This window comes from Egibacter rhizosphaerae, from assembly GCF_004322855.1.
In the GTDB taxonomy this organism is placed as follows: Bacteria; Actinomycetota; Nitriliruptoria; order Euzebyales; family Egibacteraceae; genus Egibacter; species Egibacter rhizosphaerae.
The window spans coordinates 1,024,366-1,081,397 of the sequence record NZ_CP036402.1 but is presented as its reverse complement, the minus strand read 5'-3'; the positions used below and the strand labels follow the sequence as shown (position 1 = coordinate 1,081,397).

The window sequence follows — 57,032 nt, the reverse complement described above, 5'->3', positions numbered from 1 at the left end:
CGGCCAGGAGGCCGTCACCGTCGCCAAGGCGTTCCAGGAGGCGGTCGACTTCACCGGGGTCATCCTGTCGAAGCTTGACGGCGACGCCCGCGGCGGCGCGGCCCTCTCGGTCGCCGAGGTCACCGGGCGGCCGATCAAGTTCGCGTCGGTGGGCGAGAAGCTCGAGGAGTTCGAGGCGTTCCATCCCGACCGCATGGCGGGCCGGATCCTCGGCATGGGCGATGTGATGACGCTCATCGAGAAGGCCGAGGAGGCCTACACCGCCGAGCAGGCCGCCGACCTGGAGACCAAGCTCAGCGAGGACAGCTTCACGCTCGAGGACTTCCTCGAGCAGTTCCAGCAGATCCGCAAGATGGGCCCGCTGCAGAACGTGCTGGGGATGTTGCCGGGGGTCGGCAAGCAGCTCGAGGACGCCGACGTCGATGAGAGCCAGCTCAAGCGGGTCGAGGCCATCATCCAGTCGATGACCCGGCACGAGCGGCACCGACCCGACGTGTTGAACGCCCGGCGCAAGCGCCGCATCGCGGCGGGCAGCGGACGCACGGTCCAGGAGGTCAACGAGCTCCTCAAGAGCTACGAGCAGATGCGCAAGATGATGAAGCAGATGGCGGGGGGCCGAGGCGGGCAGGAGCAGGCCCTGAAGCAGCTGCAGGGAGCAGGAGCCCCGGGGATGGGTGGCGGCGGCATGGGCGGCGGGATGGCCGGACTCGACCCCAACGCCCTCGCCGGTCTGCCGGGCGGCGGTGGAGGTGGCGGTGCGCCCGCGAAGGGGCACAACAAGAACGTCCCGAAGCGGAAGCAGAAGAAGAAGCGCAAGAAGCGCTAGGTCCGACCGCGCGGCTGCCGATCCGACGCTCGGCCTCGGGGACGCACTCGGGTCGGTGAGGGCGGGCAGCCGCGGCGGCGGCGTTTCAGCCGCCTCGACCCCGCCCCTCGTCGTAGATGACCGTATCGGCGAGCCGGTGGGTGCCGTACCAGACGAGCGCGGTCGTGACGCCCGCGACGAGACCGAGGACCACCCGGCCGGTGAACGCCCACCCGATCGCGACGCCGACCACCCCCAGGGTCAGCGCGCCCGGCCAGCCGAACATCGCTCCGCGAGGCGCCGGTACGTGCCACCGGCGCGCCACTAGCCCCACCCCAACTGGTGGAGTTCCTCGTCGTCGATGCCCACGTGGTGCGCCAGCTCGTGGATGACCGTGATCCGGATCTCCTCGACCAACTCGTCCTCGTCGTCGACGAGGTCGCACAACGGCAGGCGGTAGATGGCGATCCGGTCGGGCAACACCCCGCCGTAACTGTCGCGCTCGGTCATGGGTACGCCCTCGTAGAGCCCGAGGAGCTCGGGCTCCTCGGGATGTTCGTCCTCGACGACGACCGCGACGTTCTCGAAGCGCGCCGCGAGCTCCTCCGGGATCAGGTCGAGGGCGTCGTCGACCAGGTACCCGAAGCGCTCCTGCGGGATCGGCTCCATGCAGGCTCCTCGGGATCGCAGACGGGGCGGTCCTCCGTCACGCGGGGTGGCGCGGATCGCGCAGCGGGCCGCGCGCGGTGCGCTAGCGTACCGTCGGCTGGCGCGATGCCCGGTGCCGGCCCCGGCAGGAGGGACCGTGCTCGATCACCCGCTCGCGTTGCTGACAGGCATCGTTATCGGGCTCGTGCTCCTCACCGTCGCCGCCGACCGCTTCGTCGTCGGGGCCGCACGTCTCTCCCTCTCCCTGCGCCTCCCGCCGGTCGTCGTCGGTGCCGTCGTGATCGGATTCGGCACCAGTCTGCCGGAGTTCCTGGTGAGCGCGCTGGGCTCGGCGCAGAACGCCACGGGCGTGGCCTACGGCAACGTGGTCGGGTCGAACACCGCCAACATGCTGCTCGTGCTCGGCGCCGCTGCGGTGGTCTCACCGGTCACCACGACGGTCACCACCCTGCGGCGTGAGGTCCCGATGATGCTGGTGGGCGTCGTGCTCCTCGCCGGGCTCGCCGCCGACGGCTTCGTCGGTCGCCCCGAGGGGGCGGCACTCCTCGCCGTCGGAATCGCCGCGCTCGGCCTCCTCACGTGGTTCGCGGTCGCGGATCGAGGGTCAGGGCGGTTCGCCGCCGACGTCACCGAGACTGCTGGTGGCACCGGCGGTACCGAGCACGGTGCAGGACCGCCGGGCGGACGGAGCACGCCGCGGACATGGCGCGGCCATCGTGCCCGTGCCGCCTGGATGACCGTGGTCGGGCTCCTCGGGACACTGGCCGGCGCCCACCTGCTGGTGATCAGCGCCAGCGGCCTCGCTCGAGCGGTCGGCATCGCCGAGGCGGTGGTGGGACTGACGGTGGTCGCGATCGGCACGAGCTTGCCCGAGCTCGTGACCGCCGTGGCCGCGGCTCGGCGCCGGCAGGCCGATCTCGTGGTCGGCAACGTGCTGGGCAGCAACCTGTTCAACGCCTTGCCGGTGGCCGGTGTCGCGGCCCTCATCTCGCCGGCCCGCTTCGAGCCGACGTTCGGGTGGGCGTTGGCCATCATGGTGGTGGCCTGCCTGGTGGCCGGGGGCTTCCTGGCGACCGGGCGCCGCATCAACCGGGTGGAGGGGGTCGGCCTGCTCACCGGCTTCGTCGCGGCGATCACCGCGGTCGTGTGGTGGGGCTGAACACGGGCGGCCGGACGCCGTGGCACGTCGATCCTTCCCTGCGCTATCCTCGACCCCGGCCCGCCCTGCGGCGGGCTTCGCGTGCGTGCGGCGACCCGGACCGCACACCCGTCCACGGACCGAGGTGGGCGCGCCGGAACCGAATCCGGCGGCACGATGCACCGGCTGAGGCCGGTCCGACACGCCCGGGGGTGTCTCCCGAAAGGTTTGGCACACATGGCCGTCAAGATGCGCCTACGGCGCGAGGGAAAGAAGAAGCAACCGTTCTACCGCGTGGTGGTCGCCGACGTGCGCTCGCCGCGTGACGGTCGGTTCATCGAGGACCTGGGCTACTACCAGCCCCTCGCCGAGCCGTCCGCGATCGAGATCAATCACGAGCGCGCACTCGCGTGGCTCCACGACGGGGTGCAGCCCAGCGACGCGGTGAAGCGCTTGCTGCGGATCACCGGTGTCTGGGAGGAGTTCCGCCCCGGTGACCCGGGCAAGGACCGTACGGCCAGGAACGAGCGCAAGGAGGCCTCGAAGGCCGCACAGGCGGAGGCCGTCAAGCGTCGCGAGGCCGAGCAGCAGGCCGCGAGCAAGTCCGCTGCCACCGAATCGGCGGGCGAGGAGTCCGCCGAGCAAGCGACCGCGGCCGAGGGCGCGGCCTCGACCGACGAGTCGGAGGTCACGGAGTCGTGATGGCCGTCGACGTTCTGGACTACCTCGCCCGCAACCTCGTGGACCATCCCGACGAGGTGCAGATCACCGAGACCGACGACGAGGGCCAACTCGTCCTCGAACTGCGCGTTCACGCGGAGGACATGGGCAAGGTCATCGGCAAGCGCGGACGCACCGCGAAGGCCATCCGCACGATGATCAAGGCCGCCGCCACCCGAGACGGCACGAACGCCACGGTCGAGATCGTCGAGTAGCGCGACCGGTGAGCGGCCACGCGATCGTCGGGACGGTCGGCAAGCCGTTCGGTCTCCACGGCGAGGTCTACGTGCTGCCCGATCCCGACATCGGCCCGACCTTTCGGCCCGGACTCGCGTGTCGGCTCCCGGACGGGGCTTCCCTGGTCGTGGCCGACAGCCGTGCACACGGGCGGCGCACGATCGTCGCCTTCGAGGGGGTCACCGACCGCGAGGCCGCCGAGGCTCTGCGGGGGGCGACACTCGCGGTTGCCCGCGACGACATCCCACTCGCCGAGGATGCTCACTGGGTCGATGACGTGCTCGGCCGCGAGGTCGTGGACGCGGCCGGTGAGACCATCGGCGTCCTCGAGGGCGTCCGCGACGGCGCCGCTCACGACCTGCTCGTGATCGCCCGTCACGACGGCGGGGAGGTGCTCGTCCCGGCCGTCGACGAACTCGTGGACCTCGCCGCCGATCCGGTGATCGTGCAGCCGGTTCCCGGGCTGCTGGACCCCGACGCCCCCGAGCGTGAGTGACCGTGCGCATCGACGTGCTCACGCTCTTCCCCGAGTGGTTCGCCGGACCGCTGGACGCGAGCCTGCTCGGTCGTGCCCGCGACCGAGGCCTCGTGAGCGTGGAGCCCCACGACCTGCGCGACTGGGCGACCGACCGGCACCGCACGGTGGATGAGCCTCCCTATGGGGGCGGTGCGGGCATGGTCCTGAAGCCCGAACCCTTCTTCGCTGCGGTGGAGGGCCTGTACGGCGCGGTGGAGGCCCGTCCCCGCACGATCGTGTTGACGCCGCGCGGGCGGCTCCTCGACCAGGCACTGGTCGCCGGGTTCGCGCGGGAGCGCGCGCTGCTCTTGCTGTGCGGTCGTTACGAGGGCATCGACGAGCGCGTGCACGAGGGCCTCGCGCACGACGAGGTCTCGATCGGGGACTACGTCCTCGCCGGCGGCGAGGTCGCGGCCGCGGTCCTGATCGAAGCCGTCACGCGCCTCCTCCCCGGGGTCATGGGCAACGAGGAGAGCGCGTCCGACGAGTCCTTCGCCGAGGGCCTGCTCGAGTACCCGCAGTACACGCGTCCGCTGGAGCTACGAGGGATGCGGGTGCCGGAGGTGCTGCGCTCCGGCGACCACGGAGCCGTGGCCCGCTGGCGCCGGGAGCGTGCCGAGGCGCGGACCCGGGCGGTGCGCCCGGATCTGTGGGCCATCCGCGATGGTCCGGACGCGCCTGACGGGGACGGGCCCGCGAGCCCGCGCGATCATGGCGATTGACTGGGCCAGCGTCGCGCCGTAAGCTGTCCTGTCGGGCCATGCGCGACGCCGACCCTGTGCGCGCCATCGCAGCACGGGCGCACCCGCGTTCCCGCCCGACCCTCAGCCATCCGACGACGCGCCCTTGGAGCCTGCCGTGAACGCCACCGACTTCGTCGACATCGAGCACCTGCGCGACGACATCCCGGATTTCCGACCCGGTGACACGGTGCGCGTGCACGTCCGCGTCACCGAGGGCAGTCGCACCCGGACCCAGGCGTTCGAGGGCGATGTCATCGCGCGCAAGGGCGACGGGGTCCGCGAGACCTTCACCGTGCGCAAGATCAGCTTCAACAACGTCGGCGTGGAGCGCATCTTCCCGCTGCACGCGCCGGTCATCGATCGGATCGAGGTAGTCCGGCGCGGGCGTGTGCGGCGCGCGAAGCTCTACTACCTCCGCGACCGCGTCGGCAAGCAGGCGCGGATCGCGGAGCGTCGCGAGTCGAGCCGTGCGTAGACGCCCGGGTGCCGGTGGGCCCACCCGGTCCGATGGGTGAGGTGACCCGTCACCCCGGCGAAGCGCTCGACCGATAGCCTGTAGAGGCGTGAGCCACGATGATCAGCCGGCGGTCCGCAGAACCCGCGCCTTCCCCGGGCGCGGCGTGTCGCACGTCGACGCGGACCAGGCGGGGGTTGCCCACGGCGTGCCGTCCGCCCAGGCCACCGCGGGAGCTGGCACGCTCGACGAGCCGGGGGGCGCCTCGCACCCCCAGGGCGCGCTGGCCGACGCCGCCGGCGATGGTGCCGCGAGTGAGCCCGAGCCTTCGGACGGCGGCGACGACGGTGGGGGCCGCCGACGCGGGCTCGGCTCGTTCCTCGCGGAGCTGCCGATCCTGGTGGTCGTCGCGTTCGTCCTCGCCCTGCTGCTGAAGACGTTCATCGCGCAGGCTTTCTACATCCCGTCGGAGTCCATGGTCCCCACGCTCGAGGTGGGCGACCGCGTCCTCGTCAACAAGCTGGCGCACGAGTTCCGCGACCCCGAACGCGGGGAGATCGTGGTGTTCACCCAGGAGGACGGGGGTCCCGCGGCTCCGAGCGACGGGATCCTCGAGCGCCTGCAGGACACGATCACGAGCGGCTTCGGCGTCGTGCCCGAGGGCGAGAAGGACTTCATCAAGCGGATCGTCGGGATGCCCGGCGAGACGATCGAGATGCGTGACGGCGTGGTCTACATCGACGGGGACCCGTTGCCCGAGGACGCGATCGACGACGGCGGGTACCTGTCGGAGCCCGACATGGTGGACTTCGGCCCCGAAGAGGTGCCCGAGGGCGAGTACTTCATGATGGGCGACAACCGACCCAACTCGTCCGACAGCCGGGCGCTGCTCGACACGATCTCGGAGGAGAATCTGGTGGGGCGGGCCTTCGTCGTGATCTGGCCGGGCTCGCGACTGTCCACCCTCGAGATCCCCGACTACGCCGCGGACGGCTTCCTGTCCGAGCCAGCCTCCCCGAGCGCCCAAGGCGCCGAGGGGGGACCGTAGACGACCGACCCGAGGGTCCGTACCCCGACAGGTGAGGCGCAGGGCGATGAGCAGCGAGGACTTGGAGCGCTACGAAGCGGAGATGGAGCTCAAGCTCTATCAGGAGTACCGCGACGTGGTCCGAATGTTCCGGTACGTCGTCGAGACCGAGCGGCGCTTCTACCTCGCGAACGAGGTCGAGGTCACGCCGCGCCACGTGGGCGACGAGATCTACTTCGAGCTGGACCTGCGGGACGCGTGGGTGTGGGACATGTACCGACCGACCCGCTTCGTCTCCCACGTTCAGGCACTCACGTTCCGGGACGTCAACGTCGAGCGGGTCGCCGAGGCGGACGCGCAGGCGCCGCCCTTCCTGCCCGCCGCCGAATAGCACTCGGCCGACGCAGCATGCCGTTCCGCTGGCCGTTCTCCGACGACGAGGTCCCGGTCTTCGACATCGTGTTGCTCGTGGTCACGCTCATCGTGATCGGTGTCGCGGTGGCCTGGGCCATCGGCCTCTTCTGACGTCCGTCCACAGGGTCGAGGGGGCGATCCGGTGGGTCCGGCCCCCATGCACGGCACGTTACGGCCATGACCCAGCGACGTGCGCGCCTCGGGCGCATCGGCGAGCGCATGGCCACCCGCCACCTCCAGGACGCGGGCCTCGAGGTCCTCGACCGCAACTGGCGCTGCCCCGACGACGAGGTCCGCGGGGAGATCGATCTCGTGGCCCGCGACGGCGAGACGCTGGTCGTCTGCGAGGTCAAGACGCGGCGGCGGGGCGACGACGGTGAGCCGTTGGTGGCGGTCGACGCGCGCAAGGCGCGGCGGTTGCGGCGCCTGGCAGCGGCGTGGCTCGCTCAGGACGACCGCTCGTGGCCTGGCGTGCGGATCGATGCCATCGCGGTCAGCTGGCCGGCCTCGGGTGGCTCGGCACGAGTGGTGCACGTGCGAGGGGTCGCATGAGCTCCGGCGCGAAGGTGGCGAGGGCCCGGGCGGTGACGCTCATCGGGCTGGATGCGCACGCGATCACCGTCGAGGCCGAGGTGACGCAGGGTCTGCCCGGCTTCTCCGTCCTCGGGGCGAGCGGCAGCGCGGGCCGTGAGGCGGCCGACCGGGTCCGGGCCGCCCTCGCCGCGGCCGGCTGCCCGGTCGGGGCACGCAAGGTCCTGACCTCGCTGGCGCCCGCCGAGCTCCCCAAGGTGGGGGCGCGCTTCGACCTCGCGCTCGCGGTGGCCGTCCTCGCCCGCCTCGAGGTCCTGCCCCCGGCCGCCCTCGAGGGGGTCGTACTGCTCGGCGAGTTGGCACTCGACGGGGCGGTGCGCTCCGTGCCCGGCGTGCTGCCGAGCCTCGCGGCACTCGAGTCGGGCGACCGTCTGCTCGTCGCCGACGATGACGCCGCCGAGGCCGCCGTCTCCGGGGGATCCGCGGAGATCGTGCCCATCAGCGACCTCGGCGAGGCGGTGGCCGTCCTGCGGGGCCGGAGCACGCCGCGGCGGGCGCCCGAACCCACCGCGATCGTTCCCCCACCCGTGCCCGATCTGGCCGACGTGCAGGGCCAGCACGAGGCCAGGAGGGCGTTGGAGGTCGCGGCCGCCGGTGGGCACCACCTGCTGTTCGTCGGGCCACCCGGTTGCGGGAAGTCGATGCTGGCCGAACGCCTCCCGGGCCTGCTGCCGTCGCTCGACGCCGATGCGGCGTTGCAGCTCGCGGCGATCCGGTCGGTCGCCGGACTCCTCGATCCGGGACGCGCCGCGGTGCTCGACACGCGCCCGCCCTTCCGCGCCCCGCACCACGGCACGACACAGGCGGCACTGCTGGGGGGTGGCAGTGGCATCGCCCGCCCCGGAGAGGTCAGTCTGGCGCACCGGGGCGCACTCCTCGTGGACGAGCTGCTCGAGTGGCCGCGCCGGTTGCTCGACGGGTTGCGCGAGCCGCTGCAGGAAGGGGTCGTGCGCGTCGCTCGATCGCGGGCGACCGTCCGCTACCCGGCTGCCTTCCAACTCATCGCCGCGACGAACCCGTGTCCGTGCGGCTCGGCCGACGGCTGCCGGTGCTCGGTGCAGGACCTGCAGCGGTACCGTCAGCGTCTCTCGGGCCCGCTGGTCGACCGACTCGATCTGGCTCCCGCGGTGCGACGGCTGGCCGCCGACGACGTACTGACCGACCATCCCGCGGAGCGATCGGCTGAGGTCGCGGAGCGGGTGGCCGCGGCGCGACGGACCGCGGAGGAACGGAGCGCCACGGCGAACGCGGACGCGCCGATCGCCCTGCTGCGTGCCAGCTGTGGGACGGGAGCGCGCCAGGGCCTGGCTCAGGCCGTGGACGCCGGAGTGCTGACGGGTCGGGGACACGACCGGGCGTTGCGCGTCGCCCGGACGTTGGCCGACCTCGACGGTCGTGACCGCATGGACCGCGCGGATGTCGACGAGGCCCTCGGCCACCGGCTCGCACTGCTCGCCGTCGAGGGGGCCGACCGGTGATCGCCGGACCCGGAGTGCCCCACGAGCTCGCCGAGCGTGCGCTGCGGCTCGCGGAGGCCGGAGTGACGAGTGGCGAGGTCAGCCGCGTCGCGGCTCGGCTGGGGGGCACCGCCGAGGCCGAGGCCGTGCTGGCCGCGCTCGAGCGTCGCCGTGGCAGCCCGCTCCCGGCACCGGCGGCCGTCGATGCCCTACGCGGGATCGGCGGGCGCGTCGAGCTCGTCGGCGCGCCCGGTTACCCCGCGCGCCTCGCGACGCTGTGGCCCGACGGGGGCGCCCCGCTGTGGCTGTTCACGCGGGTCGACCGGGACACGGGCGATCTGCCGCAGGGCCCGGCCGTCGCGGTCGTGGGCACGCGCACCCCGACCGCCGCCGGTATCGACATGGCTCGGTGGATCGGTCGGGTCCTTGCCCGGGCGGCCGTCACGGTCGTATCGGGGCTCGCGCGCGGGATCGACCAGGCGGCCCACGAGGGAGCGCTCGCGGCCGGCGGCGCGACCGTGGGGGTGCTCGGAGCGGGCCTCGACGTCGACTACCCGCGTGGGGACGGTCCACTGCGCGCCCGGGTCGCGGCCGCCGGGGGCCTCGTCACCGAGCTGCCTTGTGGCTGTCGGCCGCGCGCGTGGCAGTTCCTCGCCCGCAACCGCATCATCGCTGGCATGACCGACGCGACGGTCGTGGTCGAGGGGCGGTCGCGCAGTGGGGCGCTGGCCACGGCCCAGCGCGCGGCCGAGCAGGGACGGGAGGTGTACGCGGTTCCGGGATCCCCGCTCTCGGCGGCCAGTGCCGCTCCGAACGAGCTGCTCCGCGACGGCGCGATCCCCGTGACGTGTCCGGACGACGTGCTGTCCGGGGTTCAGGTACCCGAGCACGGCCACGTCGGCCCGGAAGGCGATGAGACCCCGGCCCGTCGCGCGCCACCGCGGGACGCGCTCGCTCGCGAGGTGTGGGACCTGCTCGGTGCCGCGCCGACCGACCCCGATGCGCTCGTACGGGCGACCGGTCGCATGGCGGCCGAGGTCCTCGGCGCCGTGGCCCGGCTGGTCACCGAGGGCTTCGCGGAACGCACCGCGCAAGGGATCGTGGCGCGCTGACGGACGGCTACGGCAGCGGCAGCTCTTCGATCCAGCGACGCAGCGTCCCGAGCGGGTCGAGGTCCTCGAGATCGAAGTCGAGCTCGGGAAGTTGGTCCACGGCGAGGACATCCTCCTCGTCGGGACGCTCCACGTCGACCGTTGCGCCGAAGTCGAACAACCGCATCTCGGTCTCGATGTCGACCTCGGTGACACCCGCGAGGTCGACCGTGCCCTCGTAGGTGATGCGCTCGATCCGCTGCTGGTCATCGACCCAGAGGTCGATCACGAGGTGGTCGTCCCGGGCGATGCGGCGGGCGGCGTCCACGAGCCCCTCCGCCTCGTCGCCGAGTTGTCGCTCGAGCGCGTCCAAGTCCGCGAGGACGCGAAAGCGGGTCCCGTTCTCGCCGTCGATCTCCTCCACCTCGTCCGCGGCGATCTCCTCGGGGCTCGTCTCGATCGCCCGCAGCAGGGCGAAGGCCCCCAGTGGGTTGCCGAGACCGGGTGCCACCTCGGTCTCCTCCTCCGCGATCCGCGCGGTCGCCGCCTCGTCGGGAGCGCGGACCTGCACCCACCCGAGCTGGTCGACCGGGACGCGCGCCCAGGCCCCACCGTCAGCGAACAGGACCTCGACATCACTGACCGCGCCGATGCCGGGCACGTTCAGATCCGAGACCAGCGGGAGCTCCCGTTCGAGTAGCGCCCGCTGCCCGTCGAGGTCGAGTTCGCCCTCGGCGACGGTGAGCGTGACCTCGTCGACGATCGGCACGTCGGTGACCGTGCCCGTGATCTCGGTGCGGGCAGTGCCCTGCTCGAGGGTGTTGTCGATGGCGGCACCGAGCTGCGCTCCCGGGGACTGGCGGACCAGCAGGAACAGGGCGACCCCCAGGGCGACCGCGACGAGGACGCCGCCGAGCACCAGCCAGCGCCGGCGGTGCGGGGCGGCCTGTGGCGGACCGACGTCCGGGGAACCCCTCGACTCGGGGCGTGCACGGGGCTCGGACGAGCTGCTCATCGTACCCTGAGCGTACCGGCGGAGGCCACCGGGGCGCCGCGTCTGCCGCGGGGCGGGGCCGCGTTTCGGTCGCCGCGAGCCGCTCCTCCTTGGGTCGGGCGTACTGGCCTGCGAGGCTGGACGGACGCAACCAGGGATGCGACCAACGAAGGAATCGTCCGGTGACCGCCCCGCAGCCGACCTCCCGCCCCCACGCCGACACGGCGCTGCCCCCGGCGTGGGAGGCCGCGATCGAGGTGCTCGGTGGGCATCTTCGCGACGAACGCGGGCTCGCCTTGCGATCGGTGGCCGCGTACGTGGCCGACGCCCGCCAGTTCGCCGCGTTCTGCGGGGCGTTCGGGATCGAGGAGCCCGGAGAGGTCGAGCCGCTGGTCCTGCGGCGCTACCTGGCGGCACTCGACGCGCACGGTTACGCGCGGGCCTCGGTGCAGCGCAAGACCTCGACGTTGCGCCGCCTGTTCGGGGTCCTCGCGGCACGCGGGAGGATCGACCATAACCCCGCGGTACGCCTCGCGATGCCACGAGGAGCGCGCGCGCTCCCGAGAGTGCTGCGGCCGGCCGACGTCGCCCGCCTGCTCGCAGCCCCCGACGCGAGCAGTCCGGGGGGCCAGCGTGATCGTGCGCTGCTGGAGCTGCTCTACGCGAGCGGAGCGCGGGTGAGCGAAGCGGTCGGCCTCGACGTGGACGCGGTTGATCTCGCCCGCGGCGCGGTTCGCCTGCACGGCAAGGGCGACAAGCATCGGCGCGTGCCGCTGGGCGAGCCGGCCTGCGAGGCGCTGGAACGGTGGATCGCCGACGGGCGAGCGCGGCGGTTGGCCGAAGCCGGGCGCGGGGATCATCGCGCCGTCGAGCCCGCGCTGTTCCTCGGGTCCCGCGGCGGGCGCCTCTCCGACCGCGAGGCGCGGGCGGTGGTTGCGCGCACCGGTGCCGCGGTCGGCCTGCCCCACGTGACCCCCCACACGCTGCGTCACAGCTACGCGACCCACCTGCTCGAGGGGGGAGCGGATGTCCGCAGCGTCCAGGAGCTCCTCGGACACGTTGCTCTCTCCACGACCCAAACCTACACTCATGTAACGAGTGAGCATCTGCGGAGGTCTTATGAGCACGCTCATCCTCGGGCCTGACGGGATTCGCGATGCTTCGGCGCCTACTGCGACCGACTTCGACTGACGTGACCTCGTGAGTTCGTCGCGTTCCCCCCACCCATCGTCGTCGTCGACGGCGAGCGAAGCGCCTGCCGAGGGCACCGACCGCCGAGAGGGCGTGGCCTCTCAGGACCCCCGTGTCGTCGAGCTGTGGCGTCAGTACAAGCAGACCGGTGACCGGACCGCTCGCGAACGACTCATCCTGCAGTACGCCCCGCTCGTGAAGTACGTGGCGGGCAGGGTCTCCGTGGGGTTGCCACCGTCGATCGAGCAAGCGGACCTGACTTCGTACGGCATGTTCGGCCTGATCGACGCGATCGAGAAGTTCGATCTCGACAAGCGGGTCAAGTTCGAGACCTACGCGATCTCGCGCATCAAGGGCGCCATCATCGACGAGTTGCGCAGCGTCGACTGGGTGCCGCGCAGCGTGCGGACCAAGGCTCGCGGTGTGGAGAAGGCCCTCACTGCCCTGGAGCATCGGCTGCACCGGACACCCACCGAGGACGAGCTCGCGCACGAGCTGGGCCTGGACATCGACGAGTTGCAGCAGACGCTGGCGCAGGTCTCGCTCACCTCGGTCGTGGCGCTCGAGGAGACCCTGCCGGGCGAGGAGGGTGAACGCCAGGCGCTGGTCGACACCCTGCAGGATCCGCGCATTCCCGATCCCGAGCACGCCCTGCAGGACGCCACCCTGCGAGGACTGCTGCAGGAGACCGTTGACACGCTGCCCGAGCGTGAACGCACCGTGATCGTGCTCTACTACTTCGAGGGCATGACCCTCGCCCAGGTCGGCGAGATCCTCGGTGTCACCGAGTCGCGGGTCTGCCAGATCCACACCAAGTCCGTGCTCGGGCTCCGTACCAAGCTCGCCGAGAAGACCCGCGGCTGACCCGCGGCCGATCCCCGGTCAGCTGTGACGCGACCGGTCACCTGTTCACGCGGTCAGCCCCGCGGCCGGTGGTGCGTACCGGTCCGCGTCCACAGGCCCGAGGGCCATGTGTCGCCGAGCGCGGCGGCGGCGCTCGTATCGTCACCCCATGCCCACTCACCGATCCGCACCTCGTTCGCTCGCCCGCGTCCTGACTCGGGTGGGCCTCGCGCTCGGCCTCGCACTCGTGCTGGGAGCGTCGGCGTCGACGGTGGTTGCGGGCGATCAGGTCGTGGCGGACCGGTTCGACGCCGAGGTCAGCGGCGGAGCCCGCCCTCCGGTGGACGGCGAAGTGCTCCGAGGTTTCGAGCCGCCGGCCGACCCGTACGGTCCGGGCCACCGTGGCGTCGCGCTCGCGGCGGACCCGGGTGAGCCGATCCGGGCTGCCTTGCAGGGCACGGTCACCTGGGCCGGGCCGGTCGCCGGGACGGGCTGGGTGACGGTCGATCACGGAGGCGGGCTCGACACGACCTACGGCCCGGTCGAGCCTATCGCGGTCACGGAGGGCACCCGGGTGGCGAGGGGTGACACCCTCGGGAATCTCGCGCCCGGCTCCGGCGAACTGCACTGGGGGGCTCGCAGGAACGGTGCGTACCTCGACCCCCTCGGACTCCTCGGCCGGTGGCAGCCCCGGCTGGTCCCCACCGAGCCTGGTCCCGACCGCCGAGCCTGGTCTCGACCGCCGAGCCTGGTCTCGACCGCCGAGCCTGGTCTCGACCGCCGAGCCTGGTCCCCACCGAGCCTGGTCCCCACCGCCGAGGGGACGGTCGCCGTGGCTCCCGTGACGCGCTAGGCTTGCCGCTCGACCGGCGCGACGCGTCGGTCCATCGATGTGCGCACGCGCGCTCGAGAACCCGAAACCACAGCGCTGACGAGCGCGGCCGCGGTGCCGGACCGGGATGACCCGGTTTCCGGCTGGCCGGATCGCCGTGGGACCCGACCACCCATGGCCGTCGTCGCGCGAGGACCAACCGCGAAGGAGCCCACATGTCGGTCGTGTCCATGCGCGAGCTGCTGGAGGCCGGAGTCCATTTCGGTCACCAGACGCGCCGTTGGAACCCCAAGATGGAGCGCTACATCCTCGGGGAGCGCAACGGCATCTACATCATCGACATCCAGCAGACCATCGCGATGCTGGAGCGTTCGTACGGATTCGTCCGCGATCAGGTCGCCAAGGGCGGCAACGTGCTGTTCGTCGGGACGAAGAAGCAGGCCCAGGAGCCCATCGAGACCCAGGCCCAGCGGGTATCGATGCCCTACGTCAACTACCGCTGGCTCGGCGGGATGCTGACCAACTTCGAGACGATCAAGACGCGTCTCGCCCGACTCCGGGAGCTCGAGGAGCTCATCGGCAGCGAGACCATGGAGCGTCTCCCCAAGAAGGAGGGCCTGCAGCTGCAGCGCGAGTACGACAAGCTGCTCGCCAACCTCGGCGGTATCCGGAACATGTCCCGGCTGCCCAGCGCCTTGTGGGTGGTTGACACCGTGAAGGAGCACATCGCGGTCAAGGAGGCGAACCGCCTCGGCATCCCGGTCGTCGGGATCCTCGACTCCAACTGCGATCCCGACGAGGTCCAGTACCCGATCCCGGGCAACGACGACGCGATTCGCTCCGGTTCGCTCCTCACGAAGCTCATCGCCGATGCCTGTGCCGAGGGTCACCAGCAGCGTGCGGCGCGTAGCCCCGACGACGTCGTGGCCGAGCAGGCGGCGGTCGCCGCCACGGGTGCTCCCGAGGCCGCTTCGGAGGCCGAGCCGCTCGCCGAGTGGGAGATCGCCCTGCAGCGGGAGGAGGCCGCGGCGGCGGCTGCCCAGGCCGGCGCCGACTCCACCCAGGACGAGGCCGAGGCCGTGCACACCAGCGGCGAGCCGGAGTCCGAGGACGAGGCCGTCCCCGCCGCCGAGGACGAGCGCGCCCAGTGACGAAGCTTCCGAGCCCCGTGCTCGAGTGACCGCCGGCCCCGCCTGCCGTGGCCCTGCGCCGGCCGCTGCTGATGGGGCGGATCGCACGAACCAGAGGGAGGACGACCAGTGCCCGAGTTCAGCGCCGCGGATGTGAAGCGGCTCCGGGAAGCTACCGGGGCCGGGATGATGGACTGCAAGAAGGCCCTGACGGACGCCGAGGGGGACTTCGACGAGGCGGCGAAGCTCGTCCGTGAGCGCACCGGTGCGAAGATGGCCGACCGAGCCGGCGAGCGCAGCGCCGAGGAGGGGCTCGTGCACACCTACTTGCACCGCCCCACGCCGGGCATGCCCCCGAAGGTGGGGGTCCTTCTGGAGCTCAACTGCGAGACGGACTTCGTGGCCAAGCACGAGGGTTTCCAGGAGCTCGCGAACGACGTCGCTCTGCACATCGCCGCCATGCGCCCGGTCGTGGTGAGCGAGGACGACGTCGACGAGGCGACGCTGGAGGAGGAGCGCGAGTTCGCCCGCAAGCAGGCGATCGACGAGGGCAAGCCCGAGCACATCGTCGACAAGATCGTCGAGGGCAAGCTGCAGGCCTTCTACAAGGAGAAGGTGCTGCTCAATCAGCCGTTCGTCCGCGACGACTCGCGCACGATTCGCGAACTCCTCGAGGAGTTCCAGCGCACGACCGGAGAGAAGATCACCGTGGGCCGGTTCACCCGCTTCCAGGTCGGCGCCTAGCTGGCCGTAGGTCTTGTCAAGCATCGTGTACGACATCCTTGGCAGCCCCCGGTGTGCGCGGGGGCTGGCGGGATGCTTGTGTGGCGGTGGGGTGCGAGGTCGGCGGGGCCGTAGGCCCACGCTGATCTATGCGACCTCCACTGAGGGTGGGGTCAGCTGGCTTCGTTCGGGCTCTGAGACGGGTGGAAGGCCGGGCGTCAAGCTAGGAGCGGCGTGACCCGCGAACGAGTCCGCCATAGCCGGTACGACGTCTGATCCGGCCTTCCTGTCCGCGAGCCTCGCACGATCGACCGCGGATGGGAAGGGTCCGGTGTCCTACTCCTTGCTGGCCCAGCAGGCGGGGTCGTACAGCGTCTGGTCGCGGACCATCGCGAAGGCGATCTTGTTCGCCCGGCGGGCCAGGGCGGTGGCGATGATCGCGCCGGGCTTGCCGCGCTCGCGCAGCCCGGCGGCGTAGCGGCGGGCGGCGGGATCTTGGTGCCACAGGCCCACGCCGAGGTCGAGGATCGCCCGGCGCAGCGGCACCGATCCCTCCCGGCTGATGCCGCTGTCACGCCGTCGACCGGCGGACTCGTACTGGGCGGGGTTCAGCCCGGCGGCGCGGTACACCTGCCGGTGCGAGGGCCAGCGTGCCGGGTCGCCGACGCCGGCGGCGTAGCCGGCCGCGCGGACCGCCCCCCAGCCCGGCCCCGACGTCAGCACGCGGTAGCGGGTGGCGGGCACGAGCGCGTCGATGCGCGCGTCGACCTCGGCGAGTTGGCCGTCCAGGCCGTCGAGCAGCGCCAGATCGGCGGCCAGGACCTGACGGGCCACCGCCGCGTCGGGCGTGGGCAGCGCGTCGCGGGCCGCGGCCACGAGGCGCTCGGCCAGCGCCACGCTCACGCGCACGTCGCGGCGCGCCGCGAACGCCCGGAAGCGGGCCACGCCGAGCCGGGCGAGCCGATCGGGGTCTGAGAACTCGGCCGCGACAAGGCGGCCGACCTTGGTGCCCAGCACGCTCGACAGACTCGCGCCCAGCCCGGGAAAGCAGCGGTCCAGCTGACCGGTCAGCTGGTTCTTGACCGCCGAGCGGGCCTGCACCCGCCGGCGGCGATGCGCCGCCCACGCGCTCAGCTCGACCAGCAGCTCATCACCGACGGCCACCTCGTAGCCGCGGCCGGCCAGCAGCAGATCCGCGATCGCGGTCAAGTCGATCGGGTCGGTCTTGGTCCGACCCGTGCCGTTGACCCGCCGCTGGGCTGACACCCACGCCGGGTTGTGCTCCACCAGCTGCCAGTGCCCGGGCAGCACCCTCGAGGCGACCAGCGGCCGGTGGTAGTGCCCGCACGCCTCCACCCCCACCCGCACCAACGCCGTCTCCGCCGGCAGAACCCGCTCGACCCGAGCGACGAACCCCGCCACCCCCGACCGGTCGAGAGCGAACTCGAACGGCGCGGCCAGCCGCCGACCCGAGAAGTCGACCACCATCGCCATCGCCGCCGACTTGCCCACATCCACCGGCACCGCCACCAGCCGATCCAACCCCACGCCGACCGTCCGCGCCGAAAGTTGCTGCGCTCGAATACCATGCATGTGCATCATCAAGCCCACCTCCCGGTGGTGTCAGGAGAACCAGGCGCGACAACGCCCGACCCTCGGAACCTGTGCGGGTCCCTTCTGACACCTCCGGAGGCGAAACCCATGGAACCGCTACCGGCAGGTCATATCAGCCAGGGGTGTCGGCGCCTAGCCAGGGGTGTCGGCGTCTAGCCAGGGGTGTCGGCGCCTGGCCGGGGGTGTCGGCGCCCTGCCACCCCGCAGCGGCGCACGGCGCGGGTCACGACGTCTAGGATCGGGTGCGGGCGAACGATGCGAGGAGCCGCGAGTGAGCGACGGACCGCGCTACCGCCGAGTCCTGCTGAAGCTTTCGGGGGAGAAGTTCGCTGACGACGACAATTCGATCAGTCCGCAGATCGTGAACTCCATCGCCGCACAGCTCGTCGAGGTGGCCGGGCGGGGTGTGGAGATCGGTGTCAGCGTCGGTGGCGGCAACATCTTCCGCGGGACGAGTCCCCAGGCGGCCGGCATGGACCGCTCGAGCGCCGACAACATGGGGATGCTCGCCACGGTCATCAACGCGCTGAGCCTGCAGGATGCCATCGAGAAGCAGGGCGTCGACACGCGCGTCCTCTCCGCGATCGGGATGCAGGAGGTCGCCGAGCCCTACATCCGCCGTCGTGCCATCCGCCACCTCCAGAAGGGGCGGGTGGTGATCTTCGCCGCCGGCCTCGGCGCCCCGTACTTCACGACCGACACGGCGGCCGCGCAGCGTGCTCTCGAGATCGGAGCGGAGGCGATCCTGAAGGGTACCGGCGTCGACGGCGTCTACGACCGTGATCCGCACGGCGCCCCCGAGGCCACCCGCTACAGCGACCTCACGTACCTCGACGTGCTCTCGCACGGGTTGAAGGTCATGGACGCGACCGCCATCAGCCTGTGCATGGACAATCGCCTGCCGATCATCGTCTTCGAGCTCCTGCGCGAGGGCAACATCTGGCGGGTGGTGGACGGTCAGCCCATCGGCACAATCGTGCATGCGGGGCCCGAGTCGGCGTCCGCCGAGGGGGAGCTGACCGGGTAGGCGATCATCGGTGTTTTCGTTGCACCGCGAGGCCGAACAGAAGGAGCGAGAGCCGTGAGTGAGGAGATCCTCAACGAGGCCGAGAAGAAGATGCGTCAGGCGGTGCAGCACGCCAAGGACGAGGTCGCGAAGATCCGTACCGGGCGAGCCAACCCCGGGCTCATCGCCGACCTGCCGGTCGAGTACTACGGCACGAAGACACCCCTGCAGCAGCTGGCGGGGGTGAGCGTCCCCGAGCCCCGAGTCCTGCTCGTCAACCCGTTCGACCAGAGCGCCCTCAAGGAGATCGAGAAGGCCATCACGAACGCTGACCTCGGCCTGAACCCGAACAACGACGGCAAGGTGATCCGCGTCGTGTTCCCCGAGCTCACCGAGGAGCGACGCAAGCAGTACGTGCGGCTCGTGCGGGAACGCGCCGAGGAGGGTCGAGTCGCGGTCCGCAACGTGCGGCGGCAGGCCAAGAGCGAACTGGGCACGCTCGTCAACGAGGGGGACCTGCCGGAGGACGAGCACCAGCGGCTCGAGAAGCGGCTCCAGGGCTTGACCGACAAGTACGTGGGGGAGATCGATCAGGTGGCCCAGAACAAGGAGCAGGAGCTGCTCGAGGTCTAGCCGGTCGCCGGCCGAGGGAGCGTCAGCGTTCCCCGACGGTCACCGGGTCGACGATCCTCGACGTCGCGCATGTCCCCCTCAGGGCCCGACCCCACGCCCGAATCGCAACCCGGCGCCGAGCCGGGGAAGCGACGCACGGGCCGCAACCTCCCGGTAGCCATCGTCTCCGGGCTCGCGCTGGCAGGGCTGTTCGTCGGCTCGGTGTGGTGGAGCCCGTGGGCGCTGCTGGTGCTCGTCGCGGTCATCGTCGTGATCGCACTGGCCGAACTCGACGGAGCGTTCGTCGACGCCGGCTTGCGGCCCGCGACGTGGGTGGCCGCCGCCGCGGGGCTGGTCATGCTGTTCGGGGCGTTGGCGCTCGGCCCGCTGGGACAGGTCGTGGGACTCGTCCTCCTCGTCCTCGGCGCGGCGCTGGCCCCGCTGTTCGAGGCCGGGAACGGTGGTACGGACCACGCGGACGGTGGGCGGGCCCCTGGGAGGACGCCCACCCCGGGGCCGTCACGGCGATCGGTGTCGAGCATCGGTGCCACGGTGCTCATGGGGCTGTGGGTTCCGTTCCTCGGCAGCTTCATCGGGCTGCTGGCGGGTCGTGAGCACGGGTTCTGGGTGGTGCTGGCCGTGATCGCCCTGACCGTCTCCTACGACATCGGCGCGTACGGGTTCGGGGTGGGGTTCGGGCGCCACCGGCTCGCCCCGCGCATCAGTCCCGGCAAGACGTGGGAGGGCGCGGCCGGCGGGCTCGCGGTGGTGCTGCTGCTCGCGGGTTTCGTGACCGCCCGGCTACCGGGGTTCGATCTGCCGACCGCGCTGCTGCTCGGCGCCGGGATCGTTCCCGCCGCGACGGTCGGCGACCTGCTCGAGTCCCTCGTCAAGCGCGACCTCGGCGTGAAGGACCTCGGTCGGGTGTTGCCCGGTCACGGTGGCATCATGGACCGCGTCGACGCGATCTTGTTCGCGTTGCCCGTCGCCCATCTGCTCCTTCTGCTCACCGACGTCTGACGCCCATGGCAGCCTCTCCCCGAATCGACCCGTACCGCGCCGACGACGCCGCCCTGGCCTCGGCGTTCGGTGACGAGCCCCCCTATCGGGTCCGGCAGGTGCGGTCGTGGCTGGCGCGCGGGGTCGACGATCCCCACGCGATGACCGATCTGCCCAAGGAACTCCGCGCGCGGCTCGCCCAACGGCTCGTGCCCGCCCCGCCGGTGCTGGCCCACCGAACGGCGGATGAGGGGTTGACGCACAAGGTGCTGCTCGGCATGCCGCGCGGCGCGCCCGACGAACCGCTCGCGCGCACCGAGCCGGTGGAGAGCGTCCTCATGCTCTACCCGCGTCAAGCGGTGCACGGCGCGGCGGGGGACGGCACCGACGACGCGGCGCCCCGCGGGCGGGCCCGCGCCACGGTCTGCGTGTCGAGCCAGGCGGGATGCGCGATGGGTTGCCCGTTCTGCGCGACCGGACAGGCTGGCTACCGGGGTCAGCTGTCGACGGGCGAGATCGTGCGCCAGGTCACCGTCATGCAACGACTGCTGAAGCGCGGCGGCCGCGGCGACTCGCGCTCGCCCACGGCGACGGAGGACGACCCCCGTGCGCATCCCGGTGCGGGATTGCCCTTCGATGCTCCCGACCACGTCACGAACGTGGTGTTCATGGGGATGGGCGAGCCGTTGGCGAACGCCGACGCCGTCCTGGACGCGGTGCGATGGCTGGCGGACGGGACCGACGGGTTCGGCCTCTCGGCCCGCTCCATCACCGTGTCCACGGTCGGGCTGGTGCCCGGCATGCGGCGACTGACCGCCCTGGGGCTCCCCGTGACACTGGCGGTCAGCCTGCACGCGCCCACCGACGGGTTGCGCGACCACCTCGTCCCGCCGAACCAGCACTTCCCGCTGACCGAGGTGCTCTCCGCCGCCGAGGCGCACGCCGAGGCGACCGGTCGGCGATTGACCTTCGAGTACGTGCTCATCGACGAGGTCAACGACGATCCCGCAGCGCATGCCCGCGAGCTCGCGCGCCTGGTGCGTGATCTGCCGGCGCACGTCAATCTCATTCCCATGAACCCCACGCCGGAGGTGCCGTGGCACGCGCCGCCGATCGCGCGGCAGCGGGCGTTCCGCGACACCCTCGCCGAGCACGGGGTCACCGCGACGATCCGCCACAACCGTGGCGGCGACATCGACGCCGCCTGCGGCCAGCTCTACGCGACGTACGCGGCGGGCAGCGGACGCACGCTGCCGGTGGCGCAGGGTGCCGCCGATCGGGTCGCCGCGCTGATGGGGGAGCCCTCCCCGTGACCGTGTCCGACGCAGCGAGCGGCGCGACGACGGTCGCGATCCTCGGCTCGACGGGTTCGATCGGCCGGCAGGCGCTCGAGGTGGTCGACGCGAGCCCTGGACGCTTCGACGTGATCGCCCTCGCGGGCGGGCGCAACGTGGGGGCGATCGCCGAACAGGCTGAGCGCTACGGCGCCGGGGTGGTCGTGATGGCCGACCCGGAGGCGGCGGCGCGGCTGCGATCGCAGGCGCCGGTGGGCGTGACCGTCCGCGGTGGCGCCGACGCGATCGTCGAGCTCGCGGGGCGGCCCGCCGACGTCGTCCTCAACGGCATCGCGGGCGCGGCGGGGCTGCGGGCCAGCCTGGCCGCGCTCGAGGCCGGCAACTGGCTCGCGCTCGCCAACAAGGAGTCCCTGATCGTCGGCGGCCGGCTGCTCGCACGCGCTGCCGGTCGTGGTCGGTCCCGGACCGACGGCGCGCCCCGTACCGTCGCGACCGAGCCTCCGTTGTCGGGGGTCGTCATCCCGCACGTGCTGCCGGTGGACAGCGAGCACAGCGCGTTGGCGCAGGCGCTCCGGGGGGTGCGCCCCGAGGAGGTCGCGCGGCTGGTCGTGACCGCGAGCGGGGGGCCGTTCCGGGGTTGGCGGCGGGCCGACCTCGAGGGAGTGCGGCCCGAGGATGCCCTCCGCCACCCCACGTGGGACATGGGGGCGCTCATCACGATCAACTCCGCGACGCTCGCGAACAAGGGCCTCGAGGTCATCGAGGCGCACCTCCTGTTCGGCGTGGCTTTCGATGCGATCGAGGTCATCCTGCACCCGCAATCGGTCGTACACGGGATGGTCGAGATGGTCGACGGGGCGACCATCGCGAAGCTGTCGCCCCCCGACATGCGCCTGCCCATCCAGCTCGCACTGGGTGCTCCGGCGCGGGTGGCCCACGCGCCCGCCCGGCTCGACTGGACCGCCGCGCGGACGCTGGCGTTCGAGCCGGTCGACCGACCGACGTTCCCGATGCTCGACCTCGCGCTGACCGCCGGTCGGTCCGGGGGTACCGCGCCGGCCGTCTACAACGCGGCGAACGAGGTGGCCGTCGAGGCGTTCCTCGCCGGTGAGCTCGGTTTCCTCGGCATCCCGGCGGTGGTTGCGGCAGTCTTGGACACGAGCGAGGCGATCGAGCCCGACGACGTCGACACGGTTCTCGAGGTGGACGCGTGGGCGCGCGCCCGGGCCCACGAGCACGTGTCAGGGTCGGCACGGCACACAGGAACCCGAACGGCGACCCGGTCCCGGGGGGATCCGGCGGGTCCGGGGACGAGGGGGATCGAGTGATCTACATCGCGATCTTCATCGCGGTGCTCGTCCTGTCCATCGTGATCCACGAGGCGGGGCACTTCTCCACCGCACGACTGTTCGGCATGAAGGCCGAGCGGTTCTTCTTCGGGTTCGGCCCGACGCTCTGGTCGGTGTGGCGCGGAGAGACCGAGTACGGGGTGAAGGCGATCCCCGCGGGCGGCTTCGTGCGCATCGCGGGCATGAACAAGCACGACCCGGTCGCTCCCGGGGACGAGCACCGCGCGTTCCATCGCTTCCCTGCGTGGCAACGGCTGGTCGTGCTCGCCGCCGGCTCGTTCACCCACTTCGTGATCGCGTTCGTGCTGATCGTCTTCGTCCTCGCGGCGTTCCCGATCCCCTCGCTGGCCGACAGCCAGGATCCGCAGCCGGTGGTGGGCGCCGTCGAGGAGGGCTCGGCCGCCGAGGAGGCCGGACTCGAGGTCGACGACGAACTCCTGGCGGTCGAGGGCGAGCCGCTCGACAGCCCCGAGGAGGTCGTGGAGGCGATCGAGCCCCATGCCGGCGAGGCGATCACGATCACCTTCGCGCGCGACGGGGAGGTGGGGGAGACCGTCGCCCGGTTGCCCGAGACGGACCCGGACGGGGAAGATTCCGGCTTCCTCGGGATCGGGATCGGGGTCGCGCAACCCGATGTCCGCGAGCCGTCCGGGCTCGGTGCCGCCGTGGCCGATGCGTTCCGCGGGGAGTACTCCCTCTGGAGCCAGACCGCGCTCACGGTCCAGGGACTGGTCGAAGCGTTCAGTCCGGACACCCTGCGCTCCTGGGTCCAGCAGGCCGAGCCGGGAGCCGAGCGCACGGCGGAGGGCCCGGTGAGCCTCGTCGGGGCCGGTCAGCTGGCCGGGGCCCTCGGCGGGCTCGGCGAGCTCGGGCCCCTGTTCCTGCTGCTGGTCCAGCTGAACATCGTGATCGGCATCATCAACATGGCGCCGCTGCCGCCCTTCGACGGAGGGCATGTCGCCCAGGTGCTGATCGAGGCAGCGGTCAATGGCGTGCGCCGGCTCGCCGGCCTGGCCCCGGACTGGGAGCTCTCCCCGTCGGTGATGACGCCGTTGGCCCTGCTCGTCCTCGTCCTCATCGGGGGGTTCGTGCTGACCGCCTTCTACATCGACATCGTGAATCCCGTGAGCAACCTGTTCCAGTGAGCGCCGCCGGTCGGCTCCGCGTCCGGCGCGTCCCGGAGTTCGGGGATGGTGCCGGTATCGCGGGTAGCCTGGCGACGGCGGCCGCACGCCACCCGAGCGCCGTTCGATGGAGGAGTTGGCTGCTGTGGGCACCCCGTTGCCGCTCGTGAATCAGCCCGCGCCGGACCCCGACGTTCCGGCCCACCATCAACCGCCGCAGCGGCGCCCGACTCGCGCCCTGCGGGTGGGCGACGTGCCGGTGGGCGGTGGCGCGCCGATCAGCGTCCAGTCCATGACGACCACACCGACCCACGACGTGAACGCGACGTTGCAGCAGATCGCGGCGCTGCAGGCGGCGGGTGTCGACATCGTGCGCGTGGCGGTGCCGCGCCAGGAGGACGCCGACTCCCTGGCCGCGATCGCCGCGAAGTCACCGGTGCCGGTGGTGGCGGACATCCACTTCCAGTGGAAGTACGCGATGGCGGCCATCGAGGCGGGTATGGCCGGGGTGCGCATCAACCCCGGGAACATCCGCAAGCACGAGAAGGTCAAGGTCATCGGTGACGCCGCCAAGGAGCGGGGCATCCCGATCCGCATCGGGGTGAACGGCGGATCGCTCGAGCAGGACGTCCTGGACCGTCACGGTGGCGTGACTCCGGAGGCGCTGGTCGAGAGCGCGCTCGCCGAGGCGCGGCTGCTCGAGGAGGTCGACTTCTTCGACACCAAGATCAGCGTCAAGCACTCCGATCCTTGGGTCATGATCCAGACGTACCGCCTGCTCGCCGACGCCTGTGACTACCCGTTGCACCTCGGGGTCACCGAGGCCGGGCCGGCGGGTACCGGCAGCATCAAGTCGGCGGTCGGGATCGGGGCGCTGCTCGCCGAGGGCATCGGGGACACCGTCCGGGTGTCGCTCTCGGCCGACCCGGTCGAGGAGGTCAAGGCCGCCATCACGATGCTGGAGTCGCTGCACCTGCGCGAACGCGGTCTCGACGTCGTCGCGTGTCCGTCGTGTGCCCGCGCCGAGGTGGACGTGTACTCCCTCGCCGACGAGGTCCAGAAGGGGCTCGAAGGGCTCGACGTGCCGCTGCGCGTCGCGGTCATGGGCTGCGTTGTGAACGGTCCCGGTGAGGCGCGCGAGGCCGACATCGGGGTCGCCGCCGGCAAGGGCAAGGGCAAGATCATCCGCCGAGGCGAGGTCTTGTACACGGTGCAGGAGTCCGACATCGTCGAGACCCTCGTGCACTTCGCGAACGAGATGGCCGACGAGATCCGGGCCGAGCGCGGCGAGGGGGATCCGAGCGTCGTGGCGTAGGCGCGCCCACGGTCCCCCCGGGGGCCGTTGCGCCCGATCGCGCGATCGCCGAAGCTGTCGCCCGTGAGTGATGAGGTCGCAGTCGCGCGAGCCGCGGCACGGGAGGCCGGGCGCATTGCCCTCGATCATGCCGCGCGGGGGCTCACCGCCGAGTGGAAGGGCGCGCGCGACCTCGTGACCGCGGCGGACCGGGCCGCGCAGGCACGGATCCGAGAGGTGGTCGCCGAGGCGTTCCCCACCGACCTCGTCGTCGACGAGGAGGGGGAGGCCTCGCCCGGCGAGGACGAGATCGCCGGCACCCGGCGCTGGTACGTCGACCCGATCGACGGGACGACCAACTACCTCAAGGGCCGTCACTGGTGGGGCGTCTCGATCGCGTTCTGCGACACCGACGACGAGCTCGCTGCGGGCGTCGTGTACCTGCCGGCGCTGGGGCAGACGTACGAGGCCGTCCGCGGCGGTGGGGCGATGCTGGACGGGGAACCCATCCGGTGCTCGCCGGTGACGGAGCTCGCCGAGGCGCTGTGCTGCTCGGGGTTCCCCGGCTCGGATTCCATGGCGGACATCAGCCGCCGCAACATCGAGGCGTGGCGCCTCGTGATGGCGCGGGCGCTGTCACTGCGGGCGACCGGGGCGGTGGCACCGGACTGGTGCACCGTCGCCAGCGGCCGCGCGGACGGCTCATGGACGCTGGGGGTCGGACGCTGGGACATCGCGGCGGGCATCGTCATCGCCCGCGAGGCGGGCGCGACCGTCACCGATCTCGACGGGATCGCGCTTCGGGGGCCGGGCGAGCGCGGGGTGGCGGCGACACCCGGGATCCACGCGGATCTGTTGTCGCTCGTCCAGGCCGCCCTGGACGTGCCGGAGATCCCACGGGACGACGGCACGGGCGGGGACCTCCCGGAAGGGCACCGCGCGACGGGCGAGCGCGTGAACGAGTGAACGGGGTCGGTCGGGCGACGCTGACCGCTTCGAGCCGTCGTTGAGCGTCGATCCCGACGACGCTCCGCGCTGACCCGCGGGACGGGAGCCGATCGTGCGCGGCAACCGCCGTTGCCCGGTCACCGGGGTCGGGGTACGCTCGCCGCTGAACGACCGAGCCGCGAGGCTCTGTCGACGCCTGCGCCGGTCCCCCCTTTAGGGCCTGAAGGGGTCCGACCGGAGGTCGAGGCCAACCGAACGGGAGCACCGACGAGTGGGCGTGAACGCCCACTTTTTCTTTCGCGCGACGCGACCGGCCAAGCGGCCGGCGACGAGGGGAGGTAGGACACCATCACGCTGGAAGGACGCATACGGGAGCTCGCGGAACCGGTCGCTCGTGAGGCGTCGCTCGACCTCGTGGACGTGGAGGTCAAGGGCGGCGGTGCGCAGCGTCTCGTGCGAGTCACGGTCGATCGCAAGGGGGGCGTGACGATCGAGGCGTGTCAGGAGCTCTCCCGGCGGTTGTCGGTCGCGCTCGACGAGCAGGACCCGGTCGAGGGTGGCTACAAGCTCGAGGTGACCAGTCCCGGCACCGATCACCCGCTGCAGGACCGCGAGGCGTTCGAGCGGGTCGAGGGTCGAGCCGTGCTCGTCCAGCGTGATGAGGGGGACGGTCGGGTGCAGCAGCTACGAGGCACGGTGACCGGCGCGGACGACAGCGCGGTCGTGCTGGACGTGGACGGTCGATCCATCCGGGTCCCGTATGCCGAGATCGTGAAGGCGACGCAGACGCTGCCCTGGTGACACGAGGCGCGCGGTCGCCGGGCAGGGCACCGCGGGGCCCGCGCCGGGGCCGTGCGACGCGCGGGGCCGCAGAAGGGGAGGACGCAAGCCGTGAGGGTCGAGATCGAAGCGTTGCGCAGCATCGAGCGTGAGAAGGGGATCGACTTCGAGACGGTCGTGTCCTCGCTCGAGGGCGCGCTCGCGAGCGCGTACAAGCGGCAGGGCGGCCAGGCCGAGGAAGCCCGGGTGGTGATCGATCGCGCGACGGGCGCGGTCTCGGTCTTCGCCCAGGAACTCGACGACGACGGCAACGTCGTCGACGAGTGGGAGGACGTGCCCCGCGACTTCGGGCGCATCGTGGCCCAGACCGCGAAGCAGGTGCTCATGCAGCGGCTGCGCGAGGCCGAGCGCGAGATGACCTACGGGGAGTACTCCGGCAAGGAGGGCGACCTCGTCAGCGGCAGCGTGCAGATCCACGACCGCAACCTCATCGTGCTCGACCTGGGCAACGCCGAGGCGATCCTCCCGGTCAGCGAGCAGGTGTCGGCGGAACGTTACGTGCACGGCATGCACCTGCGCGCCTACATCACCGAGGTGCGCAGGTCCATCAAGGGCGTGCAGATCGTTTGCAGTCGCTCGCACCCGAAGCTCGTCGAGGAGCTCTTCGCCCTCGAGGTACCGGAGATCACCGACGGAATCGTCGAGATCAAGGGCACCGCGCGCGAGGCCGGCTACCGCACCAAGATCGCAGTGGCGTCGCACGATCCCAGCGTCGACGCCGTCGGCAGCTGCGTGGGCACCCGCGGCAGTCGGGTGCTGCAGATCGTGGAGGATCTCGGCGGCGAGAAGGTCGACATCATCCCGTGGTCCGAGGAACCCGCCGAGTTCGTGGCGAACGCGCTCTCGCCCGCGAAGGTCAGCGAGGTGTACCTGTACGACGACGAGGCTCCGCCCGCAGCGGTCGTGATCGTGCCCGATTACCAGCTCTCGCTCGCGATCGGTCGCGAGGGACAGAACGCACGACTCGCGGCCCGCCTGACGGGCTGGCGGATCGACATCAAGAGCGAGACGCAGTTCGCCGAGGAGCAGGCGGCGTTCCAGGCCGCGTACGAGCGTGGCGAGGTGGACGAGTTCGGGACGCCGCTGTCGAGCGATGTGGTGCCCCCGCAGCCGCGGGGCTACGAGGTGACCCCGGACACCACCGACCCCGAGCGCGCCGACGCGTGAGCGGTCGGCGTCGGCCGCGCGGCGGGCGGGCTGCCCCAAGGAGGTGCATGCGCGCTAAGGTGGGATCGGCGTCGGACGCTGCGCACGTCCCGATCCGGACGTGCGTTGGTTGCCGCCGCCGCCAGCCACGTACCACACTCCTCCGTGTTGTGGTGCGCGGTGGCCGGGTCGAGTTCGATCCGGAGGCACGGGCGCCCGGCCGCGGCGCGTGGCTCTGTTCGGATGCCGCCTGCCTCGAGCAGGCGCTCCGCAAGGAGGCGCGCCCGTTCCGTCGCGCGCTACGGGCACCAGACGCAGACGTCGATGCGGCGCGCCTCCGGGCGAGCTTCGGCGAGGCACGACGAGACATCCGCAATGCCCAGGCGGGGCCGTCCGACGGTCCTCCGGGCTCGGCCAACGCAACGCGCGGCGCCGCCAAGGGCGGCGGCCAGCGGCGCGACGACGCCGTCGTCAGGGAGTGAGCAGGTGAGCAAGGTTCGCATCTACGAGCTGGCCAGGGAGACCGGCCTCCCCAACAAGGAGGTCATTCGGCGCCTGGATGAGCTCGGCATCGAGGCGAAGTCGCACTCCTCCACGGTCGCGGCCCCCGACGCCCAGCGGTTCCGCGACAGCCTGGGCAAGCAGCGCGAGGAGCGCCGCAAGGCCGAGGAGGAGCGGCAGCGCCGCGAGGCGGAGCAGTACGACCTCGAGGAGTTGCAGACCCCCCCGGCGGAGGCGAAGGCTCGGCGCATCCTTCCCCCTCACCTGCGCCAGCAACAGGAGCAGGAAGCCGCGGGCGACGACGGTGACGCTCAGCAAGCGGGACGTCAGCCGGCACGTCGCTTCCGGCCGGCGACCACGCCGTATCGTCCCGGCGACAGCGGCGGGGGCGTGAGTGTCGGCGGCGAGACCGAAGAGGCCGAGCCCGCCCCACTCGATTCCACCGAGACGCAGGCGCCGGCGGATGCGCAGAGCGCGCCCGCCGCCGAGGCCGCACCCGAACCGGCCTCCGCCGAGGAGGCGGAGGAGTCCCAGCCCGCGGCCGAGGAGCCCGCAGCGCAGGCCGAAGAGCCCGCTGCCACGCCCCCCTCGGCACGCGATGTGGCGAAGGAGAGCGTCGTTCAACCCGCCAGCGCCAAGGAGGCATCGCCTCAGCAGTCCCCGCAGGAGGACACCGAGGCCGACGCCCCCGCCCAGGGGCAGCCGGGCGTCCCGCGTCCGGGGACACCGCCACGCCCGGGCCAGCCGACTCGGCCCGCGCGGCCGTCGACGCCGGCATCGACGGGTTCGCCGGTCGAGGCCCGTCGGCGGGTCGAGCCGGACCTACCCAAGGAGGGCTCCGGCCGTCGCTCGATCCCGCCCCCCGTCAAGCCCGCGCCGCGCGAGGGGAGCGGGGAGCGTCCCGCCGAGCGCCAGCCCACCCAGGGGCGCGGTTCCCCGGGTGACGGCCAACAGCAGCGCAGCGCGCCGCCCAAGCCTGGCGGTGGCGGCCCCTCCGGTGGGCCGGGTCGTGGTCCCGGTGGCGCCCCGGGCGGAGGTCCCGGTGGCGGTCCCGGTGGCGGCCCCGGCGGCCCCGGTGGGGGTCCCGGCCGCGGCGGCAAGAAGGGCAAGAAGGGCAAGAAGGGCAAGCAGCGTGAACTGACTCCGCAGGAGCAGTTCGAGCAGGACAACCGCCCGCGGCGCAAGCAGTCCGGCCCGGTCAAGGCCAGTGTCGACGGTCCGGTCGACGTCGTGCCCGGTGTGACCGTCTCCGAGCTGGCGAAGCAGTTCGGCGTCAACCCGACCGACGTGGTGCGGGTGCTGTTCGGGCTCGGCGAGATGGTGACGGTGACGCAGTCGCTCTCGCAGGACCTCATCGAGCTCGTCGCCACCGAGCTGGAGGCCGAGGTCCGCTTCGTCACCCCCGAGGAGCTGGAGTTCGGCCCCGAGGAGGATGACGACCCGAGCCAGGTCGAGCTGCGGGCACCCGTGGTCACGGTGATGGGCCACGTCGACCACGGCAAGACGAAGTTGCTCGACGCGATCCGCGAGACCAACGTGATCGCCCGCGAGAGCGGGGGCATCACCCAGCACATCGGCGCCTACCAGGTCGAGAAGAACGACCGGCACATCACGTTCATCGACACGCCCGGCCACGAAGCGTTCACGCAGATGCGTGCCCGCGGTGCGAGCGTCACCGACGTCGCGATCCTGGTCGTGGCGGCCGACGACGGCGTGATGCCCCAGACCGTCGAGGCGATCAACCACATCCAGGCCGCCGAGGTCCCGATCATCGTGGCGATCAACAAGGTCGATCGCGAGGGGGCCGACCCGAACCGGGTGCGTAGCCAGCTCACCGAGCACGATCTCGTGGCCGAGGAGTTCGGTGGCCAGACCACCATGGTCGAGGTCTCCGCGCTCGCGGGGCTCGGGATCGACGACCTTCTCGAGATGGTCCTGTTGCAGGCCGACATCGCGGAGCTCGCCGCGAATCCGAACCGGGAGGCTCGCGGCGCCGTGATCGAGGGCTACCTCGACCGTGGGCGCGGGCCGGTGGCGACGGTCCTGGTGCAGGCTGGGACGCTCAAGGTGAGTGACAACCTCGTGGCCGGTACCGCCAGCGGCCGCGTGCGTGCGATGTTCGCCGCGGACGGCCGACAGGTGAAGGAGGCGCCCCCCTCCATGCCGGTGCAGGTCCTCGGCTTCAACGACGTGCCTCAGGCCGGCGACGAGTTCCGCGTGGTCGAGGACGAGCGCACGGCCCGCGAGATCGCCGAGAACCGCAGGTCGCGGCAGCGGCAGATGGAGCTCGCCGAGCAGCGGACCTCGATCTCCCTGGACGACCTGTCCGGGGCGATCGCCGAGGGGGAGCTGCAGACGCTCAACCTCATCATCAAGGGGGACGTCGGCGGCTCCGTGGAGGCCCTCGCCGACGCGATCGAGAAGCTCGAACTGCCCGAGGTGAGGATCCGCGTCATCAACAAGGGCGCCGGCGCGGTGACCGAGAGCGACGTGAACCTCGCCGAGGCATCCGACGCGATCATCATCGCCTTCAACGTGCGGCCCGAGGCGAACGCCCGGAAGCTGATCGAGGAGACCGGCGTCGACGTTCGCAGTTACTCGGTCATCTACCAGGCCGTCGAGGACATCGAGCGAGCGGTGAAGGGCATGCTCGCGCCCGAGTACGAGGAGGTCGTGCTCGGCCGGGCGGAGGTCCGGGAGATCTTCAAGGTCCCGCGCGTCGGGTTCGTGTTCGGCTCCTACGTCACCGAGGGCTCGATCAAGCGTCACGCGCAGACCCGCGTCATTCGCGACGGGGTCGTCGTCGGCGAGGACAAGCTCGCGTCCCTGAAGCGCTTCAAAAGCGACGCGAACGAGGTGCAGCAGGGCTACGAGTGCGGCGTCGGCCTCGACAAGTTCCAGGACGTGCACGTCGGCGACGAGTTCGAGGTCTTCGAGCAGCGCGAGGTCCCTCGGGTCTGACGGTTCGCCGACCGGGACGCGCGCTGCCTTGCTCGCCGCACTCGTCACCGTAGAGCTCCACGTGCCCGGGGCCTCCTCCCTGAAGGAGCGCCGGGGACCGGTGAGGTCGCTCGTTCGGCGGCTGCGCAATGACCTGGACGTCTCGGTCGCCGAGTTGGGCGATCAGGACCTGTGGCAGCGCGCCACACTCGGGGTCGCGATCGCGGCGTCGTCCGAGGTGGGCGCCCGCAAGGTCGCCCAGTCGGTCGAGAAGATCTGTGCGGGCGACCCGCGCGTCGAGGTGATCGGCTTCAGCGTCGAGATCGTCCAGACGGAATCATGAACGGCGGCTGTACGGCCGGTGCCCAGGGGGATCGGGAAGGCTCGGCCGCACCGGCCGGGTGACCACGGCGAGGAGCGAACGGTGAGCGAGCGGATGCGACGGGTCGACGAGCAGCTCAGGGAGGTGCTCGCCGAAGCGGTGCGAGGTCTCAAGGACCCCCGCATCGGGTTCGTCACGATCACCGGGGTGCGCACGAGCCCCGACCTGGGCCAGGCCGAGGTGTACTACACCGTCCTCGAGGACGACGAGGCCGTACGGGCCGCCACCGCAGAGGGGCTGGCCCACGCGGCGGCTGCGCTGCGGCGGCAACTGGCACGCAGCGTGCGGCTCAAGCGCGTGCCGGATCTACACTTCGTCGCGGACCCGGCGACCGAGCACGGCCAACGCATCGAGGCGCTGCTGCGCGAGGTCGCGGACCAACAGCCGAGCGCAGCGGAGGAGGACGAGGGGTGACGCGCATCGACGGCGTGCTCGTCATCGACAAGCCCGCCGGGCTGACCAGCCACGATGTCGTCGCGCGCGTGCGCAAGGCCGCAGGGCAGAAGAAGGTCGGCCACGCCGGGACGCTCGACCCCCAAGCCACCGGCGTGCTCGTCGTCGCGCTGGGCCGAGCGACGCGGCTGGTGCCCTACCTGCAGGCGTCGCGGAAGACCTACGAGGCGCACATGCGGCTCGGCGTGTCGACCACGACGCTCGACGCCGAGGGCGAGGTCGTGGCGACCGCGGACCCGTCAGGGGTCACCGAGGAGGCCTTCTGCGAGGTGTTGCACGGATTCACCGGGCGGATCGAGCAGGTGCCGCCGATGGTGTCCGCGGTCAAGGTCGGCGGTGAGCGGCTGCACGAGAAGGCTCGTCGTGGCGAGACCGTCGCCCGGGAGGCGCGGGAGGTCGACATCCACGAGCTCGTGCTGAGCGAGTTCGTCCCGGGAGCCGAGGCCCAGGCCTGGTTCCTCGTCACCTGCAGCCCCGGGACCTACATCCGCTCGCTCGCCGCCGACGTGGGCGAGGCGCTCGGTGTGGGGGCGCACCTGGCCGCGCTGCGCCGGCTGGGATCGGGACGGTTCGACGTGGCGGACGCCCGCCCGTTGGAGGAGATCGAGGAGCTCGGTCAGCAGGGGCGCGTCGCCGAGGCGGTCCTGTCGATGGCGTCGGCCGTCGCCGACTACCCCGCGATCACGGTGGACGCGGGCGACGCGCAGGCGATCGGGCACGGGAGGCCGCTGTCCGCGACCGCGCAGGACGGCCCGGTGGCGGTCCTCGACGAGGACGGTCGGTTGCTCGCGATGGTCGAGGACGAGCGGGGGGCAGCGCGACCGCGTGCGGTGTTTGCGGGATGACCGGCTCGGCCTGGGACGAACTGGGACCGACCCCCGACCTGTGGGACGTGCGGGTCGTCGGTGACCCGGACGCGGTCGAGCCTCGTCCGTCGGCGGTGTCGATCGGGTTCTTCGACGGCGTGCACCGGGGTCACCGAACGATCATCGAACGCGCGCTGCAGGCAGCCCGGCAGCAATCGCTGCGCAGCGTCGTCGTGACCTTCGACCGGCATCCCATGGAGGTGGTGCGGCCGGGCAGTCAGCCGCCGTTGCTGCAGACGTTGCCGCGACGGGCGGCGACGCTGGCATCGACGGGCGTCGACCTCGTCGTCGTCCTGCCGTTCGACGACGACCTTCGGCACCGGGCACCGGACGCCTTCGTCGACAAGGTGCTCGCGGGATCGTTGCGTGCGGCCCACGTCGTCGTCGGAGCGAACTTCCGCTTCGGTCACCGCGCTGCCGGCGACGTCGACGTTCTGCGCGCGCTCGGCGAGGAGCGGGGGTTCGTCGCCGAGCCCGTGGACCTGCGCGAGACCGAGGGAGCCGTCATCTCGTCGACCACCATCCGCGATGCGCTGGCCGAGGGCGGCGTCGAGCTGGCGGCCCGCATGCTCGGCCGTCCCCACGTCATCGACGGGATCGTCGTCCGTGGTGACCAGCGGGGCCGGGAGCTCGGATTCCCCACGGCCAACCTCCAGGTTGACCCGCGCATCGCGTTGCCCGCCTCCGGTGTCTACGCCGGCTGGCTGCACCACCCGGATGGCCGGCAGCTCCCTGCGGCCACGAGCGTCGGGACGAACCCGACGTTCGCGGGTGAGGAGCAACGGGTCGAGGCTTACCTGCTCGGTGTGGACGAGGATCTGTACGGCCTCGAGGTCGCCCTCGACTTCCGCGCGCGGGTGCGCGACGAGATCCGCTACGAGGGGCCGTCAGCGCTGGTCGCTCAGATGCGCGAGGACGTCGCAGAAGTCGCCCGATTGCTCGGTGTCTAGCGCGGATGGCCGGGCGGCCTCTGTCGCGGCGGATGCTGCAGCTCGGCTACGTCGTGGCCGGGCTCGGGCTCGTGGTGGTCGGCGACCTGATGGCCGGTGCCCTCGCGACGTTGTGGGGCGCCGAGCCGGCCGTCGTCGCCAGGATCGGTGCCCGCGTCATCGGCGGGTGGGCGGTCGGGACCGCCCTGCGCCTCGAGCTCGCCCGTCGCGCGAAGCCCGAGCCGGGCCTGCGCTGGTTGCTCGCGGGGCCGCTCGGCCTCGTGGCCGGCTGGCCCCTGCTCCTCGCGCTCCTGCCCGGCGGCGTGCTCGAGCTCGTGCCCGCGGTCCTGCGAGGGGCGACCGCCCAGGGACTGGCACCGTTCGCCGGCGCTGCGCTCGGTGTCGTGCTCGCGCTCGCGGTGCGCCGCCGGCGCGGCTGATCGCCCCGGCCTCGGGGTCCGGCGCTCAGTCCACGACCGTGAGCGTCACGGGAGCCTCACCGGCACCCAAGCTCGCAACCCTCGCGAAGGTCGCTCTCGAGAGATCGAACCGACGCCCGGTCCACTCGGCGGGACCCCAGTCGGTGACCGTCGCCTCGATCGTGCCCGCCGGGCCGGCGACCTCGACGATCGTGCCGCAGCGCAGCTCCCGGGTGGCGATTGTCAGCTCGTCGGGGTCGAAGCGGGACCCGCATGCGTCGCCCCGCCCGGCGAAGCCGGGCCCGTACCAGGACGCCGGCCCGGAGAGTTCGGTGCCGGGCTCGGGAGGGTCGATCGTTCGAATGTTGACTCGGCCGGGGGCGTCGTCGTCGGTGGCCGCCTCGGCGCTCGGCGTGTGCTCTGGAGCAGCCGCCGCCGGGTCGTCCCCGCCCGCGTTCGGCTCGTGCGAGTCGTCGGGCGTGCCGTCAGAGTCCGGGGATCCGTCCGCCTCGCCGGAATCGTCGGGCGCGTCGGCGTCCGGCGCACCGCCGGTGCTGTCCGGGTCCGCGGCCGGAGCCGTCGGTTCGGGGTTCTGCGGTGGAGGTGGGGGCGCCGGCGGGTCCCCGATCCACAGGGTGACCGTTCCACCGACCTGATCGCCCGGGCCCGGCTGCTGTCCCGTCACGACCTCGTCGGCCACCATCGACGGGCTCGGCCCGCCATCGTCGGGATCGTCGGGATCGTCGGGCTCGAGGGCGACGACCTGCGGCGTGAGCCCGGCGGCCCGCACCTCGGCCAGGGCGGCTTCGACGGGAGCGCCCGTGAGGTCCGGGATCGCCGGACCCGCGCGCTCGGCCTCGCGGTCGATCGCGTCGCTACCGGTCCCGGGGCTGCCGGCAGCGCTCGAGGCGGGGCCCGAGGCACTGAGGTCGACGGGAGGGGTCGGCGGGCCGGCACGCTCGGGCGCTGCGGTGGGCTCGGCCTCCGACGAGCAGGCCGCCAGCGCCAGGGCGAGCGTGATCCCGAGGAGCACGCGACGCCCGGCTCCTCGGGACGACAGGGGGCACGGCATCCCGTGGAGTATCGACCGTCGCGACCGGAGGGTTGAGCGATGCGAGGGGGCTCAGTTGCCCGGCGGGCTCGGTGGTGGCAGACTGAGGCGTGATCGCTCGCCCGAGCGGTCATCGTTCGTGCCCGGATTGGGGTGCGCGTCCGCCGCGGAACACGACGCGGACGAGGAGAGCCGTCGCCGGCCACCAGGCGAGAGCCGGCTCCCGACCAGCAGACGCCCGCCGGGGTCGCTGCGAGGTCCATCCGCCGGGCCCGTCACAGAGCAAGGAGATTCGGTGGCCAAGAGCAGCCTCAAGAACAAAGACGAGATCATCCAGGAGTACGCCACTCACGAGGGGGACACCGGGTCGCCCGAGGTGCAGGTCGCGCTGATGACCCATCGGATCAGCCACCTCACCGAGCACCTCAAGACCCACCACAAGGATCACCACACCCGGCGGGGACTGCTCCAGCTCGTGGGGCAGCGCCGACGGTTGCTGGACTACCTGTACCGCACAGATGTCGAGCGGTATCGCTCGCTCATCCGGCGCCTCGGCATCCGCCGTTGAGTCGTTCAGGCCGAGCCCCGGTGGGCTCGGCTTCGTCGTGCTCGGGGCCCTCCCGCACGGCACTGACCTCGCGCCGCCAACCCGCGCACCGATCGTTCTGGACGTCGACATGACCCTGCACCGCCCGGCCATTCACGCCCGCGAGGGCGCGAGTGTCAGTTGTCAGTGGTGGTGGCTGCACCCTGCGGCCGCAGCCACCACCACTGAGAACTGGCTTCCCGGCCCCGACGGGCGTGGCCGAAGGGTCGACGAGTCCGACGATCGGCGTGGGAGCGGCATCGCCGGGCGGTCCCGGCAAAGGGACCCGGTCGCAACGGCAGAGCACGTCCCTGACCTGCCTGCCCGGCGGAACCGTTTCACCGCGCGCCGCGAACACGGCGCTCTGATCGCAAGGAGACCCAGCCATGGGCAAACTCGGAACCACTGACGTCGGCAAGCGAATCGGCGAGACGGACATCCGTTTCGAAGCCGGCAAGCTCGCCGGCTTGGCCGGCGGCGCGGTCGTCGCGCACGCCGACGACACGACCCTGCTCGTCACGACGACCTCGTCGGCGAAGCCGAAGGAGCACCTCGACTTCTTCCCGCTGACGGTCGACTACGAGGAGAAGATGTACGCGGCCGGGCGCATCCCCGGCAGCTTCTTCAAGCGTGAGGGGCGGCCGAGCGAGACCGCGATCCTCACCTGCCGGCTCGTCGACCGGCCCATGCGGCCCACGTTCGACAACGGCCTGCGCAACGAGATCCAGATCGTCATCACCACGCTCACCGCCGATCAGGTCAACCCACCCGACGCGCTCGCCATCAACGGGGCCTCGGTCGCGACGATGTTGGCCGGCATCCCGTTCGACGGGCCCGTCGCGGGACTGCGGATGGCCATGGACCGCACCGGTCAGTGGCACCCGTTCCCCACGTTCCAGTACTTGCAGAACGAGGCGGTCTTCGATCTCGTGGTCGCGGGGCGCCTCAACGAGGACTCGGGGGAGATCGACATCCTCATGGTCGAGGCCGAGGCCACCGAGCAGGCCGTCGACCACATCGAGACGGGCGCGGTGAAGCCCACCGAGGAGGTCCTCGCCGATGCGCTGGAGGAATCCAAGCGCTACCTGCGCGAGCTCTGCGACCTGCAGCTGGAGTTCCTCGAGCAGCATGGTCGGGCCGAGACGGCCGACTATCCGCTGTACCCCGCCTACGATCCGCGCGTCTACGAGGTCGTCGAGCGCACGGTCGGCGATCAGCTGAAGGGAATCGTCGACGACGGCGACCGCCCGAAGGCCGAGCGCAACCAGCGCTCGGGCGAGCTGCGCGAGCAGGCGATCGACGCGGTGTTCGAGCAGGCCGGTGACGTCGAGGTCAGCGACGAGCAGCTTGAGGCGTACGCCAAGAACGCGTTCGGCTCGCTCGAGAAGACCCTGATCCGCAAGCGCATCGTGCACGACGGTGTGCGGATCGACGGGCGCGGCCCGACCGACATCCGTCCGCTGTCCGCCGAGGTCGGCGTCCTGCCGAAGATGCACGGGACGGGCCTGTTCCAGCGTGGTGACACGCAGGTGCTGAACATCCTGACGCTCGGGATGTCCAAGGAGGCGCAGCGCCTCGACACGCTGGATCCCGAGACCGAGAAGCGCTACATCCACCACTACAACTTCCCCCCGTTCTCGACCGGTGAGGCCGGCTTCATGCGCGGGCCCAAGCGCCGCGAGATCGGCCACGGTGCCCTCGCGGAGCGAGCGGTACTGCCGGTGGTGCCCGGCTCCGAGGAGTTCCCCTACGCGTTGCGGCTCGTGAGCGAGGTCCTGTCGTCGAACGGGTCCACGTCCATGGCCTCGGTCTGCGCCTCCACGCTCTCGTTGATGGACGCCGGGGTGCCGATCCACGCGCCGGTCAGCGGCATCGCGATGGGGCTAGTGAACGAGGACGACAAGTTCGTCACCCTGACCGACATCCTCGGCGCCGAGGACGCGACCGGCGACATGGACTTCAAGGTCGCCGGGACCGAGGAGTTCGTCACGGCCCTGCAGCTCGACACGAAGCTGTCGGGCGTCTCCGCGGACATCCTGACCGACGCGCTCAACCAGGCTCGCGGCGCCCGGCTCAAGATCCTCGAGGTGATGCACGAGGCGATCCCCGAGGTGCGCAAGGAGCTCAACCCGCAGGCTCCCCGGATCATCACCGAGTACATCCCCTCGGACAAGGTCGGCGAGGTCATCGGGCCCAAGGGCAAGATCGTCAACGAGATCCAGGACGAGACCGGCGCGTCGATCTCGATCGACGACGTCGACGGCCGTGGCATCGTCCAGATCTTCTCGCCGGACGGCGAGAAGGCGCAGATGGCGCTCGACCGCATCCGTCAGATCGCGAACCCGGTCGTCCCTCAGGAAGGGGAGCGCTACTACGGCACCGTCGTGAAGACGATGGACTTCGGCGCCTTCGTGTCGCTGACACCGGGCAACGACGGGCTGCTGCACATCTCGAAGCTCGGCGGCAGCAAGCGCCTCGCCCACGCCGACGAGGCCGTCTCGGTCGGCGACAGACTCTGGGTCGAGGTCCAGGAGGTGGTGGACGGCAAGAAGTTCAAGCTCGCCCCAGTCGAGGAGGTCGCTGCGGAGGGGTCGGGTGGTGGCGACGCCGCACCGTCCGGTGGTGGCGACGCCGAATCCTCCGGTGACGGCGGTCCGGAGCAGAAGGACCGGGAGCCCGCCCCAGCCGGTGGCGGCGGTGGGCGCGAACGCCAGCGCGGGGGTGGTGACGACGAGGCCCCCCGCCGTGAGCGCACGCGCAGTCGAGGCGGCGAGGAGGGCGACGACAACAGCGAGGGCGGCCGGCGTCGTCGGCGTCGTCGCTCGTGAGCGCGGCGGACGAGGGCACGCGCGGCGCACAACCCGCGCGTGTCCCTGCGCACGTGAACGCGCCGGACTCCCTGCCCGAGGGCGTGCGGCTGGCCACGCTGCCCTCCGGCGCCCGCGTGGTGACCGAGCACCTGCCCGGGGTCCGGTCGGCCGCGGTCGGTTTCTGGATCGGCTGCGGCTCGCGACGCGAGGAGCCGGAGGTCGCGGGAGCCACCCACTTCCTGGAGCACCTGCTCTTCAAGGGCACACGGCGACGGAGCGCCCAGGACATCGCCGAGGCCCTCGAGGCGGTCGGGGGTGAGTTGAACGCGTTCACCTCCAAGGAGGTGACGTGCTTCTACGCTCGGTGCCTCGACCGGGACCTGCCCCTGGCGATCGACGTGCTCGGCGACATGGTCACCTCGACCCGGATCCGCGCCGAGGACGTCGACGCCGAGCGGCAGGTCGTGCTCGAGGAGATCCGCCTGCACCAGGACACGCCCGACGACCTGGTGCACTCGGCGTTCGCCCAGGCGTTGTTCGGTGACCACCCGCTGGGCCGGGAGGTCCTCGGCGGCGCCGACACGATCGCGTCGATCGAACGTGACCTCGTCACGGACTGGTACCGGACCCAGTACGTACCCGGGAACCTGGTCGTCGCGATCGCCGGCAACGTCGACCACGACGCCGCGGTGGCAGAGGTCGGTGAGGCGCTCGACGGGTGGGGAGGACCCACGCCATCGGCAGAAACGCTGCTGGCTCCGAGTCGGCCGGCGCGTGGACCCCTCGCGTTGGCACGCCCCACCGAGCAGGCCCACCTCGTGCTCGGGGGGCTCGCGCTGCCCAGGGACGACGATCGGCGGTTCGCGGCGCGCGTGCTGGACCAGGCGCTGGGGGCGGTATGTCGTCCCGCCTGTTCCAGGAGGTCCGTGAGCGGCGTGGCCTCGCCTACACCGTGTTCAGCTTCGTCACGAGCCACGCCGACACCGGCACGTGGGGCGTCTACGCCGGGACGGCGGCGGACCAGGTCGACGAAGTGTGGCGCGTCGTCGTGGAGGAGATCGAACGGCTGCGCGAGCAGGGCCTCGGCGACGACGAGCTCGCGCGGGCCAAGGGGGCGCTCTCGGGGGCGCTCGTGCTCGCGCTCGAGGACAGCGGCAGCCGGATGAGTCGGCTGGGGAAGGCGCTCGTCACCGGTGTGCCGCTGCTGTCGCTCGACGAGACGATCGCGGCCGTCGAGGCGGTCACCCACGACGACGTCCAAGCGCTCGCCGACGAGTTGCTCGGCGCGTCGGGCACCGCGGCGCTCGTCGGGCCGGACGAGGCCGTGCGGCACCACGACCTCGAGGAGGTCGCGTGATCCGGGTGGCGGTGATCGGCGCCGAGGGACGCATGGGGTCCGTGACGTGCGCGGCGGTCGACGACGACCCCGACTGCGAGCTGGTCGCGCGGATCGATGCCACCGACGGTCTCGATGCCGCGCTCGATGCCGGCGCCGACGTCGCCGTCGAGTTCACGACCCCGGCGACCGTCGCGGGCAACGCGTCGTGGCTGCTGGAGCGCGGCGTCCACGTCGTGGTGGGGGCGACCGGCTTGACCGACGACGACCTCACCGACCTCGAGCGCCGCACGGGCCCCGCGAACTGCATCGTCGCGCCGAATTTCGCCATCGGCGCGGTCCTGATGATGCGTGCCGCGAGCGAGATCGCCCGCCACCTGCCGGACGTGGAGGTCATCGAGGCGCATCACCCGGGCAAGCTCGACGCACCGAGCGGCACGGCCGCGCGCACCGCGCGGCTCGTCGCCGAGGCGCGGGACGCGGACGGTGCGACCCACGTCGCCAGTGCGCCGGACCCCACCCGAGGGGGCAACGTCGACGGTGTGCCGGTCCACGCCATCCGCCTCCCCGGGGTCGTGGCGAGCCAGGAGGTCCTGTTCGGGGCCACCGGCCAGACCGTCTCGGTGCGTCACGACACGCTCGACCGGACAGCGTTCATGCCCGGAGTGCTCCTCGCCGTCAAGCGGGTCGCACACCATGACGGCCTCACGGTCGGATTGGACGCCCTACTGTGAGCCTCGTGGCTCACCGGGCCCGCCCAGGGGGGGCGGGGGGCACGTGCGGGACACGAAAGGGATTGCGGTGGTCGGCCCTGCAGCGAACCGACGTCCGCCCGCCGGACGGGAACACCCCGTCACCGGGATCCTGTCCCTGATCTTCGGGATCGCGGGGATCGTCTTCGTCCTCCCGGTGGTCGGACCCCTGCTCGCCCTCGGGTTCGGGTACGCCGCGCGTCGTGACGTCGAGCGCGAGCCCGACCGCTACGTCGACGATCTCGGCCGGATCGGACGCATCCTGGGCTGGGTCGCGCTCGCGCTCACCGCGTTCGCCGGCCTCCTGCTCGCCCTGGCGATCTGGCTGGTGCTCGACATCGGGACCTTCACGCCGGACGGGACGGTCGCGCTGCGGCTGCCGGCCGTGATCTGACCGGCACCCTGGGACCGCGTCCCAGCCCGCACCGGATGGAGGCTGCCAGTGCCCACAGAGCCCACGACGGACCGCCCGCCGGACGCCGATGCGTTCACGCCGGACGAGCGCGCCCTGCTGGCCCGCTACTGCACGAACACCGACCGGCCGGTGTTCGCGTTGCGGGGGCTGCCCGAGGTGGTGAAGGGGGCGCTGTTCGCCCGCTACTCGCGGAGCCCGAAGAGCCTGCGGCGGCTGCTGCTCGACGAGTTCGCCGACGACCTGCCCGCGCTCGAGCCCGGCGTGGAGGCCACCCCGGAGGGTGGAGGCCGTGCAGAGCGGCTCTACGAGCGGGTCTTCGTGGCGTACGGGGACGACAGCGTCGCGCAGCTCGGTGGGGCACACGCCGCTCTGGAGCAGATCTCGAACCTGCTGACCAAGGTGGTCGAGTGGGGAAGGCTGGCCGCCTACCTCGAGCAGTCCACCCGCTACATCCCGTACGACGATCGGCCCGGCGGCCGCTATCGCTACTATCGCGACCCCGACGTGCTCGCGGGCCCACACGGGGACGCGTACGTGTCCGGGCTCGACGCCGTCTTCGACGCCTACGCCGCGCTGCTGCCCCGTCTGCGGGCATGGGCGGAGCGCGCCTACCCCCAGGACGCGGAGACCAGCGACCGCGCCTACGGGGCGACGATCACCGCCAAGGTCTGCGACACGCTGCGGGGGCTGTTGCCCGCCGCGACCACCTCGAACGTCGGGATGTTCGCGACCGGACAGGCCTACGAGGGACTGCTCCTGCGGCTGCGCGCCCACGAGCTCGCGGAGGCTCGTGAGGTGGGCGACGCCCTGCTCGGTGAGCTGCGCGAGGTCATCCCGTCGTTCCTGACTCGGGTCGACCGGCCCGAGCGGGGTGGCGCGTGGGCGCAGTACCTCGCTGACACGCGCGATGCGACGCGCGGCGTTGCCGAGGAACTGCTCGGCACCGCCGAGCCGGAGCCGGCCGACGAGGTGACCCTCGTCGACTGGGACCCCGACGCCGAGGTCCGTATGGTGACAGGGATGCTCTATCCGCACACCGCGCTCCCGGAGACGCAACTCCGCCAGCGGGTGGAGGCGATGAGCCGCGAGGAGCGCGCCCGCGTCATGCGAGCCTATGTCGGCGAGCGGGGGAACCGTCGACACAAGCCCGGTCGCGCCCTCGAACGCGTGGCCTACCGCTTCGACGTCTGTGGCGACTACGGGGCGTTCCGCGACCTGCAGCGCCACCGCATGGCGACCATCGAGTGGCAACCGCTCACCCCCCGCCACGGCTACGAGACACCACCCGAGATCGACGCCGCCGATGCCGACGATCCCGGCATCTCGGCCGCGTGGCACGGGGCACTCGAGCGTCAGGCCGCGTTGTGGGAGCGCCTCGCCGGCGACCGGCCCGCCCAGGCACAGTACGTGGTGGGATTCGCCTACCGCGTCCGCTACAGCATCCAGCTGAACGCGCGCTCGCTCATGCACATGGTCGAGCTGCGGACGCAGCCGCAGGGGCATCGCTCGTACCGACGGGTCTGCCAGCGCATGCACGAGCTCGTGGCCGAGCGCGCCGGACATCACGTGGTGGCCGACATGATGGGCTACGTCGATCACTCGTCGAGCGAGCTCGAGCGTCTCGAAGCCGAGCGTGCTCAGGATCGCCGCACGACCTCGGGGTGAGGCCGTCGGCGCGTCGGGTCAGCGGCCGGTGGTGAGCATCTTGTCGACGACGGGGCGGGCGCTGCGCGCGAGCTCCGGATCGAGTTCGGCCCCGGAGCGGGCGTCGAGCTCCTCCAGCAGGTCACGGGGTGCGAGCGGCTCCTTGCCCCCGACACCGTGACGGAGCTGCTCGACGGCGTCGGCCAGGCGGATGATGCGAGCGGCCATCGGGATCTGCTCCCCCGCGAGTCCCTGCGGGAAGCCGCCGCCGTCCCACCGCTCGTGGTGGGCCGCCACCGCGTCGGCCACCTCGTTGCCGGCCGAGACCCGCAGGTACGCGGCGCCCCGCTGCGGGTGGGTGCGATAGGCCTCCAGATGCTCGAGGTCGAGCCCGTCCGGCCCGACGATGCAGGATTCCGGCAGGGTGACCTTGCCGACATCGTGCAGCAGGGCGGCGAGCATGACCCGGGTTCGTGCCTGCCCCTCGAAACCGGCCTGCCAGGCGATCTCGCCCGCGAGATCGGCGACCCGCTGCCCGTGTCCGACCGGGTAGGGGTCGTGCTGTTCGACCCGCGCGACCGCGCGCTGTGCGGCCTCCAGCTCGGTGGTCGACGACACGCCGAGCGCGAGCTGCTCCGCGCTGACCACGGTGCTGTGGCGATCGGTGACGGCGACCTCCAGGGCTCGCTTCGCGACCTCCTGAATCGGTGCGAGCTCGGTGGACGTCTCGGGTCCCGCGTGCCCCATGGCCGCCGCGAGGGGCCGGCTGCCCGTCGGCGCGTAGGTCTCGGTCACCCGCGCGAGCGTGCGCCCGAGGTGCTCGCAGCGGTTGGGGGACAGGTCGAGGCCGATGATCGCGAACTCCGTCGGTGAGACCGCGTAGAGGTCCACCTCGAGTGGGCGGCACAGCTGCTGGAAGTGCACCGCGAGGCGCCGGCGCACCAGGTTGTGCGCTTCGGTGGAGATCCGTCGCCCGACCTCGTCGAGGTGTTGGACTCGCAGGTAGGCCACACGGGGGACCTCCCCCGAGGCGACGAGATCGTCGACCCGTTGCTCGAACACCGACCGACCCGGTAGCCCCGTGAGCGCGTCGCGGCCGCGTTGCGCGTCCCGCGTCCCGCCGCCGACCTGCTCGTCGTAGGTCTCGACCATGCTCTGGTCGTGGGGCCGGTCGGTGAGAAACCGCGCGATGGCGGCCTCGTTGCCCTCGGCGACGACCCCGATGCCGCCGGCTCGCAGGATCTCGACCGCCAGCGACTCCCCGCTCGTGTGCACCAGCGCCACGATCGGGCAGGAGGTGACCTCACGCAGCGCCGCGAGCAGCGGCCGGAGCTCACCGCGCGGGACGCGGGTCGACACGACCGCCAGGGCGACGTCCTGCGCGTCCTCGAGGTCTTCGACGAGGTGGTGGGCACCGGTCCGCTCGAGCCGCTGGCGGGCCGCGTCGGAGAGGCCGGCCACGAAGGTGGCTGCCGGCTCCCCGTCCGGGGTTCGCACGACCGCCCCGATGCGGTCGAGATGGACCGGCACGCTGGGATCAAGCGGCTCGCCCCGCGGCGCGTCTCCGTCGCCGATCGGCGCCGACGGGTTCTCGGGAGCGTCCGGCGGGTCGTCGCCGCGCGCGGCCGAGGCGTCCTCGGGTGCGTCGTCGGGCACGTCGTTCGGTGCCTGCTGGTCGGACGTGTCGTCGCCTGTCACAGGAGCCTCCGTGAGCTGCCCACCCTTCCGGCACTCGTCGGCAGATCACGAGCGCGGTCAAGCGTCGGGAACCCGGACGGCGTCCCGCCCTGGTGGTGATCGATCGTGGGCGAGGGCACTAACCGCGGGCGATCGCGTCCGCGGCAGTGCGATCCTGTTCGGCTTGCGCAGCGTCGTCGCGTGGCGAGCCCTCGGTCAGGCGCGAGCGCCAATCCGAGCCGTCGGCGACCCGCTCCACGTAGTGCGCGCGCTGGCGACTTCCGGGTGCGCCCGCGGGCACGTTCGGCACCGCATCGAAGTGCTCGGCGAAGTAGGCGCGCACCGCGTTCAGCGCCTCCGAGCGGATCTGACTGACCCGCGCCTCGGTCACGCCGAGCGAGTCGGCGATGTCGCGGAGCAACTCGCCACCGAAGAAGTAGCGCTCGACCACCTCGCGCTGGATCTCGGGGAGGAAGCGGATGGCGGTGCGGACCGTGCCGAGCAGCTCCTGGTGCTCCAGGGACGCGTCGGGCAGCAGCTGATCGTCCCGCTCGGGGATGCGTTCGCCGAAGGTCGCCTCGTCGCCCTCGTCGTTCGCCAGCGGTTGGTCGAGGTGCAGGAGGTTGGCGGTCGCTGCGGCGCTCTCCCGTCCGGCGATCTCATCGACGGTCATCCCCACCCGCTGAGCGAGCTCCTCCGTGGTCGGCGCGCGGCCGTGAGCCTGCTCGAAGGACGCGCGCTCCTCGCTGAGGGTGCGCATGTCCCGACGAAGGCTGCGGGTCGCCCAGTCGCGGGTCCGCGTCGAGTCGATGATGGCACCCCGGATGCGGATCGTCGCGTAGCGGGCGAACGGGACCCCGGTTTCCGGGTCGTAGCGGCGGGACGCGTCGACGAGGCCCGAGGCGCCGGCGCTCCACAGCTCGGAGCGGTCAATGTGCCGCGGGTACCGCGAAGCCAGTTGGTTGACCACGTGCTGGACCAGGTAGAGGTGGGACTCGACGCGCTCGTTCGCGCAGCGCTCGTCGTCCTCGCTCAACGGGAGATCCTCCGGCCTCGCCGGGCCGGAGGCGCCATCCCGAGGGGGGCCCTCCCCGAGTCCGTTCCTGCGGCGCGTGCGCTGCGGCGTATGGGTCCTCCCGGCAATGGCCATTGCAGTGCTCCGCTCAGAAGAGGGTGGTGGGATCGGGCGTTGTTCGGCTCCTGTCGCGGTCTATCTCGTACGACGGGGACGAGGACTTGACCGAAACAGGTCGGTTTGGTCCCGAATAACTAGGAGGGGTAGTCCTCGAGCGCGCCTGGCGCGCGCACGGGGCCATCGCTGTGGGCCGGGCCGCCCGGTGACTTGACCGGGCATCGCCGGAGCCGACGGACCCGATGTGCGCCATCACGTCCAGGCCGCGGTGCCCGACCTTGGAGACGAGCTCGACGAGCTCGTCCGTCTCGCCGTGCGCGAACACGAGTGTGCGGATCGGGCATTGCACCGGGCGGTCGTGCTGCGGTTGATCGTCCTGGCCGGGGAGGCCAGGTTCGTGGAGCCCGCTGCCGAGGAGCTGGTCTCCTCCGAGGAGGAGCTCGGCACCGTGGGCGTGCTGCGCGCCTCCGTCGCCGAGAGCGTGGCCCGCCGCCTCGGATTCCCCGCGGGCCAGGATCTCGCCTTGCGCAGCCTCGCCGGGGAAGTGCCGTCCGAATGGCGCGCCCCGCTCCTGGCGGTGCACCGCGACATGCGCGCGACCGTGGAACGGCTCGTCGCGGTCCGCGAGGAGACCGCCGTCCTCGTGCAGGAGCACCGGAAGCAGCTCGAGGCTCCCCTGGCCGAGGCGCCGGCGGTGGGCTCGAGGCGCAGTGGAGCAGCGGGGGACTGGAGCAGCTACGGCGCGACGGGTCCCGGCACCTGGTCGCCCGATCCCGTGAGGTTCGACGAGGGTGCCTGAGGGGCGGACGGCGTTCCGTGACCGGTCCGCGCTACGAGGTGTCGCGGTCGTTCGAGAGGTCGGGGGGCTTCGATCCCAGCAGCGCCTGGGCGCGGGCCGCACTCGCCGCCGCGGCCGTGTTCTCCTCCTCGACGGCGCGGTACACCTCCTCGCGGTGGATCGCGACGTCCCGCGGGGCCTCGACCCCGATACGGATCTGATCGCCCCGAGCCTCGAGGACCGTCACCGTGATGTGACCGTCGATCACGATCGATTCGCCGGCGCGGCGGGTGAGCACGAGCATCAGCTCGACCCTTCGACGTCGTCGAGGGCTCGGTCGAGGGAGACGGTGGCCCGCGCCGGATGACCGGACTCGGCGAGCACCACCTGCTTGCCCCGCCGCGTGCGTGCGTTGAAGACGATCGGGCCGAGGAGGTTCAGGTGGAACGACTTCTGGTCGGTGTCGATGACCACCGGGGTGAGCAGGACCGCTTCGCTCGGATCGGAGAGCTCCAGCCACCGCTCCTCGTCCTCGCCGATGTCCGCGACGTACTCCGGGAAGAAGACCCAGGGTGCGCACACCACGATCGAGAGATCCTCGCGATCCAGGCTCTCGAGCACCTGGAACGTGCCGGCCCGGTCGAGATCGACCAAGCGGAACCGGCGGGCATCCCTGAAGCCGAGCAGGCCCTCGTCCAGGTGCAGTTCGGTCGTGTCGGGATCGGTCGCCACCGTCACTCGCGTCTCCTGGTCGACTCCGGTGTGCCGCAGCACGCTCGGCGCGTCCACACAGCCTATCCGGTCACCGAGCGGTGCCCCGGGGAGACCGCCGGAAGATCCCCTCCCGGGCTTCAGCGGAGGAAGCCCGCCAGCGAGGGCGGGAGCGCGCGACCCAGGGCCTGCAGGGTCGATTGCAGGCCCATGTCCTGCAGCTGCAGCTCCATGACGGCCTCGGCGTAGTCGGTGTCCTCCACCTGCGAGAGCTCGTCGCGAATGTGGAAGAGCATGTCGTCGGAGCGGTCCAGTGCCGACTCCACCCGGTTGGTGCGTGCGCCGGTGCTCGCGAGCGCGCTCGAGATCCGCTCTTGCGCCCGGTCCAGATCGGAGAGTGAGGCGCCGACGTCGCCGTCGCCGCGCAGCCTCTCGACCAACCGATCGAGGTCGGCGAACAGGTTGTCGTCCTCGTTCCCGAAGGCTTCCTGGGCGGTCACGTTGATCCGGACCCGCTCGCCCTCCCCGACGCGGCGGGTGATCTCGTGCGGGTTCCCGTCGTCGTCGTTGCCGCGGAACGCGTAGTCCTCGTCCTCCGCGTCTGCTCGCTCGACCGCGGGTCCCTCGGTGTAGCCGCCGAAGAGGTGCTTGCCGCGCAGTTTCTCGTTGCCGATCTCGACGAGCTCGTCGCGCAGGGACTCGATCTCGGCGGCGATCGCGTCGCGCGACTGTTGGCCCGACTGGTTGGCGCCCTGCACGGTGAGCTCACGGGCGCGCTGGACCTTGTCCATCGTGTTCTGCAGCTGGCTGTCGGTGACGTTGAGCCAGCTCATCGCGTCCTCGGCGTTGCGCGCCTCCTGGACGCGCGACTTCTCGGAGGCGCGCAACGAGAGACCGCGGTTCGCACGGGCCGGGTCGTCGGACGGCTTCTGCACGTCCTTGCCGGTCGCCAACCGCGACTGCACCTGCTCGTACTCGCTGATGCGGTTCGACAGTCGCTGGACCGACTGGTTGACGACCATCTCGCTCGTGACGCGCATCGTTGCTCCTCGTCGGAGATGTGGTGGGGATGGTGGGCCGGGATCGGGCAGCGGCCTAGCGTCCCACCAGGCCGGTGCGGTTGATCAGGGTGTCGAGCGCCTCGTCGACGCTGGTCATCGCTCGCGAGGACGCCTCGAGCGCGCGCTGGAACTGCATGAGACCGACCATCTCCTCGTCGATCGAGACGTCGTGGGCCTGCGATCGTGCGACCTCCGCGCTGGAGTACAGGCCCTCCCTGGTGTCGGCGTCCTCGGTCGCCGAGCGGGTCTCTCGGCCGAGCGCGATCGCGATGTTCCGGTACACCTCCTCGGCTGGCCCCTCGGGCAGATCGTCGTCGACGTCGACGTCGTTCATGGGCGTCTCCCGCAGGTCGGCGAGCGCCTCGGCGTTGCGGCCGTCGAGCGGATCGGTGGTCTCGCCGGCGATGAGGTGGTCGGGATCGAGATCCTCGTCGACGCGCAACGAGCCCGCGCCGTCCTCCCCTCCGGTCAACAGGTCGGTGTGGATGATGTCGTCGTTGCCCTCGACCGGCGCGTTGTGCTGGGCGTTCAGCATCGTCATGAAATCGTCGGCGAAGTCGTCGAGCTGCTCGCGGAAGTCGCCCAGACCCCGCTCCCCGGGGCCGGGCTCGGAGAGGAAGCCGATGAGGGAGGGGATCTCGCCCCGGATGCCCGTCAGCGCGTCGCCCTCGCCGATCTCGTCGGGCGGGTTGTCGGGGTCGACCGCCGCGAGGAACTGGCCGTCGGAGACCTCGTCGTCGACGAGGGCCAGCTCGCCCTGGACACCCTCGATGTCGACGAGGGTCTGGCCCCCGACGCCGATGGACACCTCGACGACGTCCTCGTTCTCTTCGGCCACCTGCACGTCGACCCCGACGAGGTTCGACAGATCGTCGAGGACGAGGTCGCGCTCGTCCCGCAACGCGTTGACCTGGCGGCCGCCGGCGGCGCTGATCTCGTCGTTCAGCTCGTCGAGCCGGCCGAGCAGTTCGTTGGCATCGTCCACCGCGCCGTCGAGCCGCACGTGCGTGTCGCTCTCGAGCTGGTCGAGTCCCTGCGCGATCCCGTTGAAGCGTCCCGCAAGGGTCTCGAGGGCGCCGACGACTTGCTCCCGGGTGGCGAGGTCGTCGGGTTCGTTGCCCAGGTCCTCGAACGCGTCCCAGAGCTCGCCCATGGTCTCGCTGAGGCCGTGGTCGGGCTCGGCGAACAGCTCCTCGGTCCGCTGCAGCAGCGAAGCCCGGGTGTCCTGGTGGGAGAACTCGGCGCCGGTCGCGCGGGCTCGTGTGTCGAGGAAGTCCTCGCGCAGACGGTGGATACCGTCGACCTGCACGCCCTGCCCGACGTTGACCCCCCGCCGCTGGATCGTCGAGGTCTGGCTGAGCTCGACGCGCTGGCGGGTGTAGCCGTCGGTGTTGGCGTTCGAGATGTTGTTGGAGGCGGTGTCCAGGCCGTTCTGTCCCGCCCGGATCCCCGAGAGCGCGGTGTGGAGCCCGTTGAACGACATGTCAGAGCACCTCGTCGAGGCGGACGGGCCCCGCCACCGAGTCCGAGTGGTGCCGGCCGGCGGCGGTGTAGGTGCTGGCCCCGGTCGGGCCGGCGAGCGCGGCGATCGTGGCGCGGACCTCACCCAGGGCGGCGCTCGCGAGCTGCCGATTCGTGTTGGCGGTCTCCTCGATCTCGCTCGCGAGCCGGGCGAACGCCTCCTGGTGATCGCGGAACACCGCGTCCATCGGGGCCGGCGCGCGTGCGGCGAGCTCGGCGAGGGTGAGCTCCTCGGCGTCGGTGCCCCAGTCGGCGGCGACCGCCTCGAGAGCGGAGCCACGCTGAACCTCGGCGCTGCGCAGTGTCTCGATGATCCGCTCGACCTCGTCCAGCGCCGTCGCGACGAACCGTCGCTCCTGCGCGGCGAGCAGCAGCTTGGCGGTGACGAGCTTGAACAGTAGGTACTCGACGACGTGGCGCTCGGACCACAGCGTGTCGGCGAGGGCCTCGAGGTCCGGGTACGGCCCGGTCGTGGCCCCCGCACCCCGGGGCGTGGACGCGGTTGATTGGCTCATACCGGCCAGGTCGGCGCCGTCGACCCCGGCTTAATCCGCAGGTTCGGTGGATCGGCGGGATCTTCACGGGGAGGGGATGAGCGCGGCCGGTAGGCTCGGGTGGTCGAGCGACACGATCCCGGAGGGGCACGAGGAGCGGGGCAGCGATGGCGACGGTCTACGCGGTCGCGAACCAGAAGGGCGGCGTGGCGAAGTCGACCACCGCGCTCACCGTCGCCGCGGCATTGACCGAGCGCGGGTTGGCGGTCCTCACCGTCGATGCGGACCCGCAGGCGTGTCTCACGTTCGGCCTCGGTTACGACCCGGACGGGTTGCAGCCGACGCTGCACGACGTCCTCGCGGGTGACACCCCCCTCGCACAGTCGATCCGGCAACATCCCGAGACGGATCTCGCCCCTTCCAGCATCGATCTGGCCGGCGGCGAAGTGGCCCTTTTGCAGCGCACCGGTCGGGAGTTCCTCTTGAAGGGTGAGCTGGCGGGGGTCGCGGTCAGCTACGACGCCATCGTGATCGATTGCCCCCCGTCCCTCGGCGTGCTCACCGTGAGCGCGTTGACCGCGGCGGACCACGTCGTGATCCCGATCCAGTGCGAGACCCTCTCCCACCGTGGCGTGGGACAACTGCTCGAGACCATCGCCGACGTCCGGAAACTGACCAACCCCGATCTGGGCATCGCCGGCTTCGTCGCCACGATGTACGACGGCCGCACCCGCCACGGGCGCGCCGTGCTCGCCGACGTCCAACAGCGATACGGCCTGGAGTTGCTGGCGCCACCGGTGCGCAAGAGCGTGCGGTTCGCGGAGGCTCCGCACGAGGGCGTGTCGATCCTGCGCTACGACGATCGGGTGCCGGGCGCGGCCGCCTACCGGATCCTCGCCGCCCGCCTGGCTGGGCTCGTCATCGACCCCGCGTGGTGGGAGGCGGCCGGCACCACGAACGCCTGAGCGGCGGTGGTATGCGGGGCGGGTCCCGTCGCCCTTGGAATCCATTGGGTGTCACATCGCGAACGCCGTGGAACGGCTGCGCGTCTTGGCACGTCCCATTCGGCAGTCGACGGGTGGGGGAGCGATGGGACGGAAGCGGATGGTCGGACTGCTGATCGGCCTGCTGGCCCTGGCGTCGTGCGATGACGACGAGGTCGTCGAGATCCTCGAGACCGATGACCGGCGAGTCCCGACGGACGAGGTGCACTTGCCGGACGGGCGCCACCTACGGGTGGTCGCCGGTGAGGCGGACGTGCATGACGAGCTCGAGGTGGCGTTCGAACCGGTCCTCCCGGCGCGGGGGGCGTCCGCCGAGGTGCACGCCGTGGTGACCAACCGGGGGTCGCAACCGGTGCTCATCGCGTTGCCCGATGACGACCGGATGCCCACCACGACCGACGGGGTGACGCTCATCGCTCGCCCGTTCGACCTGCCGTACGAGCGGGGAGAGGTCGTTTACGCCGAGCCGCCGAGAACGCCGGTCGCGCTGGCACCTGCTGACTCGAGCGTGGCGGTGGGTGGGCCCCTGCCGTCAACGATCGCGGAGGGCATCGTCTGCTTCGAGGCTGCCGAGCCGGGCGATCCGTTCGTCGGAGGCGACCCGAGCGTGGCCGGTCAGGAGTCCTGGGCGCACTTTCGCAAGAGCGACGCGCCCCTCTCGTTGGTCTGCGGTGACGCCACCGAGCGCGCCACCGAACCGATCGAAGAGCGGCGTTGGGTCGGTGACCTGCTGGGCACCGACCCGGTGGAGCCGGTGCCCGGGGACCGAGCGCCTGTGCGGCTCGCCGGGGTCGACGACGGGGACGGCACCATCGAGCTCTCCCTGTCGCCCGACGAGGGACCGCCCGGTGCCACCGACGGCGAGGACGTCGAGTTCGCACTCCCCGATCCGGCCGATGTGGGGGTCGTGGCCGGGCGGGCTCGCTGGTGGCCGCGGCCGGACGACGCGCCCACGGTTACGGTGCCCGCCGATGCCACCAGGCCCGTGACCGTCGGGCTCGAGACCATCGCTCTGGGTGAACACCGACAGCCGGGAGCCAGCTCGGCCGAGGTGTGCGTCGCGGCGCGAGGGGACGGCGACGCTGACCTGGCGGGCGTGTGCACCTCCGTGGCTGAGTGGTGATCGGTTACCCGGTAGCGACCAGCGTCGACTCCGAGTGGCCGACGACTCAGGGGAGATGGTTGATCGTCATGGGGCGCGACAGGCCGGGGCGCCCGTCGCCACGTGCGCTGGCCGTGTCCCGTGTGGCAGGCGCCGAATCGACCGCCTCGCGACCGCCGCCGGACGTCCGCTCTCGCTCGCCCTGTCGAGCGTTGCCGCCTCCGGAGCCGCGGCCGCGACCACCCCGACGACTGCGGTTCGAGCCGCCCCGTCCCCGGGACCGCTCCTGCTCGGAGCGCCCCTGGTCGGACCTCTCCTGGTCGGATCGCTGCTGGTCGGATCGCTCCTGGTCGGACTTCGCGGAGCCGTCGCCCCCGGCGGAGCCGGACCGCGCCGAGACACCGGCCTGCCCGGCCGACTCGTCCCGATCCCCAGCCTTCGAGCGGGTCTCGGACCGGCGACGCTGCTGGCGGGCCGCTGGCGCGCTCGCGGTGCTCGCGCTGCCGTCGCCGGGCGCCTCCCGGCGCCGCACCCGTCGACGCACGCCGCCCTCGTCGACGTGCACGTCCTCGCGAGCCGACTCGCGGCTCGGCGTCGCCGCCACGTCGTCCACCGGTGCAGGCGCTTCCCGCTCCCGGGAGCGGTCGGTGGACGTGGCCTCGCGTCCAGTGTCGGGGCCGGGGACCTCCCGTCGCCGTACACGGGTTCGGGCCGGGGTCTCGTCGGTGGCGTCGGGTTCACGTCCTGCCGCCGCAGCCGGCCGTTCGCCCGTGCCGGATTCGGACGGCGCCCGCGTGCGCTCGGCACCGGAGTCGGCGCTCCCCTTCGGACCGGCTGGCTGCCCGTCGGTGCGGCTGTCGCGCTCGCCCCCACGGCGCTCCCCGCCGCCCTGGCGACCTCGGCCGCCGCGCCTCTTGCCCCGGCGCCCATTCCGCTCCTCGGCCCCGCCCGGCCGCTCGGAGGCCCTTTTGTCATCGCTCTCGTCGCGTTTGCCACCGCCGTCACGGCGCTGCGTGTCCGGCTCGGCCGCCCGCTTGCCACCGCTGCCACGGGAACGCGTCGATTGCTGCCGCGGGGGCAGGTCGAACAACGCCTCGAGCTCCGGAGACGTCGAGAAGACCTCGTGCGTCGGGGTGTCCACCCCCAAGGCCTTCTTGATGACCTCGACCCGGGCGAGTTCGTTCCACACCGCGAGCGTGACCGCGACCCCCGCCGCGCCTGCCCGTCCCGTGCGCCCGATCCGATGCAGATACATCTTCTCGTCGTCGGGGCAGTCGTAGTTGACGACGTGCGTGACCTCGGGGATGTCGAGGCCGCGAGCCGCGACCTCGGTCGCGCACAGCACGTCGATCTTCCCGTCCCGGAACTTCTGCAGCGTCCGCTCCCGTGCCTCCTGGCGGAGATTGGAATGGATCGCCTCGGCCTGCTTGCCGTGCTGCGCCAGTTCGTCGACCAGCGTGTCGGCCATGCGCTTGGTGCGGGTGAACACGAGGGCGAGGCCCCGGCCGGGCGCGTCGAGGATCCGTGCCAGGACCGCCGGCTTGTCGAGACGGTGACAGGACAGGAAGTACTGATCGGTCGCGGGCGCGACCTGTGCCTCCTCGACGTCCGCGCGCATGAACGTCGGCTTGGACATGTAGCGGCGCGCCAATCCGACGACCTCGGAGGGCATCGTCGCGCTGAACAACAACGTCTGCCGGTCGGTCGGACACGCCTGCACGAGCTGCTCGACATCGGGCAGGAAACCCATGTCGAGCATCTCGTCGGCCTCGTCGAGGACGAGCCCTCGCACATCGCGCAATGTGAGCGCACCCCGGGACATGAGGTCCAACAGACGGCCCGGGGTCCCGACAACGACCTGGGCACCGTCACGCAGCGCCTGCGCCTGCGGTTCGATCGCGCGACCCCCGAAGATGGCCACCGGGGTGATGCCGCGGCCCGCCCCCGCGCGCGCGAGGTCCTCGTAGACCTGCAGGCACAGCTCCCGGGTCGGCACGACGACGAGCGCCCTGGGGGTGCGGGCCTCAGGGTCGATGCGTTGCAGGAGCGGGATGCCGAAGGCGAGCGTCTTCCCCGTCCCGGTCCGCGCCTGTCCGATCACGTCGGCACCCGACAGGGCGAGCGGCAGCGTCTGCTCCTGGATGGGGAACGGTGCGGTGATGCCCTCGCGGGCGAGCGCATCGACGATGGGCTGGTCGACGCCGAGGTCGGCGAACGATGCGCCGCTGGTCTGGATGGTGGTCAAGGCGGACTCTCACAGGATCGGTGGGCGGGAAATGAACGGCCAGCGCCGTCACGGCCGGAGCCCGGACGAGTAGGGCGCGGACGGCGCGCGATCGAGTACGGCGCGGCCGGGCGCGGCGCGGCAAGGGTAACCCGCGTCTCTCCAGGGTAGCAGTCGCCTGGGGGTGGCCCGCGCGGTCGTCGTCGATCGCCGCACACGGCGATCGGGGGCGCTTCGCGGGGGCCAGAGCACACGCGACCGAGGGGACGGCGTGGAACGTCGAGCAGGCCCGCTCGCCGACAGGCTGGACGCGGTCCTCGAAGGCCTGCTGGAGCACTATCGCGTCCACGCGCCGGTGCGCGCCACCGAGCTCGGCGACACCTCCGCCGATCACGCGATCGACGACTGGGGGCCCGAGGCCGTCGCGACTCGCCTGCGCGACGTCGAACGCCTCGACCGGCAGTTGTCCGACGCCGTGGGTGCCGACACTGCCACCCACCAGGATCCTGACTCCGTCCCCACCCACCCTGGTCCTGAGTCCGTCCCCACCCACCCTGGTCCTGAGTCCGTCCCCACCCACCCTGGTCCTGAGTCCGTCCCCACCCACCCTGGTCCTGAGTCCGTCCCCACCCACCCGGGTCCTGAGTCCGTCCCAACCCACCCGGGGGACCGGGCGGACGCCGCGCTGCTGGCCGACGAACTGGCGGGGCTGCGCCACGAACTCGCTGTCGCCCAGCTGCACCTTCGTGATCCTCGCCTCTACCTCGACGTCGTCGCGGGGGCGGTGGGAGGCCTGCAACGCCCCGACGCCACGCCCGGTCACGCGCTGGCCGCGCGCCTCGACGGGATCCCACGGCTGCTGGCGCAGGCGCGGACGAACCTCGAGGCCGTTTCGGAGCCCCATCGCGATGCCGCACTCGCGCGGGTCGACCGCGTCACGCGGCTCATCGAGAAGGCCGGGGCCGGGCCCTCCGCCGCGGAGGCCGCCGACCGGGCCGCCAGGGCCCTGCACGCCTGGGCTGGCTGGCTCGAACAGACGCCCGCGACCGGGCCCTGGCGCGCAGGAGAGGACGGCTGGCAGTGCGCGGCGCGCGCGGCCCTGGGGGTCGAGGTCGACGCCCACGACCTCTCAGAGCACGCCGACGCCGCGCTGTCCGCGGCCGGAGCCGACGCCGAGAGGCGGGCCACGGACCTGGATGGCTCGGCCAGGGCCGGGCGGGGCGTCGTCGACCGTGCTCTCGCGGCCCTCACGCACGACCGCCCCCCGCGCGACGAGCTGCTGGGGGTCGCGGCGAACCTCGTGAGCGAGGTCGTCGAGGAGGTGGCGGAAGGCGGGACCTTCCCTCCGCCCGCCGCCCATCCGCTGCGCATCGAGGCGGTGGCCGCGACGGGAGGCGGCCTTGCCCGCCTGCGGCCGCCCCCGCCGCTCGATCCCACGCACGCGTCGATTCTGGAGGTCGCGGTACCGGACGATCCCGAGGCCGGCACCGTCCTCGGCGCGGGAGACGTGCACGCACTGCGGGCCGCCGCGTTGCACGAGGTCTACCCCGGCCACCACCTGCACGTCGCCTACCTGCGCGCCCACGAACGCCGCGTGCGGCGCGTGCTGCGGAATCCCGTGCTGGTCGAAGGGTGGGCGCTCTACGCGGAGCGGACCATCGTGCGTCGCGGCGTGGGGAACCCCAAGATGCGCCTGGCCCGCGAGGTCATGGACTGCTGGGGGATCGCGGAGGCACTGGTCGACCTCGGACTGCACACCCGGGGCTGGGATGCCGACCGTGCCGAACGGCTGCTCGTCGAGCGCGCACACGTCGATCCCCCTCGAGCCCGCGCCACGGTTCGCCGGGCACGTCTCGATCCTGCTCGCCGGTCGGTCTACGCGATCGGGGGACGGCTGCTCGGCGAGCTCCGGGCGACATGGCCGTACAGCGACACCGCGTTTCACACCGCGGTGCTCGAGGCCGGAGCGCCGCCCCCGAGAGCGCTGCCCCCGCTGCTGCAGCAGGTCGCCCGGCGCGGGGGCTAGGGGGTGCGGGCGCCGTCAGGAGCGCGAGGGGGGCTGCTCGCCCGGCGCGTCCTCCGTACCCGACCCCGGTGGTGGAGTCCCGAACGAGCCGAGGCCGCGCCAGGCCAGTCGCGCGAGGATCCGCACGGCCTCCTCCTTGGTGATGCTGCTCTGCTCGATCCACCAGCGGGCCCCTTCGGCGGCCAAACCGCGCACCGCGTTGGCGAGGAAGCGTGCGGCGTCCTCGTGCAGCTCCGCGTCCTCGGCGATCAGCGCCGCGATCTGATCGGCCACCCGATGGATCGCACCGTCCACCTCGCGGCGCACCGCGTCGTCGCCGAGTTCCGCGGTCGCGAACACGAGCCGGAACCTCGGGTCCTCGACGAAGTCGAAGTAGGCGGCGATCGCACCCTCGACCCGGGCCCGGTTGTCCGTG

The 57,032-nt window shown here is 72.0% G+C and carries 57 protein-coding genes and 1 pseudogene (2 of these 58 only partly in view); 44 read left to right on the top strand and 14 right to left on the bottom strand.

Annotated features, from left to right (window positions below; all coding sequences use genetic code 11):
* Nucleotides 1-826: the 3' portion of a signal recognition particle protein gene (gene ffh, locus ER308_RS05070; protein ID WP_131153972.1), read on the top strand. It extends 683 nt beyond the left edge of the window; only the last 826 of its 1,509 coding nucleotides appear in the window; its start codon lies beyond the left edge, outside the window; its stop codon occupies nt 824-826.
* A gap of 85 nt (nt 827-911) precedes the next feature.
* Here the strand turns inward: ffh and ER308_RS05065 are convergent, their stop codons facing one another.
* Entirely contained in the window at nt 912-1,091 is a 180-nt protein-coding gene (locus tag ER308_RS05065) for a hypothetical protein (RefSeq protein ID WP_131153971.1), read from the bottom strand.
* Between the two features lie 38 nt (nt 1,092-1,129).
* A complete protein-coding gene (locus ER308_RS05060; RefSeq protein ID WP_131153970.1) occupies nt 1,130-1,474 on the bottom strand; it encodes a metallopeptidase family protein in 345 nt (114 codons plus the stop codon).
* 136 nt (nt 1,475-1,610) lie between these two features.
* On the opposite strand from ER308_RS05060, the gene ER308_RS05055 reads away from it, so the two are divergent.
* The 11 genes from ER308_RS05055 (at nt 1,611) to ER308_RS05005 (ending at nt 9,884) form a co-directional block, all read left to right on the top strand.
* Entirely contained in the window at nt 1,611-2,633 is a 1,023-nt protein-coding gene (locus ER308_RS05055; RefSeq protein ID WP_165491833.1) for a calcium/sodium antiporter, read from the top strand.
* A gap of 216 nt (nt 2,634-2,849) precedes the next feature.
* Nucleotides 2,850-3,314 (top strand): 30S ribosomal protein S16, encoded by a 465-nt coding sequence (gene rpsP / locus ER308_RS22915; protein ID WP_131153968.1) that lies wholly within the window; start codon nt 2,850-2,852, stop codon nt 3,312-3,314.
* Complete coding sequence (locus ER308_RS05045; RefSeq protein ID WP_131153967.1) at nt 3,314-3,547, top strand: KH domain-containing protein; 234 nt, start codon at nt 3,314-3,316, stop codon at nt 3,545-3,547. The genes rpsP and ER308_RS05045 overlap by 1 nt, the downstream gene beginning before the upstream one ends.
* A gap of 8 nt (nt 3,548-3,555) precedes the next feature.
* Entirely contained in the window at nt 3,556-4,065 is a 510-nt protein-coding gene (gene rimM, locus ER308_RS05040; protein ID WP_131153966.1) for a ribosome maturation factor RimM, read from the top strand.
* Between the two features lie 2 nt (nt 4,066-4,067).
* Entirely contained in the window at nt 4,068-4,808 is a 741-nt protein-coding gene (trmD, locus tag ER308_RS05035; RefSeq protein ID WP_131153965.1) for a tRNA (guanosine(37)-N1)-methyltransferase TrmD, read from the top strand.
* 136 nt (nt 4,809-4,944) lie between these two features.
* Nucleotides 4,945-5,304 carry a 50S ribosomal protein L19 gene (rplS, locus tag ER308_RS05030; RefSeq protein ID WP_131153964.1) on the top strand — a complete coding sequence of 120 codons (360 nt, stop codon included), beginning with the start codon at nt 4,945-4,947 and terminating at the stop codon, nt 5,302-5,304.
* Nucleotides 5,305-5,392: 88 nt separating this feature from the next.
* Nucleotides 5,393-6,331, top strand: coding sequence for a signal peptidase I (gene lepB / locus ER308_RS05025; RefSeq protein WP_165491832.1), 939 nt, complete (start codon nt 5,393-5,395; stop codon nt 6,329-6,331).
* A 46-nt stretch (nt 6,332-6,377) separates the two neighbouring features.
* Nucleotides 6,378-6,701: a DUF2469 family protein gene (locus ER308_RS05020; protein ID WP_131153962.1), complete on the top strand. Its 324-nt coding sequence runs from the start codon at nt 6,378-6,380 to the stop codon at nt 6,699-6,701.
* 200 nt (nt 6,702-6,901) lie between these two features.
* The gene (locus ER308_RS05015; protein ID WP_131153961.1) at nt 6,902-7,276 is read left to right on the top strand and encodes a YraN family protein; all 375 of its coding nucleotides are present in this window, start codon (nt 6,902-6,904) and stop codon (nt 7,274-7,276) included.
* A complete protein-coding gene (locus ER308_RS05010) occupies nt 7,273-8,793 on the top strand; it encodes a YifB family Mg chelatase-like AAA ATPase (protein ID WP_131153960.1) in 1,521 nt (506 codons plus the stop codon). The genes ER308_RS05015 and ER308_RS05010 overlap by 4 nt, the downstream gene beginning before the upstream one ends.
* Entirely contained in the window at nt 8,790-9,884 is a 1,095-nt protein-coding gene (locus tag ER308_RS05005) for a DNA-processing protein DprA (protein ID WP_131153959.1), read from the top strand. The genes ER308_RS05010 and ER308_RS05005 overlap by 4 nt, the downstream gene beginning before the upstream one ends.
* A gap of 7 nt (nt 9,885-9,891) precedes the next feature.
* Here the strand turns inward: ER308_RS05005 and ER308_RS05000 are convergent, their stop codons facing one another.
* Nucleotides 9,892-10,878, bottom strand: coding sequence for a hypothetical protein (locus tag ER308_RS05000; RefSeq protein WP_131153958.1), 987 nt, complete (start codon nt 10,876-10,878; stop codon nt 9,892-9,894).
* Nucleotides 10,879-11,039: 161 nt separating this feature from the next.
* Between ER308_RS05000 and ER308_RS04995 the strand changes: the two genes are divergently transcribed.
* The 5 genes from ER308_RS04995 to ER308_RS04975 all read left to right on the top strand — a co-directional run bounded on the left by ER308_RS04995 (nt 11,040) and on the right by ER308_RS04975 (nt 15,597).
* Nucleotides 11,040-12,002 (top strand): tyrosine recombinase XerC, encoded by a 963-nt coding sequence (locus ER308_RS04995; protein WP_205745912.1) that lies wholly within the window; start codon nt 11,040-11,042, stop codon nt 12,000-12,002.
* Between the two features lie 55 nt (nt 12,003-12,057).
* On the top strand, nt 12,058-12,912 hold the full coding sequence (gene whiG, locus ER308_RS04990; protein ID WP_420826203.1) for an RNA polymerase sigma factor WhiG: 855 nt from the start codon (nt 12,058-12,060) through the stop codon (nt 12,910-12,912).
* 148 nt (nt 12,913-13,060) lie between these two features.
* Nucleotides 13,061-13,744 (top strand): murein hydrolase activator EnvC family protein, encoded by a 684-nt coding sequence (locus tag ER308_RS04985; protein WP_205745911.1) that lies wholly within the window; start codon nt 13,061-13,063, stop codon nt 13,742-13,744.
* A 194-nt stretch (nt 13,745-13,938) separates the two neighbouring features.
* Nucleotides 13,939-14,874: a 30S ribosomal protein S2 gene (gene rpsB, locus ER308_RS04980; protein ID WP_131153955.1), complete on the top strand. Its 936-nt coding sequence runs from the start codon at nt 13,939-13,941 to the stop codon at nt 14,872-14,874.
* Nucleotides 14,875-14,982: 108 nt separating this feature from the next.
* Nucleotides 14,983-15,597 carry a translation elongation factor Ts gene (locus tag ER308_RS04975; protein ID WP_240731973.1) on the top strand — a complete coding sequence of 205 codons (615 nt, stop codon included), beginning with the start codon at nt 14,983-14,985 and terminating at the stop codon, nt 15,595-15,597.
* A gap of 315 nt (nt 15,598-15,912) precedes the next feature.
* Here ER308_RS04975 and ER308_RS04970 read toward each other — a convergent pair whose 3' ends face one another.
* Nucleotides 15,913-17,178 carry an IS110 family RNA-guided transposase gene (locus ER308_RS04970; protein WP_205745615.1) on the bottom strand — a complete coding sequence of 422 codons (1,266 nt, stop codon included), beginning with the start codon at nt 17,176-17,178 and terminating at the stop codon, nt 15,913-15,915.
* A 283-nt stretch (nt 17,179-17,461) separates the two neighbouring features.
* On the opposite strand from ER308_RS04970, the gene pyrH reads away from it, so the two are divergent.
* From pyrH to ER308_RS04885, 17 genes are all read left to right on the top strand, one after another.
* Nucleotides 17,462-18,217, top strand: coding sequence for a UMP kinase (pyrH, locus tag ER308_RS04965; protein WP_131153954.1), 756 nt, complete (start codon nt 17,462-17,464; stop codon nt 18,215-18,217).
* Between the two features lie 54 nt (nt 18,218-18,271).
* A complete protein-coding gene (gene frr, locus ER308_RS04960; RefSeq protein ID WP_131153953.1) occupies nt 18,272-18,829 on the top strand; it encodes a ribosome recycling factor in 558 nt (185 codons plus the stop codon).
* 69 nt (nt 18,830-18,898) lie between these two features.
* On the top strand, nt 18,899-19,828 hold the full coding sequence (locus tag ER308_RS04955) for a phosphatidate cytidylyltransferase (RefSeq protein WP_131153952.1): 930 nt from the start codon (nt 18,899-18,901) through the stop codon (nt 19,826-19,828).
* A 5-nt stretch (nt 19,829-19,833) separates the two neighbouring features.
* Complete coding sequence (gene rlmN / locus ER308_RS04950; protein WP_131153951.1) at nt 19,834-21,120, top strand: 23S rRNA (adenine(2503)-C(2))-methyltransferase RlmN; 1,287 nt, start codon at nt 19,834-19,836, stop codon at nt 21,118-21,120.
* Nucleotides 21,117-22,430 carry a 1-deoxy-D-xylulose-5-phosphate reductoisomerase gene (locus ER308_RS04945; RefSeq protein WP_131153950.1) on the top strand — a complete coding sequence of 438 codons (1,314 nt, stop codon included), beginning with the start codon at nt 21,117-21,119 and terminating at the stop codon, nt 22,428-22,430. Before rlmN ends, ER308_RS04945 begins: the two co-directional genes overlap by 4 nt.
* Nucleotides 22,427-23,596, top strand: coding sequence for a M50 family metallopeptidase (locus tag ER308_RS04940; RefSeq protein ID WP_165491831.1), 1,170 nt, complete (start codon nt 22,427-22,429; stop codon nt 23,594-23,596). Before ER308_RS04945 ends, ER308_RS04940 begins: the two co-directional genes overlap by 4 nt.
* 106 nt (nt 23,597-23,702) lie before the next feature.
* Nucleotides 23,703-24,890: a flavodoxin-dependent (E)-4-hydroxy-3-methylbut-2-enyl-diphosphate synthase gene (gene ispG / locus ER308_RS04935; protein WP_131153948.1), complete on the top strand. Its 1,188-nt coding sequence runs from the start codon at nt 23,703-23,705 to the stop codon at nt 24,888-24,890.
* Nucleotides 24,891-24,953: 63 nt separating this feature from the next.
* Nucleotides 24,954-25,835 carry an inositol monophosphatase family protein gene (locus ER308_RS04930; protein WP_165491830.1) on the top strand — a complete coding sequence of 294 codons (882 nt, stop codon included), beginning with the start codon at nt 24,954-24,956 and terminating at the stop codon, nt 25,833-25,835.
* Between the two features lie 330 nt (nt 25,836-26,165).
* Nucleotides 26,166-26,618 (top strand): ribosome maturation factor RimP, encoded by a 453-nt coding sequence (locus tag ER308_RS04925; RefSeq protein ID WP_131153946.1) that lies wholly within the window; start codon nt 26,166-26,168, stop codon nt 26,616-26,618.
* 90 nt (nt 26,619-26,708) lie between these two features.
* A complete protein-coding gene (gene nusA, locus ER308_RS04920; protein ID WP_131153945.1) occupies nt 26,709-27,824 on the top strand; it encodes a transcription termination factor NusA in 1,116 nt (371 codons plus the stop codon).
* Nucleotides 27,825-27,871: 47 nt separating this feature from the next.
* Complete coding sequence (locus ER308_RS04915; protein WP_131153944.1) at nt 27,872-28,285, top strand: YlxR family protein; 414 nt, start codon at nt 27,872-27,874, stop codon at nt 28,283-28,285.
* Between the two features lie 4 nt (nt 28,286-28,289).
* A complete protein-coding gene (infB, locus tag ER308_RS22725) occupies nt 28,290-31,265 on the top strand; it encodes a translation initiation factor IF-2 (protein ID WP_131153943.1) in 2,976 nt (991 codons plus the stop codon).
* 28 nt (nt 31,266-31,293) lie between these two features.
* Nucleotides 31,294-31,587 carry a DUF503 domain-containing protein gene (locus ER308_RS04905; protein ID WP_131153942.1) on the top strand — a complete coding sequence of 98 codons (294 nt, stop codon included), beginning with the start codon at nt 31,294-31,296 and terminating at the stop codon, nt 31,585-31,587.
* An 81-nt stretch (nt 31,588-31,668) separates the two neighbouring features.
* A complete protein-coding gene (gene rbfA / locus ER308_RS04900) occupies nt 31,669-32,040 on the top strand; it encodes a 30S ribosome-binding factor RbfA (RefSeq protein WP_205745910.1) in 372 nt (123 codons plus the stop codon).
* Nucleotides 32,037-32,924 (top strand): tRNA pseudouridine(55) synthase TruB, encoded by an 888-nt coding sequence (truB, locus tag ER308_RS04895; protein WP_205745909.1) that lies wholly within the window; start codon nt 32,037-32,039, stop codon nt 32,922-32,924. Before rbfA ends, truB begins: the two co-directional genes overlap by 4 nt.
* Nucleotides 32,921-33,895, top strand: a complete 975-nt coding sequence (locus tag ER308_RS04890; protein WP_131153941.1) for a bifunctional riboflavin kinase/FAD synthetase — start codon at nt 32,921-32,923, stop codon at nt 33,893-33,895. The genes truB and ER308_RS04890 overlap by 4 nt, the downstream gene beginning before the upstream one ends.
* Nucleotides 33,896-33,900: 5 nt before the next feature.
* Nucleotides 33,901-34,314, top strand: coding sequence for a hypothetical protein (locus tag ER308_RS04885; RefSeq protein ID WP_131153940.1), 414 nt, complete (start codon nt 33,901-33,903; stop codon nt 34,312-34,314).
* 25 nt (nt 34,315-34,339) lie between these two features.
* On the opposite strand, the gene ER308_RS04880 is transcribed toward ER308_RS04885, so the two are convergent.
* Nucleotides 34,340-35,326, bottom strand: a complete 987-nt coding sequence (locus tag ER308_RS04880; RefSeq protein WP_165491828.1) for an RlpA-like double-psi beta-barrel domain-containing protein — start codon at nt 35,324-35,326, stop codon at nt 34,340-34,342.
* 313 nt (nt 35,327-35,639) lie between these two features.
* On the opposite strand from ER308_RS04880, the gene rpsO reads away from it, so the two are divergent.
* From rpsO to ER308_RS04850, 6 genes and pseudogenes are all read left to right on the top strand, one after another.
* On the top strand, nt 35,640-35,912 hold the full coding sequence (rpsO, locus tag ER308_RS04875; protein WP_131153938.1) for a 30S ribosomal protein S15: 273 nt from the start codon (nt 35,640-35,642) through the stop codon (nt 35,910-35,912).
* 404 nt (nt 35,913-36,316) lie between these two features.
* A complete protein-coding gene (locus tag ER308_RS04870; RefSeq protein WP_131153937.1) occupies nt 36,317-38,758 on the top strand; it encodes a polyribonucleotide nucleotidyltransferase in 2,442 nt (813 codons plus the stop codon).
* Nucleotides 38,755-40,097: pseudogene (locus ER308_RS23105) on the top strand (M16 family metallopeptidase). The gene ER308_RS04870 and the pseudogene ER308_RS23105 overlap by 4 nt, the downstream one beginning before the upstream one ends.
* Nucleotides 40,094-40,810, top strand: a complete 717-nt coding sequence (gene dapB, locus ER308_RS04860) for a 4-hydroxy-tetrahydrodipicolinate reductase (protein ID WP_205745907.1) — start codon at nt 40,094-40,096, stop codon at nt 40,808-40,810. Before ER308_RS23105 ends, dapB begins: the two are co-directional and overlap by 4 nt.
* A 67-nt stretch (nt 40,811-40,877) precedes the next feature.
* Nucleotides 40,878-41,222 (top strand): DUF4190 domain-containing protein, encoded by a 345-nt coding sequence (locus ER308_RS04855; protein WP_165491827.1) that lies wholly within the window; start codon nt 40,878-40,880, stop codon nt 41,220-41,222.
* 48 nt (nt 41,223-41,270) lie between these two features.
* On the top strand, nt 41,271-42,908 hold the full coding sequence (locus ER308_RS04850; protein ID WP_131153935.1) for an FAD-dependent thymidylate synthase: 1,638 nt from the start codon (nt 41,271-41,273) through the stop codon (nt 42,906-42,908).
* 18 nt (nt 42,909-42,926) lie between these two features.
* Here ER308_RS04850 and ER308_RS04845 read toward each other — a convergent pair whose 3' ends face one another.
* A complete protein-coding gene (locus ER308_RS04845) occupies nt 42,927-44,585 on the bottom strand; it encodes an HD-GYP domain-containing protein (RefSeq protein WP_131153934.1) in 1,659 nt (552 codons plus the stop codon).
* 118 nt (nt 44,586-44,703) lie between these two features.
* Nucleotides 44,704-45,600 carry a sigma-70 family RNA polymerase sigma factor gene (locus ER308_RS04840; RefSeq protein WP_165491826.1) on the bottom strand — a complete coding sequence of 299 codons (897 nt, stop codon included), beginning with the start codon at nt 45,598-45,600 and terminating at the stop codon, nt 44,704-44,706.
* Nucleotides 45,601-45,940: 340 nt separating this feature from the next.
* Here ER308_RS04840 and ER308_RS04835 point away from each other — a divergent pair, with 340 nt between their 5' ends.
* Nucleotides 45,941-46,495, top strand: a complete 555-nt coding sequence (locus ER308_RS04835; protein ID WP_131153932.1) for a hypothetical protein — start codon at nt 45,941-45,943, stop codon at nt 46,493-46,495.
* Nucleotides 46,496-46,526: 31 nt separating this feature from the next.
* Here the strand turns inward: ER308_RS04835 and csrA are convergent, their stop codons facing one another.
* The 5 genes from csrA to ER308_RS04810 form a co-directional block, all read right to left on the bottom strand.
* Nucleotides 46,527-46,778, bottom strand: coding sequence for a carbon storage regulator CsrA (gene csrA, locus ER308_RS04830; RefSeq protein ID WP_131153931.1), 252 nt, complete (start codon nt 46,776-46,778; stop codon nt 46,527-46,529).
* Nucleotides 46,778-47,212 carry a flagellar assembly protein FliW gene (gene fliW, locus ER308_RS04825; protein WP_165491825.1) on the bottom strand — a complete coding sequence of 145 codons (435 nt, stop codon included), beginning with the start codon at nt 47,210-47,212 and terminating at the stop codon, nt 46,778-46,780. The genes csrA and fliW overlap by 1 nt, the downstream gene beginning before the upstream one ends.
* 113 nt (nt 47,213-47,325) lie before the next feature.
* Entirely contained in the window at nt 47,326-48,225 is a 900-nt protein-coding gene (gene flgL / locus ER308_RS04820; protein ID WP_131153929.1) for a flagellar hook-associated protein FlgL, read from the bottom strand.
* Nucleotides 48,226-48,280: 55 nt separating this feature from the next.
* Nucleotides 48,281-49,729, bottom strand: a complete 1,449-nt coding sequence (gene flgK, locus ER308_RS04815) for a flagellar hook-associated protein FlgK (RefSeq protein WP_131153928.1) — start codon at nt 49,727-49,729, stop codon at nt 48,281-48,283.
* Nucleotide 49,730: 1 nt separating this feature from the next.
* A complete protein-coding gene (locus ER308_RS04810; RefSeq protein ID WP_131153927.1) occupies nt 49,731-50,282 on the bottom strand; it encodes a flagellar protein FlgN in 552 nt (183 codons plus the stop codon).
* A gap of 146 nt (nt 50,283-50,428) precedes the next feature.
* Between ER308_RS04810 and ER308_RS04805 the strand changes: the two genes are divergently transcribed.
* A complete protein-coding gene (locus ER308_RS04805; protein WP_131153926.1) occupies nt 50,429-51,226 on the top strand; it encodes a ParA family protein in 798 nt (265 codons plus the stop codon).
* Nucleotides 51,227-51,350: 124 nt separating this feature from the next.
* Complete coding sequence (locus ER308_RS04800) at nt 51,351-52,388, top strand: hypothetical protein (RefSeq protein WP_131153925.1); 1,038 nt, start codon at nt 51,351-51,353, stop codon at nt 52,386-52,388.
* A gap of 46 nt (nt 52,389-52,434) precedes the next feature.
* Here the strand turns inward: ER308_RS04800 and ER308_RS21990 are convergent, their stop codons facing one another.
* On the bottom strand, nt 52,435-54,612 hold the full coding sequence (locus ER308_RS21990) for a DEAD/DEAH box helicase (RefSeq protein ID WP_205745906.1): 2,178 nt from the start codon (nt 54,610-54,612) through the stop codon (nt 52,435-52,437).
* Nucleotides 54,613-54,862: 250 nt separating this feature from the next.
* Here ER308_RS21990 and ER308_RS04790 point away from each other — a divergent pair, with 250 nt between their 5' ends.
* Nucleotides 54,863-56,617 carry a DUF885 family protein gene (locus ER308_RS04790; protein WP_131153924.1) on the top strand — a complete coding sequence of 585 codons (1,755 nt, stop codon included), beginning with the start codon at nt 54,863-54,865 and terminating at the stop codon, nt 56,615-56,617.
* A 15-nt stretch (nt 56,618-56,632) separates the two neighbouring features.
* Here ER308_RS04790 and ER308_RS04785 read toward each other — a convergent pair whose 3' ends face one another.
* A protein-coding gene (locus ER308_RS04785; protein ID WP_131153923.1) for a TetR/AcrR family transcriptional regulator crosses the window boundary here: on the bottom strand, nt 56,633-57,032 show its 3' portion. 236 nt of this gene lie beyond the right edge of the window; the window shows 400 of its 636 coding nt (coding positions 237-636); the start codon falls outside the window, past its right edge — the gene reads right to left on this strand; the stop codon is at nt 56,633-56,635.

Coding starts and splice junctions, on each gene's coding strand:
- ER308_RS05000 (WP_131153958.1), bottom strand. CDS start 10,878: ATGAGCAGCTCGTCCGAGCCCCGTGCACGCCCCGAGTCGAGGGGTTCC.
- ER308_RS05020 (WP_131153962.1), top strand. CDS start 6,378: ATGAGCAGCGAGGACTTGGAGCGCTACGAAGCGGAGATGGAGCTCAAG.
- ER308_RS05010 (WP_131153960.1), top strand. CDS start 7,273: ATGAGCTCCGGCGCGAAGGTGGCGAGGGCCCGGGCGGTGACGCTCATC.
- flgL (WP_131153929.1), bottom strand. CDS start 48,225: ATGCGCGTCACGAGCGAGATGGTCGTCAACCAGTCGGTCCAGCGACTG.
- ER308_RS04810 (WP_131153927.1), bottom strand. CDS start 50,282: ATGAGCCAATCAACCGCGTCCACGCCCCGGGGTGCGGGGGCCACGACC.
- ER308_RS05065 (WP_131153971.1), bottom strand. CDS start 1,091: ATGTTCGGCTGGCCGGGCGCGCTGACCCTGGGGGTGGTCGGCGTCGCG.
- ER308_RS04805 (WP_131153926.1), top strand. CDS start 50,429: ATGGCGACGGTCTACGCGGTCGCGAACCAGAAGGGCGGCGTGGCGAAG.
- ER308_RS04800 (WP_131153925.1), top strand. CDS start 51,351: ATGGGACGGAAGCGGATGGTCGGACTGCTGATCGGCCTGCTGGCCCTG.
- ER308_RS04870 (WP_131153937.1), top strand. CDS start 36,317: ATGGGCAAACTCGGAACCACTGACGTCGGCAAGCGAATCGGCGAGACG.
- flgK (WP_131153928.1), bottom strand. CDS start 49,729: ATGTCGTTCAACGGGCTCCACACCGCGCTCTCGGGGATCCGGGCGGGA.
- rpsB (WP_131153955.1), top strand. CDS start 13,939: ATGTCGGTCGTGTCCATGCGCGAGCTGCTGGAGGCCGGAGTCCATTTC.
- ER308_RS04970 (WP_205745615.1), bottom strand. CDS start 17,178: ATGATGCACATGCATGGTATTCGAGCGCAGCAACTTTCGGCGCGGACG.
- ER308_RS04915 (WP_131153944.1), top strand. CDS start 27,872: ATGCGCGCTAAGGTGGGATCGGCGTCGGACGCTGCGCACGTCCCGATC.
- ER308_RS04890 (WP_131153941.1), top strand. CDS start 32,921: ATGACCGGCTCGGCCTGGGACGAACTGGGACCGACCCCCGACCTGTGG.
- ER308_RS04985 (WP_205745911.1), top strand. CDS start 13,061: ATGCCCACTCACCGATCCGCACCTCGTTCGCTCGCCCGCGTCCTGACT.
- ispG (WP_131153948.1), top strand. CDS start 23,703: ATGGAGGAGTTGGCTGCTGTGGGCACCCCGTTGCCGCTCGTGAATCAG.
- ER308_RS05045 (WP_131153967.1), top strand. CDS start 3,314: ATGGCCGTCGACGTTCTGGACTACCTCGCCCGCAACCTCGTGGACCAT.
- ER308_RS04885 (WP_131153940.1), top strand. CDS start 33,901: ATGGCCGGGCGGCCTCTGTCGCGGCGGATGCTGCAGCTCGGCTACGTC.
- ER308_RS04955 (WP_131153952.1), top strand. CDS start 18,899: ATGTCCCCCTCAGGGCCCGACCCCACGCCCGAATCGCAACCCGGCGCC.
- ER308_RS05015 (WP_131153961.1), top strand. CDS start 6,902: ATGACCCAGCGACGTGCGCGCCTCGGGCGCATCGGCGAGCGCATGGCC.
- rpsP (WP_131153968.1), top strand. CDS start 2,850: ATGGCCGTCAAGATGCGCCTACGGCGCGAGGGAAAGAAGAAGCAACCG.
- csrA (WP_131153931.1), bottom strand. CDS start 46,778: ATGCTCGTGCTCACCCGCCGCGCCGGCGAATCGATCGTGATCGACGGT.
- ER308_RS05060 (WP_131153970.1), bottom strand. CDS start 1,474: ATGGAGCCGATCCCGCAGGAGCGCTTCGGGTACCTGGTCGACGACGCC.
- rlmN (WP_131153951.1), top strand. CDS start 19,834: ATGGCAGCCTCTCCCCGAATCGACCCGTACCGCGCCGACGACGCCGCC.